This is a genomic window from Microbacterium sp. UNCCL10, from assembly GCF_000746195.1.
Taxonomy (GTDB): domain Bacteria; phylum Actinomycetota; class Actinomycetes; order Actinomycetales; family Microbacteriaceae; genus Microbacterium; species Microbacterium saccharophilum.
On record NZ_JQKT01000009.1, the window covers coordinates 1 to 56,005 of the forward strand.

The following is a 56,005-nucleotide window of genomic DNA, read 5'->3' on the forward strand; positions in this document are numbered from 1 at the left end:
CGAGTTCGAGAACGCGTTCTATGCTGTCCAAGCCGACCGCGAACCGCTGGTCGGAATCAAATAGCGCGAGTCTCCACCAGACCCAGGGCGCTTCAATCCGGTTGGAATGGACGTCCTTGATCGCGCAACAGTAGAGCTTTCCTTCGGTCGTCCAATGCTCCGTGATGTCCGTGAGCCAGACCCGGTTCGGGGCATCGGCTCGGAACTGCCGCTTGACGTGATCGTCGAACACGGGCGGGCCGGTCTTCTTCCCCTCCCCCGCCGTCGGCGTTGCTGGGTACCAGCGGGCAGGCGGTATCACGGAAGGGGATATAGCGGATTGCGGCCCAGTCGGCCCTCTTCGCCGTCGCGGATAGCGCCAACTATGTACCGAAATTGAGCTCGATTTCCATACCGTGCGCAGAGTATCGCCAGCAACGAGAGCATGACGGATCGATTGATCCAGTATCGAGCTGAAGACTGCCGCCAAGCGAACTTTTCGAAATGTGCGCGATTGCGAAGGTAGTAATAGGTCCGGAAGTCGGGTTGCCCCGCCGCAATCGTGGCCCACCGATTGGTTTTCCTGCCCGCTTCGCCCGCCCACGAACTGTTCATGTCAATAATCAAGGCGTCGGAACTATGAACCAAAGCGAAACCAGCGGAGACGAGACCGAAAGTCTGCTCCACATCGTCTTCATAGAGAAGATAGTCCGGCGCATCTCTGTTGATCACTTCCAATGCCGCCATGCGAGGAAGGAGTAGACCGGCGTAAGGAGCGAAGCAAAGCAGATCCCCTCGGACCTCTGACCGAAGTCGGAGCACACGCCTAATGCGTCTGACGACAGTCTGAGACAGATCGAAGTTGAGGAAGCTTGACCTCTTGATCGCAGGCGGCTCATCTGCTGTCTCCCTTCCCTCCCTTTGCTTTGCCATTGAGACGAGGGCCCCGCCACGCGCGTTCGCAAACTGCCTGGACATTGCGACTGCCTTTTGAACTGAGCCTGCACCGAGCAGATCATCATCATCGAGAAGCAGTACGTAATCGCTAACAGGATTCGCCTGGGTCAATGCCAAGCGAATAGCTGCTCGAAAGCCACCGGCGCTCCCCAGGTTCTCGCTCAGTCGGTAGATCTCCACCATGCGGTTGCCAGAGAAGTCTTCGCGGACCTGCTTCTCGAAACCCGACGCAGCGCCGTTCATGACGACGACTACTCGGTGTTTGCTGTCGAGCGCTGAGCGAATACCCCGTTCCAAGTGCCCAATCCGGTCTCCACTGCCGTATGTCACAAACGCGATTGTTATGTCAGCGCTCATCAGTTGACTACTCACTTCCGGTCTCACCCGCCGAGCTGCCTCCGCGTTCTCCTCGTTTGCGAGCGACCCGAACCACTTCAATTGAGAGTCGCTTCAGATCCGCGACGTCCCCCCGGCGGACACCATAAAAGTTCCGAGCTTGCACCCCGACGAAGGCGCGCAGAAGCAGGATGTTCATGTTGCCCGCTACGAGACCTGCCGCAACGGTGGCCCACGCTGCGCCGATAGCGCCGTATGGCGGAACGAGGATCAGAATCAGAACGACGTTGACAACACACGCTGTGAGCATGGACAGGCTCCGAAGAATTGGTTTGCCCCGCGCCATTAGCCCGACGCCTGCTACTGAACCCGCGTTGCCAAGGACTGTCGACAGCAACAGAATCTGTACCACGACAATCGCTCCTGAATACTCGGCACCAAAGAGGAACGGTAGCCCCCACGGCACAATCAGGGCAATAGCAGCACAGGCTGTCACCGTTAGCAGCGTTGAGATCCGAGCAACTCGAGCCAGCCTGCCTATGTCCGGACTCCTCGACTCAAGGGATAGAAAGACGCTTCGAATCGAGTTGTTAGCTACTAGGACGATCTGACTGATGCTCACCGCGACGGCGTAGATGCCGAGTTGGTAGGAGGTGGACAGTGTGGGCATGAGCACTTGGTCAAGCAAAGAGAGCACAACCCCGCCGACTGAACCAATCCATACACCAGCCCCATACCGTGCCAGGGACATAGCCGGGACATCTTCATCCGTGGAGTCCGGCGCCACTGATCGGCGTAGTGGACGCAAATAAACCAAGACGCCAACAAAACCCGTGAGCATGATCGCGATCACCCCAGCCAACGCGCTCAACATGCCGAACGAGACCAGAATCACCAGCACCAGAAGCCGGGCTACCGGACCAACCAGTCCGTCCACCATCGAAGCGCCCCACCTTTGCTCGCCCACGGCCCATCCGCGCACCGCCATCGCGAGCATTGCAGGTAGACAAGCGAAGGCCGCCGCGACAATTAGCGCCTCGACCCGTGGACTACCCCCCGATACCAGCGGCGCAGCAAGGATCGTAGATACTGTGGCCAGCGTCCCGAGGAGCGCTCCAAGCAGCAAAGACCTACGTATCAGGTGCTTCGATCTACCGTTCAACCGGGCCGAGAAAAAAGTGGTTGCGTCTTGCAAGCCGACCGAGAAGAGCGCTATCGCAAGTTGCGCCGTTGCGGTGGCGGCTGCCACGTCACCGCGCTCCTCCACCGTTAGGGCTCGCGCAAGAAGAGGTGCACTTAGGAAGGCCGCCAGCGGTACGGCTAGGTTGCCTATCGAGAGTAAGGCGACGCCACGCTTCGCGCTCATCGTTCCGATCCTGCTAGCGTCCGATGGATAGAAGGCTCCCAAGCTCCGATCGTGGCAACGATCGCTACGGCCTGTCAAATCCGCCTCAGGTTCAACGTGAGCCCATGTCGAGAGTGTCATACGTGCACCTCCACCGCAGACAGGCTCCTTCCCATGCGACTTTCGGTCATCGGTTGTGGGTACCTCGGAGCTGTGCACGCGGCGGCAATGGCCTCGATCGGCCACGACGTGGTCGGCATCGACGTCGATCCGCGCAAGATCGATGCGCTCTCCCGCGGCGAAGCACCCTTCTTCACAACTAGCTCTCGAACGGGGAGTCTGGCGCGCGGCGTTTCGCGGTAACGAGCGCGATGCCCGCAGGCGCCAACGCGAGGGCGGCCTTCACGTTGGGAGCCTCCGCCCCGCTCACCCGTACCGGCTCCTGGATGACCGCGAGCGTCGCCGCTACCGGCAACGCCGACATTGCGCGCTCGGCTGTCGCACGCCCATCGAATACGAGACAGTCAACATCAACGACATCCCCGCCGCGAGCTGGCGAGCCGAACTGGATCGAAGACTATGGAGCAGGTCACCTACTCAGGTAGAAGTCCCGTTCTCGAGACCTGCGCCCACGCCAACGGATCGTTGCCGGCCGCACAGTACGCCGAAGTGGGGAGCTACCTCCTGCACAGCACAGTCGCGACCGATCCGCACCGCCCTCGCCGCCCGGGCACGACCGGGCTGGCAGGATGGGCGCGTGCCGGCATCCTTCGACCACGTGATCCTGACCCGCTACAGCGTCGCGTTCGCCGCCGACCAAGAGCCGGCCGACGACGACTGGCTCGCCTATCGGTGGGGCTTCTTTCGCGACGCATGCGCCTCATCGCTCGCCACCCAGAGCGTGCGCAACGTGACCTGGTTGGTCTTCTTCGACGCTCGCTCACCCGAGTGGCTGCGCGAAGAAGTTGCCGAACTCTCGCCAGGGCCTTTCACACCTGTCTGGCTCGATGAGCCCTGGTCACTGCACGCCATCCAGGCTGCGGTCGAATCCGTCACCCGTTCGCCGTATCTGATCACCACACGGCTCGACAGCGATGACGCACTTGCGGTGCGCTTCGTCGAAGACGTGCAGGCTCGCTTTTCAGGCCAAGACGGTCTCTACGTGAACTTCCTCCGCGGGGTGCAAGTCGAGCGCGGCGGCCAGCTGTTCCGCTACGACGCACCATCGAATCCGTTCATCTCCTACATCGAGAAGCGCCGCACCGACACCCCGCCGCGCACGGTGTTCCAAGACTTCGGTCACGGGCGCAGCATCCACCACGGCCCGCTGCTCAACGTCATCGGGCCACCGCGCTGGATGCAGGTCATTCACGGCGGCAACGTGCTCCACGACGTGCGCGGACTGCGCGAACGGCCCGCCGCCGCCAACCGCGAGTTCGACATCACGCTGCCGTTCCGCACCCACGTCGGTCCTGTGCCCTTCACACGCGAGTGGATCGTGAGCCTCGGGCGACTCGCGGTGTTGTGCATGAGGCAGCCCGCACGACTACGCGAACGGGTGCGTGCCACGGGCCTGCGGTTCGCAGGCACCCGCGTGTGGGCACAACGCGGCTGACGCACGGCGGGGCGGTGGACTCAACGTCCTCCAAGCACCGTGCACCGTCGAGCGGTCCGCGATCCGCGATCGCTCCTGCCCCGGCGCCATGTGACCAGGCTGCAAGCACCGCAAGAGCGCAGGAATCTTTTGCCAGCCCTCGCTTTCACACGCTTCGTAAAGCGTCACCGCAGGCTTTCCCGTAGTGCCCCTCACGGCGGCGATCGTCGCGCAAAACTCTCCCCAGAAGTGCCGACGACCGACATTTCATCACGTCTTGCGCACGTGGGGTGCGCAGCGAGCTTGTGGGGAGCTCCATGTCATCGTCGAAGCCGATCGATCGCCGAACGATCTTGAAAGGCGTCGCCTGGGCGACACCCGTCATTCTGTTCGCGACGGCGGCGCCGGCTGCGGCTACGTCTGTGCCTGACAGCGGGGCAACCTCGAGCGCGCCGCTCGTGAAGTCGGCGAGCGCGAAGCAGTACACGGTGTCGATGGATGCTTCCAGCACCAAACCCGTCACGATTGTCGCGACCATGACCGTCACCCCGGCCACAGCGGGCACGTGGACGACACCGAATGCGAACAACAACCAGACCACCGGCTCGTACTCCATCGCGAAGGTCTTCCCGTCAGGATCAACCCAGACGTTTACCTTCCCCGCCTTCGCGCGGGTGGACAACGCGAACGACACCGTGTTTTACTCGATCACTTCCACGGTCGATGGCGTTGCGGACGCCTCGATGACGAGGTCCGGAGAGCTCCGCTCCAAGTGAGCGTGGACCGTCTGCCACCTCGGTGACGGCGGTGTGCTCGGCCGACGAAATCAAGGCCTGAACGCCCGATAGGCTCCTTCTCATGCGACTCTCGGTCATCGGCTGTGGATACCTCGGAGCTGTGCACGCGGCGGCTATGGCCTCGATCGGCCACGACGTCGTCGGCATCGACGTCGATCCGCGCAAGATCGATGCGCTCTCCCGCGGCGAAGCACCCTTCTTCGAGCCCGGGCTCCCCGAGATCCTCTCCGAAGGCGTCGCCTCGGGCCGCCTACGCTTCACGACCGACATCGCTCAAGCGAAGGGCGCCGCGGTGCACTTCATCGGCGTCGGCACTCCGCAGCAGAAAGACGGCTACGCGGCCGACCTCACCTACGTCAACGCGGCCGTCGACGCGCTCCTCCCCCACCTCACCCCCGGCGATATCGTCGCCGGCAAGTCGACCGTGCCGGTCGGCACCGCGGCGGGCCTTACCCCGCGCATCGAGGCGGCCGGCGCGACGCTCGTGTGGAACCCCGAGTTCCTCCGCGAAGGCTGGGCGGTGCAAGACACGATCGACCCCGACCGGCTCGTCGTGGGTGGTTCGGCCGAAGCCGCCGATGTGCTCCGCGAGGTCTACCACCCCGCCGTCGCCAAGGGCACGCCGTTCCTCGTGACCGACCTCGCCACGGCAGAGCTCGTCAAGGTCGCCGCGAACGCGTTCCTCGCGACCAAGATCAGCTTCATCAACGCGATGGCCGAGATCGCCGAAGTCACCGGCGCCGACGTCACCCAGCTCGCCGATGCGATCGGGTACGACGACCGCATCGGCCGCAAGTTCCTCGGCGCCGGCATCGGCTTCGGCGGCGGGTGCTTGCCGAAAGACATCCGCGCCTTCGCCGCGCGCGCCGAAGAGCTCGGCCGCGGCGAATCGGTCGCGTTCCTTCGCGAAATCGACGAGATCAACCTGCGTCGCCGCGAACGCGCCGTGGACCTTGTCGTCGCGGCGTTCGGCGGCTCGGTCTTCGAGAAGAAGGTCACCGTCCTCGGCGCCGCCTTCAAGCCGCACTCCGACGACATCCGCGACTCGCCCGCCCTCGACGTGGCCGTGCGCCTGCGCGGCCTCGGCGCCGATGTCACCGTGACCGACCCGGAAGCGATCGAGAACGCGCGCCGGATCCACCCGCAGCTGACCTACGTCGCAGACCGCGACGACGCGCTCCGCGGGGCGGATGCGGTGATCGTCGTCACCGAATGGGATGAGTACCGGCGACAGCTCGACCCGGCGCACGCCGCGTCGTTGACGAACGGGCAGATCATCGTCGACGGCCGGAACTGCCTCGACCCGGCCGCGTGGCGCGCCGCAGGGTGGCAGTACTACGGCATGGGTCGCCCGTAGCGCACAGCTAGAGTCGGGGCGCGCCCGAACCGGCATCCATCAGACTGGACGAAGCCGTCGATCTCGCGCACGCCTGGCTGCAGCAGGCGGCCGACGCGCACGGCATTCGGGTGCTGTTCATCAAGGGCCCGGCACTTCATCGTCAGGGTCTGCGCTCGGCTCGTGTTTCGGGTGACGTGGATGTTCTGGTGGAGCCCGCGGGCTTTCGTGACTTCTGCGGACATCTGGCCGACGTCGGGGAACCCTGACGCAAGAGCGTCACGCGGCCGACGGAGTTGCTCGCGGTCGAGCTGACGGAGGTGGAGCGGATGCAGCTCGCGGACCTTGGCGCCGCTACCGCCAGCACCCAAGCACTCCAGGCGGTGCTCCCCCGTCTCGGCGTGGATCTCCCTCCTCCTCCGGGCGCCCCGTGCTCGCAGGCACCGACCCGGGCGGAACCACGGCCGAAGAAGTGGCGCGCGCCGGCGCTGGTGTGGTCGTCCCCAGCGGGGACACGAGCGCCCTGTGCGAGACGGCCCGCGCCCCGACAGCCAACGGCGACGAAGGCCGGCGCAAAATGGGGGGAGAGCGGCCGAGGGTTCCGCGATAGCGTACTCACGGAGACGAGGGCGATCGACGCGTTTGAAGCCCTCTTCCCCCGCCTCATCGACGGTGATGGGTCGAACCTTTGAGACCGACGCCACCCCTGTGGCCCGCAGCCACGCTTGACAACCCGCGGAGACCCCATGACCAAGCGCGCATTCATCACCGGCATCACGGGGCAAGACGGCTCCTACCTCGCTGAGCTGCTCCTCGCGAAGGGATACGAGGTGCACGGCCTCATCCGTCGCGCCTCCACTTTCAACACCGCGCGCATCGACCACCTCTACGTCGACCCGCACGACCCGTCCGCGAAGCTCTTCCTGCACTACGGCGACCTCAGCGACGGCGCACGGCTCGTGACGCTGCTCGCTGAGATCAATCCCCACGAGGTGTACAACCTCGCCGCCCAGTCGCACGTGCGCGTCTCGTTCGACGAGCCCGAGCACACCGCGGATACGACCGGCACCGGCACGGTCCGCCTGCTCGAGGCCGTACGCATGTCGGGCATCAACACGCGTTTCTACCAGGCGTCCTCCTCGGAGCTGTACGGCGCGACGCCGCCGCCCCAGTCGGAGACGACGCCCTTCTACCCCCGCTCCCCCTACGCGGCCGCGAAGCTGTACTCGTTCTGGATCACCAAGAACTACCGCGAGGCGTACGACATGTTCGCGGTCAACGGCATCCTGTTCAACCACGAGTCACCGCGCCGCGGTGAGACGTTCGTGACCCGCAAGATCACCCGCGCCGTGGCCCGCATCAAGGCGGGTACGCAGAAGGACCTCTACCTCGGCAACCTTGAGTCGGTGCGCGACTGGGGCTATGCCGCGGAATACGTCGAGGGCATGTGGCGGATGCTGCAGGTCGACACCCCCGACGACTACGTGCTGGCGACCGGCGTCGGCTACACGATCAAGGACTTCCTCGAGGCCTCCTTCGGCCACGTCGGCCTCGACTGGCAGGAGTTCGTGAAGTTCGACGAGCGCTACCTGCGACCCACCGAGGTCGACGCCCTCATCGGCGACTCCTCGAAGGCGCAGGAAGCGCTCGGGTGGACCCCCACCGTCGACGGGGCGCAGCTCGCGACCCTCATGGTCGACGCCGACATCACGGCACTCGAGCAGGGCCCGACGTGGATCGACACCGTGAAGCTCGCGTCGTGGAACACGGCCGACTTCGCGTCGCAGGGCGCCGCGTGACCAGCGCGGACGGCGTCGACTTCACCCCCGGCGAGCTCGATCGGGATGCGACGTTCTACGTCGCCGGTCACCGCGGGCTCGTCGGCTCCGCCATCGTGCGCAAGCTCGAGGCATCGGGCTTCGAGCGGGTCGTCGGGAAGAGCTCGGCCGAGCTCGACTTGAAGGATCGCGACGCCGTGTTCGCCTACATGGCGGAGATCAAGCCGAAGTACGTCGTCCTGGCGGCGGCGAAGGTCGGCGGCATCCTCGCGAACAGCACCTACCCGGTCGACTTCCTCAGCGACAACATCCGCATCCAGACCAACGTGCTCGACGCGGCGCTCGCCAACGACGTCGAACGGGTCGCGTTCCTCGGGTCGTCGTGCATCTACCCGAAGTTCGCCGCGCAGCCGATCCGCGAGGATTCGCTGCTGACCGGGCACCTCGAGCCGACCAACGACGCGTACGCGATCGCGAAGATCGCCGGCGTCCTGCACACGCAGGCGGTACGCCGGCAGTACGGGCTCCCCTGGATCTCGGCGATGCCGACGAATCTCTACGGCCCGAACGACAACTTCTCGCCGAAGGGGTCGCACGTGCTTCCTGCGCTGATCCGGCGCTACGACGAGGCCGCTGCCTCGGGTGCCCCGACGGTCACGAACTGGGGCACCGGCACGCCGCGCCGCGAATTCCTGCACTCCGATGACATGGCCGACGCCGTGCTGCACCTCATGGAGCACTACGACGGGCCCGAGCAGGTCAACGTGGGCACCGGGTCGGATGTCACGATCCGCGAGATCGCGGAGACGATCGGCGAGGTCGTCGGGTTCACCGGCAAGACCGAGTGGGACACGACGAAACCCGACGGCACCCCGCAGAAGCTTCTCGACGTCTCGAAGCTCGCGGAAGCCGGCTGGAGGTCGAAGATCTCGCTTCAGGACGGCCTGGAGCGCACGGTCGCCTGGTACCGCGACAACGTCGGCCACCTCCGCGAGTGAGCCGCAGCACACGTCATCTTGAACCCATAGACGGCGCGTCCACCGCGACGGGACCGCGCCTGCGCGGCCTCGGCGCCGATGTCACCATGACCGACCCGGAAGCGATCGCGAACGCGCACCGGATCAACCCCCAGCTCACCAACGTCGAAGAGCGCGCGACGGCCGGAACTGCCTCGACCCGGCCGCGTGGCGCGCCGCGGGGTGGCAGTACTACGGCATGGGTCGCCCCTAGCGCACAGCTAGAGTCGGGGCGTGCCCGAACCCGCGTCCATCAGACTGGACGAAGCCGTCGATCTCGCGCACGCCTGGCTGCAGCAGGCGGCCGACGCGCACGGCATTCGGGTGCTGTTCATCAAGGGCCCGGCGCTTCATCGTCAGGGTCTGCGCTCGGCTCGTGTTTCGGGTGACGTCGACGTTCTGGTGGAGCCGGCGGGCTTTCGCGACTTCTGCACACATCTGGCCGACGTCGGCTGGAGGCAGCGCGACGCGATGCTCCTCAGTGAGTTCACGACGCTCCACTCCAAGACCTACCTCCGCGAGGGTTGGCCCTGCGACATCGACGTGCACAGCTACTACCCCGGCTTCCTCGGTGATCCTTCGGTCGTCTTCGAGTCGCTGTGGGCGCGGCGCATGCCCCTCGAGTTCGCTCACCAGCCCTGCCTGGTCCCGGACCGCGTCGCCGGAGTGCTGATCCTCGCCCTCCACTCACTCCGGGGAACCGTGACGCAAGAGCGTCACGCGGCCGAGTTGACGGAGTTGCTCACGGTCGAGCTGACGGAGGTGGAGCGGATGCAGCTCGCGGACCTTGCCGCCGCTACCGGCAGCACCCAAACACTTCAGGCCGTGCTCCCCCGTCTGGGCGTGGATCTCCCGGCATCCCCTGACGGGACGATTCCCGGCTTGCGCGAGTGGCGCGAACGCCTCGAGGCGGGATCGGTGGGCGCCTATCAGTGGTTCGTCGCCTTCCGGAGATCGCAGGGCCTCGCGAAGCTCCGCATCCTGTGGCGCGCGATCTGGCCCACCGATCACGATCTGCTGATCGCGCGACCGGAGATTCCCGACGCGTTCTGGCCGAAGCTCCGGGGCCGCGTGGCGCGCTGGGGACGCGGCCTGCGGTCGCTGCCGCGCGCAGTGCGCGCGATCTGGCACAATCGGGGCTAGCAGGGCACGCTTCAGCAACGGGCCCGGCAGACCGCGCCGAAGCGGCGCGGCACAACACCCGTAAGAGAGACCTATGAGCGACCTCGGTTCCGCAGCGCCCTTGGCCGTCGTCATCGACGATGACGACGATGTGCGACACCTGCTCGTCCAGATCCTGACGAGCGCCGGGTTCGCCCCCATCGCCGTGAACAACGGCATCGCCGGCGTCGAAGCCGTCGCCACCCACCGCCCGGTCATCACGACACTCGACGTGAACATGCCCGGCATCGACGGGTTCGAGACCGCTCGCCGCATCCGCGAGATCAGCGACACCTACATCCTGCTCATCACGGCCCTCGCCGACGAGGCCGACGCCGTGCTCGGCTTCAGCGTCGGCGTCGACGACGTGGTCGTCAAGCCCTTCCGCGCGCGGGAGCTGCGCGCCCGGGTGTCCGCGATCCTCCGCCGCGTCCGCGTTCCCAACGCCGGTGCGCCGACCGGTACGGCGGCGGCCGAGTCGGCGGGCGACGCGTCCCCGTCGCGCCACGTGCTGCGCCAGGACGGCCTCGTCCTCGACCTCGACGACCACACCGTCACCCTCGACGGCGAGGAGATCGCCCTGACGCGCAGCGAGTTCGACCTGCTCGCCACCCTGCTCGGCTCGGAGCGACGGGTGCGCAGCAAGGCCGACCTCGTCCTCACCCTCCGCGACGAGTCGCACCTCAGCACCGACATCGTCACCGAGTCGGAGGAGCGCGCGATCGAGGCGCACATCACGAACCTGCGCCGAAAGCTCGGCGAATCCGCCGCCCGCCCCCGCTTCATCGAGACGGTGCGCGGCGCCGGCTACCGCGCCGTCTCCCCTCGTCGGCACACCCAGCCGGTGCCGACGGTGGCCGGCTAGCCGGTGCGGCCGGAACACACCCCGGAGGTCGCGCAGCAGAGCCGCTCCGGGTCCGCTCGCGCCTGGGGAGACGCCCGCTCCCGCTCGATCTGGCAGTGGCAGCTGATGGTCGCCCTCAGCGCCGGCACGATCGCCATCGCGATCGCCCTCCTCGAGCCAGAGGTCTACGCGCTGGCGACGTTCGGCGGCGGCCTCATCCTGATCCTCCTGCTCACCTGCGCGACCCTGGCCGCGCCGTGGCCGCGGTTCGGCAAGCACGTCATCGCGCTGGTCCCCGCCCTCGACATCGTCGCCATCGGGATGCTGTACGCCGGCAACGACGCCCGGCTCGGCTTCCTGTGGGTCTTCCCGATCGCGTGGATCTCGACCTACTACGGCATCGGATGGCTCATCGCCGCGCTCGGCGAGATCGCCGCGCTCGTGCTGGCGCACGCCCCGACCGCACCCCTCACACCAGACCTGGCGCTGCGCCTGCTCGTCGTGCTGCTCTGCCTCGGCCTGCTCGGCATGACGATCCAGATCGGCGCGCGGCGCACCCGCGCGTTCTCCCGCCTGCTGCGGCGGCAGTCCGCCCAGCTCACCCGCACGCTGCACCGCGTCGAAGCGCAGGAGGCGGGCGCGGCGGCGCTGTTCGAATCCATGGAGACCGGCCTCGCCCGCATCGACCGGCACGGGGTGATCCTCGCCGCGAACCGGGCGTACCGGGCGCTGTACGGCATCGACGACGTCCCCGCGACGCGGCCGGCGAGCGCCGTCGAGTACGACGACTACCGCGGCTTCGCCCTCCCCCGCGACTGCACGACCGTCGCGCGGGCCGCCCGTGCGGAGGAGTTCGAGAACGAGCGCGTGTGGCTGTTCGACCCGCACGGGGCGTGGCGCGCGCTCGACGTGTCGAGTCGCGTGATGCCCGACGGCCCGGTCGAGACCCCCGGCATCCTGCTCACCGTGCACGATGCGACCGGCGCGTTCCGCGCCGCCCAGGAGCGGCAGACCGTGTCGAGCATCGTGTCGCACGAACTGCGCAACCCCCTCACCGCGATCGCCGGGCACACCGACCTGCTGCTCGACCGGGACGATCTGCCGCCCGGCGTCCACGACCAGCTCGCCGTGATCGAGAACGCGAGCGCCCGGATGCAGCGCCTCATCACCTCGGCGCTCTCCGCCCACGCGGCCCCCGCCGAAGACGCCCGCGCCGAACTCGACCTCCGCACCGTCATGATGGCATCCGTCGACGCATTCCAGCCGACCGCCCACGCGGCGGAGGTCGAGATCCGCAGCATCGTCGACGGCGACCTTCCCATCTGCGGCGATGCCTTCCGGCTGCGCCAGGTGATCGACAATGTGCTCGGCAACGCCGTGAAGTACACCGGACGCGGGGGCCTCGTGACGATCTCCTCCGCCCGATCGGGCGACGCCGTCGAGCTCGTCGTCGCCGACACGGGGATCGGCATCGCCCCCGACGACCTGACCCGCGTCTTCGACCGCGACTTCCGCGCCCAGACAGCCCGCGACAGCGGCATCCCCGGCACCGGACTCGGCATGGGCATCGCCCGGGAGATCGTCGACCAGCACGACGGCACCCTGACGATCGCGAGCACCATCGGCGTCGGCACGCGCGTCACCCTCCGCCTGCCCGCGGCCTCGACAGAAGGAATCACGGCGTGATCAACACCGGCACCAGCGTCAGCTACGCGGTCCTGGCCCTCCTCAGCACCGGTCTGGTGGTCGGCCTGGGCTTCCTCGCGCGGCCGTCGCGTGCAACGTCGCTGTGGGCGTTCGCGTTCACCATCGCGACCATCGGGTCGTTCGCGTGGGTCGCCGCCGACACGATGGGCTCGCTGCCGCTGCGGGCGGCGGCGTCGGGCCTGCTGCTCGGAGCCAGCGCGTTCGTGTGGGTCGGCCTGCGCGCGTGGCGCGACGCGGCCCGCCTCTACTGGCTGCCCGCCCTCGCGTACTGCGTGGCCTCGCCGCTCCTGCTCGCCGCGACGGCGACGAGCACCCACTACGCGCTCATCTTCCGCCTCGATTTCGCTGTCGCGGCGGTCGTCGCCGCGCTCATCCTCGTGGAGCTCATCCGCCTCGGGAGCGAGCGTCGCGGCGAGGCGCTGCCGCTGGCGCTCGCCTCGGGAGGCTACGTGGCATTCGCCATCCTCTCGCTCATCGACGGTGCGGTGCGGTTCGCACAGACCGGCACCATCGCGGCCGATGCGGACGCACTCGGACTCGTGCGCGAGCTCAACTCGCTGGGCTCGCTCGTCTACATCGTGTGCGCGCTCGTCACGGTGCTGCTGCTCGCCCGCACCGCGTCGGCTCCCGCCGGTCCGGCCGCGTCGACCTGCTTCGCCGACGTCGCGGCCGACCGTCTCGATCGGGCCCGCGCGGCCGGCGATCAGTGGTGGTCGGTGCTCGACATCCGTCTCGATGACCCCGACGACCTGCGCGACGCGTCGAGTGCGATCGCGTTCGCCGCGATCACGGACGGGTTCGCGCGCGATGTCCGTGCCGCGCTTCCGGCGGATGCCGACATCGACGCCCGCGGCGATACCGGGTTCGTCGTGCTCCTGCCCCGGCCTGAAGGCGCCGTGCGGCAGGTGCTGTCGCGCCTGCTCGCCCGCGTTGCGGCAGCGGATGCCGCGCAGCCGACGAGCGTGCGGCTGTCGGCCAGCATCGGCTGGGCGAGTGTGGATGCCGTCGGCTACGACCTCGACGACATGCTCGAGGCCGCCGCGGCACGCGTCACGGAGGCCCAGCGTCGCGGCGGCGATCGGTGGGAGCGCACCCAAATCGCAGGTTGAGCGCAATTTCAGCGCAAGATCCCCCCAACTCCCGCAGGACGGCGGGCGAGCGATCCTACGCTCGCGAGTGAGACACGACGACCCCGTCAGCAGTCACCCGAAGACCGCTGCCGGCCGATCGCCACCCGAAGGCGATCGGGTCGTCGTGATCTCGAACGTGATCTGGGGAGTTCACATTGCGAGACGACGACGCCTGCGCGCGTTCCAGCACCGTCCTCGAGGCCGAGAGGCCCGCAGGGCTCAACCGCCGCCAGCTGCTGCGCGCCGGGGCGTGGGCCGCGCCGGCGCTCGTGCTAGCCACGGCTGCGCCGGCGGCGGCGGCGTCAGCTCCCATGCCACCCACGCCCGTGTTCAGTGACCACTTCACGTGGGGTACGCCGACCCTCAACGTCTATCACAACGCGATCCAGCTGAACCACGCGGCCCTGCGATACAAGGGCCCCGGCACGATCACCGGCACGATCACGATCAGCGTGACCCCCACGCCCGCCGCCGGATGGATCATGGAGATGCACAACCCGCGGAACGGCTCGTTCGCGCTGACCGGAAACCAGGAGATCAGCATCGGCTTCGCGGCGCATCTCCCCAACTACCCGCGCATCCCGAACGGCACCTACACGCTCACCGCGACGCTCACCTTCAAGCGGACGGGCGCGCCTGCCGGCACTCCGAACACGAGCGTCTCCTACGCCTTCGGGTCCGTCACGCAGCAGTAGACCGCCCGGTCATTCCCGGTGACCGCTGCCTTGCAGGGCCACCGAGCGGTCATGACCATGCCTATCGCAGGGTGAGCGCACTTCCTGCTCAAGATCCTCCCAAGTCCCGCAGGACGGCGGAATCGCGACCCTACGCTCGCGAATGATCACGGCCCCGCAGTCGTGATCTCGACCGTGATCTGGGGAGTTCACCATGCGATCAACCGACGCTTTCGCGGGTGCTGGCGCGGCCCTCGAGGCCGAACGGCCTGCCGGCCTGAGCCGCCGCCAGCTGCTGCGCGCCGGCGTATGGGCCGCACCCGCGCTGGTGCTGGCCACGGCCGCGCCGGCGGCGGCCGCGTCGGCACCCACCAAGGTCCCTGCTCGCATGTACACCTTCAGCCAGAACGGCATCAGCGAGGTATGGGACGGGAAGGCGAACGTCGTGACGGCGTTCTTCGGCGCGGTCAACTTCCAGCCCGGCGGCCCTGCGACGGTCACTGGGGCGACGCTGACGCTGACGCTGGACAAGAAGGGCCTCGAGGAGACGAAGCCGATCGTCGTCTCCGGCGCCGGATGGGTTGCGGCGACGGCAGCTGCGCACGGCAATTCGATGGTGTACACGTTCGTGTGGGCCGGCGCGACATCGGCCTACACCGACTCCCCCACGCTGCAGTACAAGCTCATCGCCGACGGCAAGACGCGATCGGACAAGGCCAAGCCGAAGACGGCATCCGGCACCCTCACCGGCGCTCAGATCCAGACCGCCACCAACCAGGTCACCTGGACCTGATCACCGGGCTGTCGACCCGCGACGATGCTCGAGCGCGGCATCCGAATCGCTCCGCACCAATGTCGGAACCCCTCACCACAATGGGGGTATGACAACCTCGACGCCGGCCTCCGGGAGCGATGCCTACCTGGCATCCCTCGCCGAGATCGTCGCTGACGTCGAGGCCACCGAGCGTCACGTGAACGCTGCGCAGGTCGCGCAACTTCGGGTGCTGGCACGCGCGGGTCAGCTCGCCGAGACGCAAGCGGTCGGGGCTGCGGCCCGGGTCCGAGCGCACGACATGGCGTTGCGGTCGATCGCCGCGGAAGTCGGTGGAGTGCTGCGCGCGACCGACCGGACCGTGCAACGCCGGATCGATGAGGCGCGCACGATCGTGGAGGACTATCCCGCGGCACTGAGTGCGTGGGAGGCCGGACGCATCGCCCGAGGCCACGTCCTGGTGATCGTCGAGACGGGCGCCGTCGTTCCCCCCGACCTGCGTGGCGAGTTCGAAGCCGCCGCGATCGCACGCTGCGAGCGGGATACACCGAACCGTGTCCGCGCCGAACTGGAGATCCTCGCGCAGCGCATCCACCCCCGCTCGCTGACCGAACGGCACGTCGAGGCTGCGGCGACCCGCTGCGTCCGCCTGGTGCCCGGCCGTGACGGGATGTCCGATCTCATCGCGACCCTGCCCACCGTCATCGCCGCGGGCATTCACGACCGCCTTACCCAGCAAGCCCGCGCCGTCATAGACAGCCGCGACACCATCGCGGATGCCGGGAGGGCCGCCCCCGGAGCCGGATTCGGTATCGGGAGCGACGCGGTCGGCGAGGCCTTGGGCGGCGGCGAGGTCGACACGGGCGGTGAGCCCACGGCCGCCGAGCTCGCTGCGACGGATCACCGCAGCACCGACCAGGTGCGTGCCGACATCTTCGCCGACCTGCTCCTCGCCGGAACCCCCGCGATCGATCCGACCGGCACCGGTGACGGGGCGGGTCCACTCGGCGCCATCCGCGGTCATGTCCAGGTCGTGGTGTCGGCGACAACCCTCTGCGGCGCCGACGACGGCCCCGCAGATCTGATCGGCTCCGCCCCCGTCGACGCTGCCACCGCCCGCGAACTCGCCGGCGGCGCACACATCTGGGAGCGACTACTCACTCACCCCCTCACCGGCACGGTCCTCGCCGTCGACAGCTACCGGGTCCCCCTCGCGATGCGCCGATATCTGCAAGCCCGCGACCAGCACTGCCGGTTCCCGGGATGCCGGGTCCCCGCGATCCGCTGCGAGATCGACCACACACTCGACCATGCCCTCGGCGGCCCGACCCACCACTGCAACCTCGGGCACCTCTGCCAACGCCACCATTCGATGAAGCAGTTCACCGCCTGGCGAGTCCGACAACTCCCGGGTGGAGTCCTCGAGTGGACCTCACCCACCGGCAGAACCTACCGCGAAGACGCTCCCATCCCAGCCGTCGCGTTCGTTGCTGCCGTGCCATACGCCGACGACCCGGCCCCGTTCTGAGCTCGCTCGGCGCTCGGCCCTAGGTCGAGGTCGAGGTGGAGGTCCAGACCGAGGCTCACAGCACGTGCGCCGACAGACAGCCCTAGGCGAGTCGCGCCACGCCCACGTCGGCCAGCTCGCCGAGGAACGGAGGCAAGGTCGGCATGACATCGTCCGCGGATACCCCGGCGACCTCGGCGACGGCATCCGCGAGCGCGTCCACCGCGATCGGTCCTCGCTCGTAGAGCTCGCGCCAGATGATCGTGCCGGACGGGTCGAGCGCGCGCGCCAGGCCGTCACCACCCGGTGGGAGCAGCACCACCCGGTCGCCGCTGTCGACCCACGGCACGGCCGACTCGATGCGCCAGCGCGGCAGCCGGTGCTCGATGAGACCCGCCTCCACGAGCTGGGCGAGCGCCGCGCCGACGAGGACCGCCGCGTCCCGCGCGCTGCCCGGCGTCCCGTACGCATCGACGGCCGCCGCGACGAGCTGGTCGACGCTCGCCCCGCTCGCTGCGCGCCACAGCGCCGGCGCGACACCGGCGAGCACCCGCACCGTCCCGGCACCCTCCGCGTCGACCTGCAGGATGGCGATGCGGTCAGGATCGACGAGCGCCACCGCATCCTCGGTCGGCGTGCGGAAGTATCCCGGCACATCCGGGGCGAGGGACGGCGCATCCTCGTCCGGCGGCACCGCGCCCAGTGACGCTGTCCCAGCCGGCGCGCCAACATGCGTGCCAACCAGCGCGCCCGCGGGCATCCCAGCGGGCGTCCCAGCGAGCGCGCCAGCGGGCACACCAGCGAGCGCGCCGGCGGGCACACCGGCAGGCGCCACGGCGGGCCCGCGGGCGAGCGCCGGCAGCACATCGACGAGCGACGACGCCTCCCGGTAGATCACCCGCTGGACGCCGCCGACCCGCGCGAGATGCCCGGCCAGCAGCTGCAACGGCGTCTCCAGCGACGGCAGGTAGCTCGTCTGCTCCACGAGGTCCGCGAGCGCATCGCCCAGGTCGACCTCCTCGATCACCGGCTCCTCCGGCGCATCGGACCGCCGGTCGAGCAGCACCACCGCCGCCAGCTGCAGCGGAGCATCGGGCAGGGCCCGCATCCCGGCATCCGTCGGCGTGCGCTGATGCTTCGGCGCCGCCGGATCGTCGATGACCGACAGCGGCTTGCGGTACGGCCAGACGCGCCCCGCGAGATCGATCGCGACCGTCTCGTCGGACACGTACCCGAATGCGCGCCCCAGAGTCATTGCCGCCGTCGTCTTGCCCCGCCCCGACGGGCCGACGAGCGCGACGACGCGCCCGTCGTCGAGGGCGAGGCCGGCGGCATGCAGCATCCACACCTCACCGCGGCGCGCATCGATGGCCGCGAGCGTCACCCGCTGCGACAGATCCGCGAGCATCGCGGCGTCGTCGACACCGAGCAGCGGCGTCACCACGGCATCCACCCGGCCCATGTCGTCAGCAACGGCATCCCGCCAAGCCGCCGTAACCAGGTTGCGCTGCGCCGCCGTCAGCGCGCCGCCGTCGACCTGCACGATCGCGCCGATCGCGGCGATGCGCAGGGTCCAGGGCACACGCGATAGTGTACGTGCGGACTAGGGGACACCATGGAACTGCAGGACTACCTGCGCATTCTGCGCGCGCACTGGCTGGCGATCGTGCTGCTGACGGTCCTCGGCGGCAGCGTCGCGTTCGGGTGGAGCGCCCTGCAGCCGCGCGTGTACACGGCGTCGGCGAGCGGCTACGTCGCCGCCGCGAACACCGGCAGCGACACCGGCTCCAGCCTCGTCGGCGACCAGCTCGCCCGCGGCAAGGTGACCTCCTACGTCGACATCGGCGGCTGGCGCGCGGTCGCCGAGTACGCGATCTCCGACCTCGGCCTCGCCGAGTCGCCCGAGCAGCTCGTCACGCGCGTCGACGTGTCCAGCCCGCTCGACACCGTCATCATCCACGTCAGCGCGTCGGCCGGCTCCCCCGAGGAAGCACGCGACCTCGCCGAAGCGTGGATCCGCGGCATGGTCGAGCAGATCGACGAGATCGAAGGCGACGGCACGGCAGGCTCCGCCGCCGTGACGCTCATCCCCGGCGACTCCGCGCGCCTCCCGACGAGCCCGTCGCTGCCCAACACCCGCCTCAACGTCGCGCTCGGCGCGCTCATCGGGCTCGCGCTCGGCATCGGCTACGCCGTCATCCGGCACGTCCTCGACCGTCGGGTGCGCAACCCGCGCGACATCGAGCGCGAGACCGGCGTCTCGGTGGTCGGCACGCTGCCGCTGGAGAAGGACCTCACGCAGGACCGCCGCATCCTCATCTTCGACGGCCCGACCGACAACCAGAACTCGACCGCGATGACCGAGGCGATGCGCGAACTGCGCACGAACCTCCAGTTCATGGATGTCGACAATCCGCCGCGCGTCATCGTCGTCTCCAGCCCCCTGCCGGGCGACGGCAAGTCGACCACCGCCGCGAACCTCGCGATCAGCCTCGCCGCCGCAGGCCAGAAGGTGGTGCTGGTGGATGCCGACCTGCGGCGCCCCGTCCTGTCCACCCTGTTCGCGCTGCCGGACGGCGCGGGGCTCACCGACGTGCTCGCGGGCCGCGCGGAGTACGCCGATGTCGTGCACACCGGCGACGTCAGCGGCAACCTGACGCTGCTCATGGCGGGGCGCATCCCGCCGAACCCCAGCGAGGTGCTCGGCTCGCAGCGCATGCGCGACCTGCTCGCCGTGCTGCGCGAGGACGCGACCGTGATCGTGGATTCTCCCCCGACGATCCCCGTGACGGATGCCGCCGTGCTGTCCACGGCCGCCGACGGCGTCCTGCTGGTGGTCTCGGCCGGCCGCACAACCTACGAGATGATGCATAAGGCGCTCGAGAACGTGGCGAAGGCCAACGGCCGCGTGCTGGGCGTCGTGCTCAACAAGGTGCCCAAGCGCGGGTCGGCCGCGGCCTACTACGGCTACCAGTACCACGGCTCCTACACGTCGCAGGTCGAGACGCTCACCCGCAAGGAACGACGCAAGGCAACGGCCGCGGCGACGCCCGCACCCTGACCCCGGGCCGGTCTCCCAGGTGTGCCGACCCTAGAGTGGTCGGGTGAGCGATCCCGTCCTGCCGAAGCCTCTGCGCGTCGCCGGCATCGTCTTCGGGTGGCTGCTCGGGGCGCTGCTCGTCGCCGCGATCGGCGCCACGGCATGGGTCGGCGTCCGCGGGCTGGAGGCGTACGGACACCTGCGGGATGCCGAGGCCACGGCCCGCGAGACCGTGACCAAGATCAGCGACCCCGCCCAGGCGTCGGGCCTCATCGACCGCCTCGCCGCCGACACCTCCGCCGCCCGCGCGCTCACCTCCGACCCGGTCTGGGCCGTCGCGGAGCGCATGCCCTGGATCGGCCCGCAGCTGCACGCCGTGTCGACGGTCGCGGCGGCCGCCGACAACGTCGCCGGCTCCGCGCTGAAGCCGCTCGCCGGCGTCGCGGCGAGCTTCTCCATCGATTCGTTCCGGCCCACGGGCGGGAAGATCGACACCGCGATGTTCGCGGAGATCGCCGAGCCCGCGCGCCTCGGCGCGGACGGGGTGGCCGCCGCCTCGGCATCCGTCTCGGCCCTCGATGGCGACCTCCTGCTGGGGCCCGTGCGGGAGGCCGTCTCCGACGTCGCCGACATGCTCGAAACGAGCGCGAAGGCGACCGACGCCCTGGCTCGCGCGAGCGCCCTGCTTCCCTCGATGCTCGGCGCCGACGGGGCCCGCGACTACCTCGTCGTCTTCCAGAACAACGCGGAGTGGCGATCGCTCGGCGGCATCGTCGGCGCGATGGCCGTCATCCACACCGACGCCGGCACCATGTCGATGACGGCGCAGGGGTCCTCGAGCGACTTCCGGAAGTACGACGAGCCGGTCGTGACCCTCGACCCCGAGATCACGCGGATCTTCGAGAAGCGTCCCGCGCAGTGGATCCAGAACGTCACCCAGGTGCCCGACTTCTCCATCACGGGGGAACTGGCCCGGGAGATGTGGAAGCGCGAGACCGGCGTCGAGGTCGACGGCGTGCTCGCGCTCGACCCCGTCGCGCTGTCATACCTCCTGAAGGCGACGGGCCCCGTCACGCTGCCGACCGGTGACCTGCTGACCTCCGACAACGCGGTGCAGCTCCTGCTGAACGACGTCTACGAGCGCTACGAGAAGCCGGCCGACCAGGATGCGTTCTTCGCCGCCGCCGCCGCCGCCGTGTTCGACACCCTCGCGACGGGGTCGGCGAACCCGACCGCGCTCGTCACGGCGCTCGGCCGCGCCGGCGATGAACGTCGCCTGCTGATGTGGAGCGCGACGCCGGAGGACCAGGCGGTCATCGCGGAGACCACCCTCGCCGGCGGCCTGCCGGTCACCGACCACGAGACGGCCCGGTTCGGCGTGTTCCTGAACGACGGCACCGGCTCGAAGATGGACTACTACGTCACGGCCGACACGACCGTCGGTTGGGACGCCTGCACGGTCGACGCCCGCGATCGCACCGCCGACCCCGTGACGCTGACGCTCACGCTGACGAACACGGCCCCGGCGGATGCCGCCACGTCGCTGCCGGAGTACATCACGGGCGGCGGCTCCTTCGGCGTGCCCGCAGGCGTCGCGCGCACGGTCGCGTACCTCTACCTGCCCGAGGGGTACACGCTCATCCAGGCGTCGCGCACCGATGCGGGCGGCTTCGGCGGCGGCTTCCACCGCGGCCTGCAGGTGCTCACCTTCAGCACCGACCTGGAGCCCGGCGCATCGGCGACCGCCACCATCACGGTGCAGCCGCCTGAACCGGGGGCCGCGACGGTGACGGCGGACGTCACGCCCACTGTCGATGCCGACGTCCCCACGCGAATTGGCGCTGAGTGCGCGGCCGCGTACGATACACCGTAACCTCCCCCCGGAAAGTGACTCCCCCATGCGCCGACTGACTCGTTTCGCCCTCGCGGCGGCGGTGGTCGTGGGCTCTGCCCTCGCGCTGCCCCAAGCTGCGGTCGCCGCGGGCGTCATCTACCCGCCGTCGGACGCGTGCTCGGTGAGCCCGAGCGCCGCCGGCGCGAACGAGACCCTCGACTTCTCCTGCGGCGGCGCGACCTTCGGCGCGAACGAGACCGTCACGATCACCGTGACAGGGGAGAACGGCGCCGGGGCGAGCTTCGCATTCGTCAAGTTCGCGGTCTCCACCGGCAGCACGGTGCGCACCTCCACCGCCACCGGTGCGCTCGCGCCCGTGTCGATCACGCTGCCGAGCAACGCGAGCGGCGTCTACAACATCGAGGCCATCTCCGCGACATCGGCCGGCGGGGTCGCCAGTGCGACCGTCGCGGCGGACGGCCAGCTGCCCGTGACGGGCGGAGACAGCACTCAGCTGCTGGGCCTCTGGATCGGCGGCGGGGCGCTCGTCGTCGCCGGCGCCGCGATCGCGATCGCCACCGCGGTGCGGCGCTCGCGTCGACGCGATTCCTGACCGGTCGTCGCCCGCACCGATTGTTCCCGCGACCGGGTCGGAAGTTTACGTAAGCGTAACCCAGGGGATTTGCGGATCCGGGGGCATTCCTGAATACTTGCCGGGACGAACCTATTCCTTGGCTGACCGCTCCACAATGCATTGATGGTCAGGGACTCCCCCCTCCCCGAACTGAAAGCAGGATGCTCATGAAGCTCCGTCTCCCCCAGGCCGTCGCCGCCGTCGCACTCGCGGCCGGCCTCGTGTTCGCCCCCGTGGCCGCCAACGCGTACACGCCGACTCCCGTCGGCGGCGGCAGCATCACGATCACCCCCGGCGCCCCCGTCACCCTCACGTTCACGGGCTTCGCGCCGAACGAACCGGTGAACTTCTTCCTCACCGGCGAGAACGCCTCCGGTGCGACCCTCGCTGCGGCGAAGTTCGTGCTCCAGACCAACGTCCCGATCGGCTCGAAGACCGCGAGCGCCGCCGGCTCCGTCTCGCCGACCATCACGCTCCCGAGCAACGCGACCGGCACCTACACGCTCACCGCGACCGGCGCGACCTCCGCCGCGTCCACCACGGCCACGATCACCGTCGCGGCCGCGTCGGGTGGCTCGACGCTTCCCAACACGGGTGGCGACAGCGGCCAGCTCCTCGGCCTGTGGATCGGTGGCGGCGCCCTGCTGCTCGCCGGTGGCGGCATCGCCGTCGCGACCACGGTCCGTCGTCAGCGCGGCCAGGCCACGGCCTGATCTACGTACGCGAAACGCCCCCGAGCTTCGGCTCGGGGGCGTTTCTGTTTGTGATCGGCTATGCGACGGCGCTGGCCGCCACCGGCTCCGCCACCACGAGGATCGGCAGGTGGTCGCTCTGCCCCTGCGGCAGGGTGCGCACCGTCTCGATGTCGAACGACACCGACGTGGCGAAGTCGTAGTGCCCGCGGAAGAACTTGTACCGCGTGTATGTGCGCACATCGCTGAGCGTGAGCTCGTAGCCCTGCGCGCGCACCTTCTGCCCGAGGTTCTCCTTGAACACGGGGTAGTTGTAGTCGCCGACCATGAGGATCGGCAGATCGTCGCCCAGGGTCGACAGCTCCGCGAGCGCCGCGCCGATCTGGTGGCGCCGCAGCGAGTTCAGTGCCGTGAGGGGCGCCGCGTGGAAGGACGCCACGATGAGCTCGCGGTTGTGGTCGATGTCGTGCAGGCGCACGCCCAGCATCCGCTCTTCCGCGGGCTTCAGCACGCGGTCGTGCAGCGACTTCTTCAGCGACATCGACCTCGCCTCGATGAGCCGGAACGTGTTCTCGCGGTAGTAGACCGCGAGGCCCAGCCGGTTGCGGGATGTCGCGTCGGCCAGCCGCAGCCCGCCGATCTCGTCGGGGATGTCGCTGGTGTCGGCCTCCTGGAGGCAGACGACATCCGGGTGGTGCTGCCCGATCAGGCCGGCGAGCTCGCCCGCGGCGCGGTGCTTGCGGAGGTTGTACGAGATGACCTTCATGACCCTCCCACCCTATGCGCACGCCCTATGGACGGGCTTCACGCGTGCCGTCAGTCGTCGTCGTCGGTGTCGTCGTTGCCGTCGCCGAGCACGCGGCGGGCGCGCGTCTGCTCGGCACGCAGGGCGAGCAGGTCGTCCGCGGGGTAGCCGACCTCGGTGAGGCTGAGGCCGCGGGCGGCGAGCACCTTGAACTCGCTCGTGCGCACGCCGTCGTCGCGGAGCGACGCGACATCCTCCACGTCCAGGCGCCCCTCCCCGACCGCGACGCACGCGCCCACGAGCGCCCGCACCATGCTGTGGCAGAACGCGTCGGCCTTGACGTTGGCGATGAGGATGCCGGCGGCGTCGCGGTGCCAGTCGAACTCGAGCAGCGTGCGGATCGTCGTCGCGCCCTCGCGCGGCTTGCAGTAGGCCGCGAAGTCGTGGAGCCCGATGAGGGAGCGGGCCGCGGCATCCATCGCCTGCTCGTCGAGGTGCGCGCGGACGGTCGTGGTGCGATGCCGTTCCATGGGGTCGTAGCCGGTGCGGCGGTCGGCGATGCGGTACGCGTAGCGCCGCCACACGGCGCTGAAGCGGGCGTCGAAGCCCTCGGGCGCGAGGGACGTGCGGCGCACCGTCACGTCGGGATACTGGCCCAGCACGCCCACGATCCGCGGGGCGAGGGCGTCGACCGGGTCGGTCGCGTCGTGCCGCGGGCGCCGCTGCAGGAGCCGCCCCTGCTGCGCCTCGTCGAGGTCGACGTGCGCGACCTGGCCGCTCGCGTGCACGCCGGCGTCGGTGCGGCCCGCGACGACGAGGCGAGGGCTGCCGCCGAGGATGCGGCCGAGCGCGCCCTCGATCGTGCCCTGCACGGTGCGGAGCCCGGGCTGGTGCGCCCACCCGCGGAAATGCGTCCCGTCGTAGGCGATGTCGAGGCGGATTCGCACACACCCAGCCTACGGCGGGCGCGGGTTGGGCCCCGCCTCGGCTCGGGGTTGGCGGGGCGGGGCGGGGCCGTGTGGCGGGCGGGGGCGCTGCCGCGGGTTGGACCCCGCCTCGCGGTTCGCCCCGCGCCGACCCGCCTCGCCTCGCGCCTCGCGGTTCGCTCGCGCCGACCGGCCTCGCCTCCCGCCTCGCGGTTCGTTCGTGCCGACCGGCCCCGCCTCGCGCCTCGCGGTTCGCTCGCGCCGACCCGCCCCGCCTCGCGGTTCGCGGGCGCCGAAGTGCGGGTCAGGCGCGGGCACACCCGCACATCGGCGCCGATGAATCCACAGCCGACTCTTCACACGCGCCGAAGTGCGGGTCAGGCGGCCACGCATCCGCAGTTCGGCGCGGATGAAGGCGCGGCCACGCATCCGCAGGTCGGCGCAGAGCAAGGCTCAGACACCCAACCGCAGGAAGCGCAAGATCAGCGCAAGAGCCTCGCAAGATGTTCCCCCGGTGGTAGGCCATGTCCGGGCCCGGGGTTACATTTCTCTCACGCCCCGCTGGGGAGGGGTCGCTCATACGGTTGGTGTCCGGGGGGAACTGCCAGCCGCAACGTGGGCGATGATGCGTACATCGTCGCCCACGTTGGAGCACGGTTCTGCCGGGGCTTCTGGTTGTGACCGGCGCGGGGGCCATTGGGGGGTGCCCGCACGCGCCGGCCACAACCAGCGAGAGCGTCTCCAGCCCGCAGAGCGGGATGGCGCTGTCGCGACGCCGCCGTCGACCTCACTGGGGGGAGGGGTCGTCTCACGTCGAGCGCTGCTCCCAGCATGTCCGATGTTCGGCGCTGAGGACGAATCCATGCGCGGTATGTCGCATCGGGCTCTTGGGATCGCGGCGCCGGTCCCTCGTCCGAGCGGCGGATTCCGTGCCCGGGCACACCGATCGGATGCGGTTGCCCGCCGACGCACGCAGGATCTCCGCCGTTGGGTCGGCTGCGCGACGGCGGGATGCTGCGCCGGACGCGTCGTGGCAACGCGGCGATGCCCGGCGGCGAAGCGCAGCCCGCGGTTCTCGGGTCAGCGCAGCGCGGCGGCGACCTCGGCGCGCGTCGGCGGATTCGCGCCCACCCGGGACACGGTGATGCCCGCGGCGACCGCTGCGCGGCGCATCGCGCGCTCCACCGCGGCCTCGGAGGTGAACAGCATCGGATCGTCCAGGGCGCTCGAGACGAGGCTCGCCATGTACGCGTCGCCCGCGCCGATCGTATCCGCGACGTCGACCGGCCAGGCGGGCACCTCCAGGATGCCGTCCGGCCCGAGCGCCATCGCCCCGGCGGATCCGCGCGTCATGACCACGAGCCGCGCGCCGTGCGCGGCGATGTCCGCGAGGACCTCCTCGGGCTGGCTGCCGGGATACAACCACGCCGCGTCCTCGTCGCTGAGCTTGACGAGATCCGCGGCACGGACCGCGTCGCCGAACCGGCCCAGCGCGGCGTCGCGGTCGCCGACGAGCGCCGGCCGGATGTTGGGGTCGATCGACACGAGCGCGGCGCCCCGCGCCGCATGCCGGAGCGCCTCGAGCACCACTGCCCCGCCGGGCTCGAGGAACAGCGCGATCGACCCGGAGTGCACGAGGCCGATCCCATCGAGGTTCGGTACGGGGATCCGCCAGTCGATGTCGAACACGTAGGAGACCGACCCGTCGGCACCCAGCCGCGCGCGGGCGGTCGAGGTGGCGGCATCCCCCCACGACTGCGGCGTCAGGGCCGCGCCCGACGAGGCGAGGTGCTCGGCGATCCGTGCCCCGCGCGGATCGTGCCCGATGCGCGTCTGCAGCGCCGTGAGGTGGCCCAGACGCGCGAGACCGACCGCGACGTTCGCCGGACTCCCGCCGACGAGCTCGCGCGAGCCGTCCGCGCTCTCGACGATGTCGATCAGCGCCTCGCCGATGACGAGCACCCGTTGTTCCACCGCGCCTCCTTGCGTCGCTCCGAGTCTCCCAGGTGCACGCGCCCCGCGCACGCCCCCGCCGCCCCGCATCCCCCGCCGCGTGAGAAACCACATCCAGCATCGCAAACCACGGTACGCGTGATGTCTCACGCTCGATGTGGTTTCTCGGCCCGGGACGGGGCGCACACCGCGGCACGTGCCCCGCGCACGCCCCGCAGCACCCCGGCGCGCCCCGCGCACTCCCCGCCGCCCGGCATCCCCCGCCCCGTGAGAAACCACACCCAGCATCGCAAACCACGGCAGGCGTGATGTCTCACGCTCGATGTGGTTTCTCGGCCCGGTGGGGGCGCCGGGCCGGTGAGCGCTCGGCCCGGTGGGGGCCCGGCCCAGGGGGCTCGGCGGGGGCTCGGCCCGGTGGCGGCGCCGGGCGCCCGGGCCGCGCCCCGCGCACGCCCCGGCCGCCCGGCATCCCCCGCCCCGTGAGAAACCACATCCAGCATCGCAAACCACGGCACGCGTGATGTCTCACGCTCGATGTGGTTTCTCGGCGCCGCGCACCCCGCGGCGGCACCACGCGCACCCCCGCGACGCGCGCCGCCGGGCACCGACCAGGGCAGGGTCGAAACGTAGACTGGATGGGACGTCTCCGAGCCTCCGTCGCACCTCCTCCCCCCTATGACTTCTTCCGCTTCCGCGCGCTTCGCGGGCCTCGACGGCCTGCGCGCCGTCGCCGTCCTCCTGGTGGTGATCTACCACCTGTTCCCCGCCTGGCTGCTGCAGAGCGGCTTCATCGGCGTCGACGTCTTCTTCGTGATCTCCGGGTTCCTCATCACCTCGCTGCTCCTGCGCGAGCGCGAGCGGAACGGCCGCATCGCGCTCGGCCCGTTCTGGATCCGCCGCGCCCGCCGCCTCGTCCCCGCGCTCGTCGCGGTGGTCACGGTGTGCGCCTCCGCCGCCTGGCTGATCGGCGGCGACGTGCTCGTCGGGCTCGGCCTGCAGGTCGCCGGGGCGGCGACGTTCTCCTACAACTGGCTGTCGCTCGCGACCGGCGCCTCGTACTTCACGGCCTCGCAGCCCGAAGTGTTCCGCAACCTCTGGTCGCTCGCCGTCGAGGAGCAGTTCTACCTGCTCTGGCCGCTCCTCCTCCCCCTCTTCCTCCTGCTGCCCGGACGCTGGCTGCGCACCGCCGCGGCCCTCGCGCTCGGCGCCGGGTCGGCCGCGTGGGCCGTGACGCTCCTCGCGACGGCGGAGCCCACCCGCACCTACTACGGCACCGACAGCCACGCGTTCGGACTGCTCCTGGGCGTCGCCCTCGCCTTCGCCCTGCAGGGCGCCACCACCCGCACGGCGCCGCCGCTCGCGGTCCGCCTCATGGGACCGGTCCTCGGCACGGCCGCGCTCGCAGCTCTCGTCGCGCTCGCCACCATGACGCCCACGACGGATGCCGTGACCTTCCCCGGCGCCCTCGTCGCGGCATCCGTGCTCGCCGGCGTCGTCATCGTGGTGTCGGTGCGGCCGGGGTCACTCTTCGGTCGCACGCTCGACATCGCGCCGCTGCGCTGGATCGGCGAACGCTCCTACGGCATCTACCTGTGGCACTGGCCGCTCGTCGTGCTCGTGACGGCGGCAGGCAGCGGCACGACGGCGGATGCCGGTGTGCCCGTCGCCGCGGGCGCGACCGCCGCCGTCCTGACCCTGGTGCTGTCCGAGCTGTCGTACCGGTTCGTCGAGCAGCCGGTGCGCGTGCACGGGTTCCGCGGGGTCGGGCGGCGGGTGCGCGCGCGGCTGGCGTCGTCCCCCGCGCGCCGGTTCGGCGCCGTCGCATCGATCGTGGCCGGCGCCGTGCTGCTCGGTGGGACGACGGCCGCCGTGGCGGCGGCGCCGGAGACCACCTCAAGCGAGGCCGTCGTGCAAGCGGGTCAGGACGCACTCGACCGCGCCCTCGCCGACGCGGCAGCGGGGCCCGAAGCCCCGCCCGCCCCCGCCGCACCCCCGGCCCCGACCGTCCCCGCCGCCCCCGACGCCGCCCCACCCGCGGCCGCGGCCCCGAGCCCGACCCCCTGCGCCACGCCCGGCCCGCAGCTGCCCGCCGGGGATACCGCGGCCCCGTGCCGCCTCGCCGACGACCGCCCGGCTCCGCCGGCATCCGCACACGTCGCCGGCGACCGCGTCACGGCGATCGGCGACTCCGTCATGCTGGCATCGGCTCCCGGACTGCTCGAGACCTTCCCCGGCATCCATGTCGATGCGGAGGTGTCCCGGTCGATGTGGACGGCGCCCGAGATCCTCACCCGCCTCGCCGACCAGGGTCAGCTGCGCGAGTACGTCGTCGTCGCGCTCGGGACCAACGGCCCCGTCGACGGCGCCACCCTCGAGGACGTCGCCCGCATCGTCGGACCGGCCCGCCACCTCGTCCTCGTCAATGCCTTCGCACCCCGCGACTGGATCCCCGGGGTCAATCAGGAGATCGCCGCGTTCGCGGCATCCCATCGCGGCGTCTCGATCGCCGACTGGTCGGCGGCCATCGACGACCGGACCGACCTGCTGGCGAGCGACCGGATCCATCCCGGCGCGGCGGGCGGGAAGGTGTTCGCGGATGCCGTCGCGACGGCCGTGCAGCGCGTCGAGGACGAGCAGCTGCAGGCGCGCTACGAGGCCGCCGACCTGCTGTGGTCGATCCGCCACGCGATCCCGGTGCGGGAGGGCGGCCGGCCTCAGTAGTGCTTCACGAGAGCGCGTGAGCGGTCGGTGGCCGTGAAGCCCAGCCGCTCGTAGAGCGTGTTCGCGCCCGTCGGGCTCTCCGTGTCGACATCGAGGACCGCCTTCTCCAGGCCCGCCTCCGCGATCGCGGCCAGCGTGCGCGAGACGACGAGCGGCGCGAGGCCCCTCCGGCGGTGATCCCGCACGACGCCGATCAGGTCGATGTACGCGTTCGAGGCGCCGAGCGTCCCCCAGTCGTCCTCGTTCACCGACGCCAGGCAGAACGCCACGATGCGGTCGCCCACCACGGCGACGCGCGAGAGATCGTGGCGGAAGAACGGGCCGCCGACGAACTGCTGCCAGCGCTCCGGGTCGGTCGGCAGGCTCCCCCAGTGGTCGCGGAAGGCGTCGTTGCGCGCCGCGCGCCCCGCGTCGCGCATCTCGGGGGTGAAGGGCACGACCCGGATGCCGTCGGGCTCGGGGAGATCCGGGAGCGGGGCCGCGCTGTCGCGCACCATGCTCGTGAACCAGCGCTCGGTCTGCAGCCCCAGCCGCTCCGCGATGACGACCGCGCCGGCGTCGCGCTCATCGGCGTACATGACTGCCTCCGCCGGCAGCGGGGAGCCCGACTCGGCGAACTGCCGACGTGCCCGGGCGAGTTCCCACTCGGCCACCGCGGTGCCGATCCCGCGCCGCCGCCACTGCGGGTGCACGACGCCGTCGAGGTAGGCGCGGACCACCGACGAGCGGTCGGCGTGCGGCATCGCGATGCCGACGGCGACGGCGGTGCCGTCCGCGGCGAAGCCGACGAGGGTGTCGCGGACGGGGTTGACGTGGCTGAGCTCGAGCGTCTCCTCGAGCTCCTCCCGGGGCGTCGTGTAGGTGGGGTGATCGACGGGCGCCGCGGCCGCGTAGACGCTGTGCATCGCGTCGATCTCGCCCAGGCTCGCGGGGCGCCACTCCGCGACGTCCGGGTGCGCCGGCGGGGCGGGATCCGGCGTCGGTCCGAGACGCTCGGCGAGAGGCAGGTCGTCAGTGCTCACCGTTCCAGCGTACCGAGCCGCCCGGACGCGGAAAGGCCCGCTCCCCGAAGGGAGCGGGCCTTTCACACGGTGCGGAGCCTTACGCGGACTTCTCCTCGACGGCGTCCTCGGCGGCGGCCTCAGCGGCAGCGCCCTCCTCCTGCGACTCGGCGCCGGCGGCAGCGGTCTCGTCGGCCTCGACCGGAGCCTCGGCGGCCTCCTCGACGGGAGCCTCCTCGACCGGGGTCTCCTCGGCCGGAGCCTCGGCGGCGGGAGCGGCCTTGGCGGCCTTCTTGGCGGACTTCGCCTTCGGCTTCACCGGCTCGAGGACGAGCTCGATGACGGCCATGGGGGCGTTGTCGCCCTTGCGGTTGCCGATCTTCGTGATGCGGGTGTAGCCACCCTCACGCTCGGCGACGAGCGGCGCGATCTCGGTGAAGAGGACGTGCACGACCTCCTTGGAGCCGATGACGCCGAGCACGCGACGACGCGCGTGCAGGTCGCCGCGCTTGGCGAACGTGATGAGACGCTCGGCGAGCGGGCGAACGCGCTTGGCCTTGGTCTCGGTCGTGGTGATGGACTTGTGCGTGAAGAGGGCCGCGGCGAGGTTCGCAAGCAGCAGGCGCTCGTGGGCGGGGCCGCCTCCGAGGCGGGGACCCTTGGTGGGCTTGGGCATGTCAGTTACTCCAGTTGAAAAGTGTCAGCGAGAGACCCGGGCGAGCCGGAGTCGACTCAAACGGTCTCGTCGTCGTATCCGCCGTAGAAGTGCGCGCCGTCGAACCCGGGGACCGAGTCCTTCAGCGACAGGCCGAGCGAGATGAGCTTGTCGCGCACCTCGTCGACCGACTTCTGGCCGAAGTTGCGGATGTTCATGAGCTGCGTCTCCGAGAGGGCGACGAGCTCGGACACCGTGTTGATGCCCTCGCGCTTGAGGCAGTTGTACGAACGCACCGACAGGTCGAGGTCTTCGATCGGCATCGACAGCTCGTTGGTGAGGACCTGCTCGACCGGCGCCGGGCCGATCTCGATGCCCTCGGCCTCGACGTTCAGCTCGCGGGCGAGACCGAACAGCTCCGTCAGCGTGCGGCCGGCCGAAGCGACGGCATCCCGAGCCGAGATCGAGGACTTCGTCTCGACATCCAGCACCAGCTTGTCGAAGTCGGTGCGCTCCCCGGCACGGGTCGCGTCGACGCGGTAGCTGACCTTGAGGACGGGCGAGTAGATCGAGTCGATCGGGATCTGACCGGCCTCGGCGTACTCGTTGCGGTTCTGCGTCGCCGAGACGTAGCCGCGGCCACGCTCGATCGTCAGCTCGAGCTCGAACTTCGCGTTGTCGTTGAGGGTCGCGATGACCAGGTCGGGGTTGTGCACCTCGACGCCCGCGGGAGCGGAGATGTCCGCCGCGGTGACCTCGCCGGCGCCCGTCTTGCGGAGGTACGCCGTGATGGGCTCGTCGCGCTCGGAGGAGACCACGAGCTGCTTGATGTTGAGGATGATCTCGGTGACATCCTCCTTCACGCCCGGGATGGTGCTGAACTCGTGCAGCACACCGTCGATGCGGATGCTGGTGACCGCGGCGCCGGGGATCGAGGACAGCAGGCTGCGACGCAGCGCGTTGCCGATGGTGTAACCGAAACCGGGCTCCAGGGGCTCGATGACGAACCGGCTGCGGAACTCGCCGATCTTCTCCTCGGTCAGAGTGGGACGCTGTGCGATGAGCACTATGTGTTCCTTTCAGTCACGTGACCGCTATTTGACACGTGCAGTTGGTGAGGTTTTGAGTTTTTGTCGTCGGATGCCGCATGAGTCGCGGCCTCCGGGAAACGGCGGCAGCCGGGGCACCGTGAGGTGCCCCGGCTCCGAATGATCAGACGCGGCGGCGCTTCGGGGGACGGCAGCCGTTGTGCGCCTGCGGGGTGACGTCCTGGATGGACCCCACCTCGAGGCCGGCGGCGGTCAGCGACCGGATCGCGGTCTCGCGGCCCGAGCCCGGACCCTTCACGAAGACGTCGACCTTCTTGACACCGTGCTCGGCGGCCTGGCGGGCAGCCGACTCGGCGGCCATGCCGGCCGCGTACGGGGTCGACTTGCGCGAGCCCTTGAAGCCCACGCCACCGGAGGACGCCCAGCTGATGACGGCGCCCGACGGGTCGGTGATCGAGACGATCGTGTTGTTGAACGTCGACTTGATGTGGGCGTGGCCCAGCGCGATGTTCTTCTTCTCCTTGCGGCGCGGCTTGCGCGCGGCGTTCTTGGCCTGTGCCATTTTGCGTTCTCCCTAAATCCTTGGGGCGCCGGCGGAGGCCTAGCGCGCCTTCTTCTTGCCGGCGACGGTGCGCTTGGGACCCTTGCGGGTACGCGCGTTCGTCTTCGTGCGCTGACCGCGCACCGGGAGGCCGCGGCGGTGACGGACGCCCTCGTAGGAGCCGATCTCGACCTTGCGGCGGATGTCGGCGGCGACCTCACGGCGGAGATCACCCTCGACCTTGTAGTTGCCTTCGATGTGGTCGCGGAGCGTGACGAGCTGCTCGTCAGTGAGGTCCTTGACCCGGATGCTCTCGTCGATCTCCGTTGCCTTGAGGATCTCGACCGAGCGGGTACGGCCGACGCCGTAGATGTAGGTAAGCGCGATCACAACGCGCTTGTCGCGCGGGATGTCAACGCCGGCAAGACGTGCCATGCGGTTCTCCTAGGGAGTGATGGAGGTGTGGAGCAGGATCGGTGCCCGGGCCTCCGCCCGAGGTGTCCCCGACCGAGGTCGGTTCTTGTTCCTGCCTGTGTGTGTATTGAGTTGTGGGTTCGCGGGGCGGATGCCGACGGCATCCGCTTCACGTCAGCCCTGGCGCTGCTTGTGGCGCGGGTTGGACTTGCAGATCACCATGACGCGCCCGTGGCGGCGGATGACCTTGCAGTGGTCGCAGATGGGCTTGACGGAGGGGTTGACCTTCATGATGTTTCCTGTTTCGCTGTCTTCGTACCCGGGCACAGACGTGCTCGGGCCGTTACTTCTCAGCCGGTCTAGCGGTAGCGGTAGACGATGCGTCCGCGCGTGAGATCGTAGGGCGAGAGCTCCACGACGACGCGGTCCTCCGGGATGATGCGGATGTAGTTCTGCCGCATCTTGCCCGAGATCGTGGCCAGGACCTTGTGTCCGTTGGTGAGCTCGACGCGGAACATCGCGTTGGGCAGCGCTTCGGAGATCACGCCCTCGATCTCGATGACACCGTCTTTCTTAGCCATAGCCTCGTTGTCGCTTGTGCAGACCGGCCGGTCTGCGGGTGGATGGGGTTCGGTGCCTCGACACGCCAATAAAGGCGCAAGGCACCAAAGATCAAGTGTACGTGGTATCGGGGCCTCCGGCAACTCGGGCCCGGCTCGCCCTCGCCCCGCGGTGCGTGTGCGGGGCGGGTTTCCCCCGCCGCGCCGTCGCCCCGCGCAGCCGCGCCGCGTTGCCGGGCCCCGCCGCGCCCGCCGCCGCGCCGAGAAACCACATCTGGCATGAGAAACCACATCCGGCATGAGAAACCACGGCTGTCGCTGTTTCTCGTGCAGGAAATGGTTTCTCAGGGCGCCGACGAGGCCGGACGCGGGCCGAGCAAGGGTGTCCGGCGTCTCCTGCACAGGGCGAGGCGGAGACGGATCCCGTCCACCGGCGTGGCGGATGCGGTGCGTGCGCGCCGCGGAGCGACGACGATGAGCGGATGCCGATGGCTCCGACCCTCCTGTCGCCCGCCCCGCTCATCACCATCGAAGAAGCCCGCGCGCTCGGGACGCGGGTGCATTCTCCGGCCTACCGCCGAGTGCGTCCCGGCATCTACATCGAGGGCCGGGTGTGGGAGTCTCTGGCCGGGTGGCAGCGGTATCAGGTCCGGGTGCAGGCGTTCACCCGTGCACACCCGGATGCGATCCTCTGCCTCGAGTCTGCCGCCGTCGTGCACGACCTCCCGTTGTTCGGGCACCCGCGCGACATCCACGTCTACGACCCCGACCGCGCGGCATCCCGTCGATTCGGCGACGTCGCCGTGCACACCAGCGCCGACGGCCGGGCGGTGCAGCTCGTCGCCGGCATCGCGGTGACCGATGTGGCCGACACGGTGGTCGACCTGGCCCGCATCCTCCCGCCGGCGCATGCGCTGGCGGTCGCCGACGCGGCGGTGTCCCCCGCGCAGGGCGGGTCGCTCGACGTCGACGAGCTGCGCGGCCGCGCTTCGACGCAGTGCACGCGCCGCGGCCGCGCGCGCCTCGAGCTCCTCTGGCCGATGATCGACTCGCGGTCGGAGTCCCCCGGTGAGAGCATCAGCCGCGCCGTCATCCTCTGGAGCGGCCTCGAGGCGCCCGAACTGCAGCGGGAGTTCCGCTACGAGGGAGCACTGGACCGCGTCGACTTCTTCTTCGCCTCGGTCGGCGTCATCGGCGAGTCCGACGGGTGGGGGAAGTACGGCCTCGACGATCCGGCGGGAGCTCAGCAGCGCCTCCGGGAGGAGAAGCGCCGGGAGGATCGCCTCCGCCGCCACGGCCACGCGTTCGCGCGCTGGGACTACGCCGACGCCGTCCGCGTCGAGCCGCTGCGCCTCGCCCTGCTGCGCGCCGGGGTTCCTGCGGTGCGCCGGCCGCGACCCGCGCTCCTCGCGACGCTGCGCCGCAACCCGCGCTCACTTCCTCCCGGACAGTGAGAAACCACATCCGGCGTGAGAAACCACGCCTCGCGTGATGTCTCGTGCTGGATGTGGTTTCTCGGCGCCATGCAAGGTCCGCCGCGACCCCGACCCCGACCCCGCGGAACCTACTCGAACAGCGAGGCGAACTCGCCCACGGCGGGGATCGTCGAGTTGGCGATGACCTCGCCGTTGACCACGAGCGTCGGGGTTCCGATGCCGGAGGCGCCGGGCTGCACCGGGGTCTCCTCGGTCTTCGCGGCCACGAACTTCTCGTACTGGACCTCGGTGACGCACTCGTCGATCCCGTCGACGCCGACGCCCGCGGCGATCTCGAGGATCTGGTCGTCGGTCAGGCCGGTCGACCCCTCCTCGGGCTGGTTCTGGAACAGAGCCTGCATGAACGGCACGGCGGCGTCGGGGTCCGCCTCGGCGACGCAGTACATCGCGTTGGCCGAGCGGGTCGAATACGCGGTGCCCTGCGAGTACCGGTCGAGGATCGCGATGGGGTGGATGTTCAGCGTGATCGTGCCGTCCTCGACGAGGCTCAGCATCTCCTCGCCGTACGCCTCCTCGAACTGGCCGCAGATCGGGCACATGAAGTCGATGTAGGTGTCGAGGGTCTGCTCCCCGTCGCCAACGACGACGGCGCCGGTCTCCTGGTTGACCCCCGACCCGCTCGGCGGCGTCCCGGGGTCGGTCGCGGCGTTGTTCATCCACACGACCAGGCCGATCACGAGCGCGAGCACGACGAGCACCGCTGCGCTCACCCAGATCGCGAACCAGTTGGTCTTGCCTGCCGTTGCCATGAGAACCCCTTAACCGATCCGCGCCGGCACGACGCCGAAGGGCGCGAGTCCGGCAGCTCCGCCATCGGGCGCGGTGAGCACCCAGATGCCTCCATCATGCACGGCGACGCTGTGCTCCCAGTGGGAGCCGTCGCTGCCGTCGACCGTCGTGACGGTCCAGTCATCGTCCTCGACGAACGTCTCGTCAGAGCCGCCGGTGACCATCGGCTCGATCGCGAGGCAGAGCCCCGGGCGCACCTCGGGCCCGAGGTCGGCGACGCGGTAGTTGAACACCGTCGGGCCCTCGTGCATGCGCCGGCCGATGCCGTGCCCGACATAGTCGCGCAGGATGCCGTAGCTCTCGCCGGAGGATTCGATCGAGGTCTGCACGGCGTCGCCGATCTCGCCGACGCGCTTCGCCGACGCGAGCGCCGCGATCCCGGCCCACAGCGACGTCTCGGTCACGTCCGACAGACGCTGCCGCGCGGCGACGAGCTCAGGCCGCGCCGGGTCGGGCACGACGACGGTGATCGCCGAGTCGCCGTTCCAGCCCTGGTACTGCGCACCGCAGTCGATCGACACGATGTCGCCCGGCTCGAGCACGCGCTCCCCCGGGATGCCGTGGACGACCTCGGCGTTGACGGAGATGCAGGTCGTGTGGCGGTAGCCGCGGACCAGCTGGAAGTTCGACTCGGCACCCCGTGAACGGATGACGTCGGCGGCGGCGGCATCCAGTTCACCCGTCGTGACACCCGGCGCGATGAGCGCGCGGACGGCGTCGAGGGCAGCGGCGGTGATGAGGCCGGGTTCGACCATCGCCCGCAGCTGGGCGGGGGTCTTGTACAGGGAGCGGCGAAGACCCACGATCAGGCCGAGATGGCGCGCGCGGCGAGGGCCGCCGTGATGCGCTCGGTGATCTCGTCGAGCGAGCCGACGCCGTCGATCTCGTCGACGATGCCGCGGGCGCGGTACACGTCGAGGATGGGTGCCGTCTCGGACTCGTAGATCGCGAGGCGCTTGGCGATGGATTCCTCGTTGTCGTCGGCGCGGCCCTGCTCGGCGGCACGCAGCGACAGGCGCTGGATCGACTCCTCGCGCGGCACGGACAGCTCGATGACCGCGGTCAGCGCCTCGCCGCGCTCCTGGAGGAAGGCGTCGAGGTCGGCGACCTGGCCGAGGTTGCGCGGGTACCCGTCGAGGAGGAACCCTCCCGCGGCATCCGCTTCGGCCAGCCGGTCGCGCACGATCGCGCTCGTCAGGTCGTCCGGGACGAGGTCGCCGGCGTCGATGATGGCCTTGACCTTCAGCCCCAGCTCGGTGCCCTCCTTGACGTTCGCGCGGAACACGTCACCGGTGGAGACGGCGGGGATCCCGAGCACCTCTGCGATGCGGACACCCTGGGTGCCCTTGCCGGAACCCTGGGGTCCGATGATCAGGAGGCGAGCGGGGGCTGAGGTCATCGCAGAAGTCCTTCGTAGTGTCGCTGCTGCAGCTGGGCGTCGATCTGCTTCACCGTCTCCAGGCCCACGCCGACGATGATGAGGATCGACGCGCCGCCGAACGGGAAGTTCTGGTTGGCGCCGACCGTCGCGAGGGCGATGAGCGGGAGGAGGGCGATGAGGCCCAGGTAGATCGAGCCCGGCAGCGTGATCCGGGTGAGCACGTAGTCGAGGTACTCGGCCGTGGGGCGACCGGCGCGGATGCCGGGGATGAAGCCGCCGTACTTCTTCATGTTGTCCGCGACCTCGACCGGGTTGAACGTGATCGCGACGTAGAAGTACGTGAAGCCGATGATGAGCAGGAAGTACACGAGCATGTAGAACGGCGAGTCGCCGGTCGTGAAGTACTGCTGGATCCAGGCCACCCATCCCGGGACCGAGCCGTCGGCGGCGGGCGTCTGGTTGAACTGGGCGATGAGCGCCGGGATGTACAGCAGCGACGAGGCGAAGATGACGGGCACGACGCCGGCCATGTTGACCTTGATCGGGATGTAGGTGTTCGTCCCGCCGAGGGTGCGCCGGCCGACCATGCGCTTGGCGTACTGCACCGGGATGCGGCGCTGGGACTGCTCGACGAAGACGACGAGGGCGACCACGGCGATGCCGACGGCGAGGACGAGCAGGAAGACCTCGAAGCCGCGCGCGAGGGCGATCGACCACATCGCGGCCGGGAAGGTCGCGGCGATCGAGGTGAAGATGAGGATCGACATGCCGTTGCCGACGCCGCGCTCGGTGACGAGCTCGGCGAACCACATGATGAGGCCGGTGCCGGCGGTCATCGTGATGATCATGAGCAGCTGCGCCCACCATGCGTCGTTGGTGAGGAGCGTCTGGCACTCGGCGATGCCGGTGTTGCCGAAGAGCTGGCCGGAGCGGGCCACGGTCACGAGCGTCGTCGACTGGAGGAGCGCGAGCGCGATCGTGAGGTACCGCGTGTACTGCGTCAGCTTCGCCTGGCCCGCCTGACCCTCCTTGTAGAGGGTCTCGAAGTGCGGGATGACGACGCGCAGGAGCTGCACGATGATCGTCGCCGTGATGTACGGCATGACGCCGAGGGCGAAGATCGACAGCTGCAGGAGGGCGCCACCGGAGAACAGGTTCACGAGGGACAGCAGCCCCTCGGTCCCGCTGGACTGGTCCAGGCACGACTGCACGTTCGGGAAATCCACGAACGGCGTCGGAATGTGCGCACCGAAGCGGTAGACGGCGATGATCGCCAGGGTGAAGCCGATCTTCCGCCGGAGATCCGGAGTGCGGAAGACCCGCGCGATGGCGCTGAACAAGGGCATTTCCTCCAGTGGGGTGGCCGGTGCCTCGGGAGACACCGTCTACCAGAGTACGGCAACAGGGGCCGGAGGCATGCCTCCGACCCCTGCCGCTGGACTACTTGATCGAACCGCCCGCGGCGACGATCTTCTGCTCGGCAGAACCCGAGACCTTGTCGACGGCCACGGTGAGCTTGACCGAGATGTCGCCGGTGCCGAGCACCTTGACCTTCTCGTTCTTGCGGACCGCACCCTTGGCGACGAGGTCGGTCACGGTGACGTCGCCACCGGACGGGTACAGCTCGGCGAGCTTGTCGAGGTTGACCACCTGGTACTCGACGCGGAACGGGTTCTTGAACCCGCGCAGCTTCGGCGTGCGCATGTGGAGGGGCATCTGCCCACCCTCGAAGCCGGCCTTGACCTGGTACCGGGCCTTCTGGCCCTTGGTGCCGCGGCCGGCCGTCTTGCCCTTGGAGCCCTCACCGCGACCGACACGGGTCTTCGCGGTGTTGGATCCGGGGACCGGACGCAGGTGGTGCACCTTGAGCACACCGGGGCGCGAGGCGGGCGCGTCCTTGGACGCGGCCTTCTTCGCGGGGGCCTTCTCCGCCTTGGCGGCAGCCGGCTTGGCGGCAGCCTTCTTCGGCGCGGCGGCCTTCTTCGGGGCGGCCTTCTCGGCCGCGACGGCCTCGACCGTCTCGTCCTTCTTCTCAGCCATTAGTCGATCTCCTCAACCTTCACGAGGTGCGCGACGGTCTTGACGTAGCCGCGCGTCTGCGCGTCGTCGGGACGGACGACGGAGTCGCCGATCCGCTTCAGACCGAGGGAACGCAGCGTGTCACGCTGGTTCTGCTTCTCGCTCACCTTGGACTTGACCTGGGTCACCTTCAGGCGGCTAGCCATCAGACACCTGCCTTCTGCGCAGCCGCGGCCTTGGCCTCGTTGCGGATGATGATGCCCGGCACGACCTGGTCGTAGTCGAGACCACGACGGGCGGCCACGGCGCGGGGCTCCTCGAGGCTCTTCAGAGCCGCGACGGTCGCGTGCACGATGTTGATCGTGTTCGACGAGCCGAGCGACTTGGAGAGGACATCGTGGATGCCGGCGCACTCGAGCACGGCGCGCACCGGACCACCGGCGATGACACCGGTACCGGCCGCGGCCGGACGCAGGAGCACGACGCCGGCAGCGGCCTCGCCCTGCACCGGGTGCGGGATGGTGGAGCCGACGCGCGGCACACGGAAGAAGTTGCGCTTGGCCTCTTCGACGCCCTTCGAGATCGCCAGGGGGACCTCGCGGGCCTTGCCGTAGCCGACGCCGACCAGACCGTTGCCGTCGCCCACGACGACGAGCGCCGTGAAGCTGAACCGGCGACCGCCCTTGACGACCTTCGACACGCGGTTGATCGTGACGACGCGCTCGAGGAACTGGCTCTTGTCGGCGTCACGCGACCCGCGGTCACGCTGGTTGGCGTTGCGCTCACGACCGCCGCGACGGGGCTCGCGAGCCTCGCGCTCGACGGGAGCCTCGGCCGCAGCCGGTGCCGTCGTCTCGGTCACTTCGTTCTCCTTGTTCTCACTCACAGGTCCAGACCTCCCTCGCGGGCGCCGTCGGCGATCGCCGCGACTCGTCCCGCGTAGCGGTTGCCACCACGGTCGAACACGACGGCCTCGACACCGGCAGCCTTCGCGCGCTCGGCGACGAGCTCGCCGACCTTGCGGGACTTGGCGGTCTTGTCACCGTCGAACGCACGCAGATCGGCCTCGAGGGTCGAGGCGGATGCCAGCGTGTGGCCCTTGCTGTCGTCGACCACCTGCACGAAGACGTGGCGGGCGGAGCGGGTGACGACCAGACGCGGACGCGCCTCGGTGCCCACGACCTTCTTGCGAAGGCGGGTGTGACGACGCGCGCGGGCGTCGGTCTTCGACTTCACAGCCATGATTACTTACCAGCCTTTCCGGCCTTGCGGCGGACGACCTCGCCCGCGTACCGCACACCCTTGCCCTTGTAGGGCTCGGGCTTGCGGATCTTGCGGATGTTGGCGGCGGCCTCGCCGACCGCCTGCTTGTCGATCCCGCTCACGGTGAGCTTGTTGTTGCCCTCGACGGTCAGCGTGATGCCGGCCGGGGGCTCGATGAGCACCGGGTGCGAGAAGCCGAGGGCGAACTCGACGGCCGCACCCTTCTGGGCCACGCGGTAACCGGTTCCGACGACCTCGAGGCCCTTGGTGTAGCCCTCGGTGACGCCGATGATGTTGTTGTGGATCAGGGTGCGGGTGAGCCCGTGCAGCGAGCGCGACTCACGCTCGTCGTCGGGACGGGAGACCAGGACCTGGCTCTCCTCGACCTTGACCTCGATGGGCTTCGACACGGTGAGCGCGAGCTCGCCCTTGGGGCCCTTGACTGCGACATCCTGGCCGTTCACCGAAACGGTGACGCCGGCGGGGATGTCGATGGGAAGACGTCCGATACGCGACATGTCAGATCACCACACGTAGGCGAGGACTTCCCCGCCGACGCCCTTCTGCTCGGCCTGACGGTCGGTGAGGAGACCGGAGGAGGTGGACAGGATCGCGACGCCCAGGCCACCGAGGACCGTGGGCAGCTCGGTGGAGCGTGCGTACACGCGCAGACCGGGCTTGGAGACGCGCTTGATGCCGGCGATCGACCGCTCGCGGTTCGGGCCGTACTTCAGGGTCAGCGTGAGGGTCTGGCCGACACGGGCGTCGGAGACCTCCCAGCCGGAGATGTAGCCCTCGCGCTGGAGGATCTCGGCGATGTGCGTCTTGAGCTTCGAGCTCGGCAGCGACACGGTGTCGTGGTGCGCCGAGTTCGCGTTGCGCAGACGGGTCAGCATGTCTGCGACCGGGTCTGTCATTGTCATGAGTGTTTTTCCTTTGTTCACCAGGTTTCGGATGCCGTTACACGGCATCCGACCTGTGGTGGGTGGTGTTACGCCTTGACCTCGGGAGCGGTGAAGGGGAAGCCGAGCTGACGCAGCAGCGAGCGGCCCTCCTCATCCGTCTTCGCCGTGGTCACGATCGTGATGTCGAAGCCGCGGACGCGATCGATCTTGTCCTGGTTGATCTCGTGGAAGACCGACTGCTCCTGCAGACCGAACGTGTAGTTGCCGTGCCCGTCGAACTGCTTGGGCGACAGGCCGCGGAAGTCGCGGATGCGGGGCAGCGCGAGGTTCACGAGACGGTCGATGAACTCCCAGGCGCGGTCGCCGCGGAGCGTGACGTGCGCACCGATGGCCTGGCCCTCACGCAGCTTGAACTGCGCGATGGACTTGCGGGCCTTCGTGACGACCGGCTTCTGGCCGGTGATCTTGACGAGGTCGTCGACCGCGCCATCGATCACCTTGCTGTCGCGAGCTGCCTCGCCGACACCGGTGTTCACGACGACCTTCACGAGACCGGGGATCTGCATGACGTTCGGGTAGCCGAACTCCTCCTGCAGGGCCTTCTTGATCTCGGCCTGGTACTTCTGCTTCAGGCGGGGCTGGATCTTGCCAGCCGCCGCGGCAGTGGTGCTGCTCATGTTCAGAGGTCCTTGCCTGACTTCTTGGCGTACCGCACGCGGACGGTGCGCTTCACGCCGTCCTTCGTCTGGTCCTCGACCCGGTGGCCGACACGGGTCGGCTTCTTGGTCGAGGGGTCGACGACGGCGACGTTGGAGATGTGGATCGGGGCTTCCATCGTCTCGATGCCGCCCGTCTTGGTCCCGCGCTGGGACTGGCCGACGCGGTTGTGCTTCGTGACGTAGTTCACGCCCTCGACGATGACGCGGTTCTGCTCGACAAGGATCTCGAGGACCTTGCCCTGCTTCCCACGGTCGCCGCCGCGCTCGGGCTTGGCGCCCGTGATGACCTGAACCAGGTCACCCTTCTTGATCTTGGCCATGAGGTCAGATCACCTCCGGTGCGAGCGAGACGATCTTCATGAACTTCTTGTCGCGAAGCTCACGACCGACCGGACCGAAGATGCGGGTGCCGCGGGGCTCCCCGTCGTTCTTCAGGATGACGGCGGCGTTCTCGTCGAACTTGATGTAGGACCCGTCGGGACGACGGGTGGACTTGACGGTGCGGACGATGACGGCCTTGACCACATCGCCCTTCTTGACGTTGCCGCCGGGGATCGCGTCCTTGACGGTCGCCACGATGGTGTCGCCGAGACCGGCGTAGCGGCGGCTCGAGCCACCCAGCACGCGGATCGTGAGCAGCTCCTTGGCGCCGGTGTTGTCGGCGACCTTGAGGCGGGACTCTGTCTGAATCACTTTTTACTCCTTGGGTTCCAAGAAGGCCGAGGCCTTACTTGGCCTTCTCGAGGATCTCGACCAGACGCCAGCGCTTGGTGGCGCTCAGCGGGCGGGTCTCGTTGATGACGACCAGGTCGCCGATGCCGGCGCTGTTCGACTCGTCGTGGGCCTTGACCTTCGACGTGCGGCGGATGACCTTGCCGTAAAGCGGGTGCTTCACGCGGTCTTCGACCTCGACGACGATCGTCTTGTCCATCTTGTCGCTGACCACGTAGCCACGGCGGGCCTTGCGGTAGCCGCGGGCGTCGGCGTCACGGACGTCGGACGACGCCGACTCGTGACCCTTGGCCCGCACGGGAGCCTCGGCCACCGGGGCCTCGACCTTGGCAGCGGCCTTCTTGGCGGGCGCCTTCTTCGCTGCCGGGGCAGCCTTGGGCGCGGGGGCCTTCTTCTCAGTGTCAGCCATCACTCGGCCTCTTCCTTCGCGGCGTCGTCGGCGGCATCCGCCTTCTTGGCCTTCGTCTTCTTCGCCTTCGTCGCGACCTCCGCGGGGGCGGGCGTGGCACGGATGCCGAGCTCGCGCTCACGGATCACGGTGTAGAGCCGCGCGATGTCGCGCTTGACCGCACGGATGCGGCCGTGGCTCTCGAGCTGACCGGTGGCCGACTGGAAGCGCAGGTTGAACAGCTCTTCCTTGGCCTTGCGGAGCTCCTCGACGAGGCGCTGGTCCTCGAACGTGTCCAGCTCGCTCGGAGCGAGCGTCTTGGTACCGACAGACATTACGCGTCGCCCTCCTCGCGCTTGATGATGCGTGCCTTCAGGGGCAGCTTGTGAATGGCACGGGTCAGGGCCTCGCGAGCGAGTTCCTCGTTGACACCGGCGACCTCGAAGAGGACGCGACCCGGCTTGACGTTCGCGACCCACCACTCCGGCGAACCCTTACCGGAACCCATGCGGGTTTCGGCCGGCTTCTTCGTGAGCGGACGGTCGGGGTAGATGTTGATCCACACCTTGCCGCCACGCTTGATGTGACGCGTCATCGCGATACGAGCGGACTCGATCTGACGGTTCGTCACGTACGCGGGCGTGAGGGCCTGGATGCCGAACTCGCCGAAGGAGACCTTCGTGCCGCCGGTCGCCTGGCCGGAACGGCCGGGGTGGTGCTGCTTGCGGTACTTGACCTTGCGGGGGATAAGCATTATGCCGATGCTCCTTCTGCGGCAGGGGCCTCGCTGCGCGGGCCACGACGACGGTCGCCGCCACGGTCGTCACGACCGCGCGGTGCCTTCGGTGCGTTGGCCTGCTCGCGCGCGAGCTCCTTGTTGGTGAGGTCGCCCTTGTAGATCCAGACCTTCACGCCGATGCGGCCGAAGGTGGTCTTGGCCTCGTAGAACCCGTAGTCGATGTTCGCGCGGAGGGTGTGCAGGGGCACACGGCCTTCGCGGTAGAACTCCGACCGGCTCATCTCGGCGCCGCCGAGGCGGCCCGACACCTGGATGCGGACACCCTTGGCGCCGGCGCGCTGCGCGCCCTGCAGACCCTTGCGCATCGCGCGGCGGAAGGCCACGCGGGCGGAGAGCTGCTCGGCGACGCCCTGCGCGACGAGCTGTGCGTCGGCCTCGGGGTTCTTGACCTCGAGGATGTTCAGCTGGATCTGCTTGCCGGTGAGCTTCTCGAGGTCGGCGCGGATGCGCTCGGCCTCGGCGCCGCGGCGGCCGATCACGATGCCCGGGCGGGCGGTGTGGATGTCGACGCGGACGCGGTCACGCGTGCGCTCGATCTCGATCCCGCTCACGCCGGCGCGGTCCAGCTGCGTCTGCAGGAGCTTGCGGATCTTGATGTCCTCGGCCACGTAGTCGGCGTAACGCTGGCCCGGCTTCGTGGAGTCGGAGAACCAGCGCGACACGTGGTCCGTGGTGATGCCGAGGCGGAAGCCGTAGGGGTTGACCTTCTGTCCCATTACTTGCTCGCCTTCTTGTCGGTCGTGGTCGCGGTCTCGGCGACCGCGGGGGTTGCCAGTTCGACCGTGATGTGGCTCGTGCGCTTCTTGATCTGGAACGCGCGGCCCTGGGCACGGGGCTGGAAACGCTTGAGCGTCGTGCCCTCGTCGACGTACGCGTTGGCCACGTACAGGTCCTGGTCGTCCAGGAACTCGCCGTCCTTGTCCGCCTTCACGCGGGCGTTGGCCATGGCCGAAGCGACGAGCTTGTAGATCGGCTCGCTGGCGCTCTGCGGGGCGAACTTCAGGATGGCCAGGGCCTCCTGAGCAGGCTTGCCCTTGATGAGCGCGACGACACGACGAGCCTTCTGAGGGGTCACGCGGATGTGCTTGACGCGTGCGATGGATTCCACCATTTGTCTCCTCCTCTGTCCTCTCTGGGAACGCCCCGCGTTAGCGGCGGCGCCCCTTCTTGTCGTCCTTCTCGTGGCCGCGGAAGGTGCGGGTGGGCGCGAACTCGCCCAGTTTGTGACCGACCATGGTCTCGGACACGAACACGGGGATGTGCTTGCGTCCGTCGTGCACGGCGATCGTGTGACCCAGCATCGCCGGGATGATCATCGAGCGGCGCGACCAGGTCTTGATGACGTTCTTGGTACCGGCTTCGTTCTGCACGACCACCTTGCGAAGCAGGTGCTCGTCGACGAAGGGGCCCTTCTTAAGGCTGCGAGGCATCTTCCTCTACTCCTACTTGCGCTTCTTGCCGGCGTTGCGACGACGGACGATGTACTTGTCGCTTTCCTTGTTGGCGTGGCGGGTGCGACCCTCAGCCTGGCCCCAAGGAGTGACGGGGTGACGACCACCGGACGTCTTGCCCTCACCACCACCGTGCGGGTGGTCGACCGGGTTCATGGCGACACCACGCACGGTCGGGCGGACGCCCTTCCAGCGCATGCGGCCGGCCTTGCCCCAGTTGATGTTCGACTGCTCGGCGTTGCCGACCTCGCCGATCGTCGCACGGCAGCGCGCGTCGACGTTGCGGATCTCGCCCGAGGGGAGACGCAGCTGGGCGTACGGGCCGTCCTTCGCGACCAGGCGCACGGAGACGCCGGCCGAGCGGGCGATCTTCGCGCCGCCGCCGGGACGGAGCTCGATCGCGTGGATGACGGTACCGGTCGGGATGTTCTTCAGCGGGAGGTTGTTTCCCGGCTTGATGTCCGCGGACGGACCCGACTCGACGACATCGCCCTGCGACAGCTTGTTCGGCGCGAGGATGTAGCGCTTCTCGCCGTCGAAGTAGTGCAGGAGCGCGATGCGCGCGGTGCGGTTGGGGTCGTACTCGATGTGCGCGACCTTGGCGTTGACGCCGTCCTTGTCGTTGCGACGGAAGTCGATCACGCGGTACTGGCGCTTGTGGCCACCACCGATGTGACGGGTCGTGATGCGACCCTGGTTGTTGCGACCGCCGGTCTTCGACAGCGGACGCAGCAGCGACTTCTCGGGCGTCGACCGCGTGATCTCGGTGAAGTCGGCGACCGACGAACCGCGACGACCCGGGGTCGTGGGCTTGTACTTGCGAATAGCCATTTTCTGTCCTCTATCCCGACCGTCAGCCGACTGCCGTGAAGATGTCGATGGTGCCCGACTTCAGCGTGACGATGGCGCGCTTGGTGTCCTTGCGCTTGCCCATGCCGAAGCGGGTGCGGCGGGCCTTGCCGACGCGGTTGAGCGTGTTCACCGAAGCCACCTTGACGCCGAAGATCTTCTCGATGGCGAGCTTGATCTCGGTCTTGGTCGCGCGGTTGTCCACGAGGAACGTGTACTTGCCCTCGTCGATGAGCGAGTAGCTCTTCTCCGAGACGACCGGCTTCAGGATGATGTCGCGCGGGTCCTTGTTCACTGCGATGTTCGCGGTGCTCATGCCGAGACCTCCTCGGTGACGCCGGCCTTCGCAGCGACGAACGCGTCGAAAGCGGCCTTGGTGAAGACGATGTCGTCGGAGACGAGCACGTCGTAGGCGTTGAGCTGGTCGAACGTCAGCACGTGCACGTACGCGAGGTTGCGCACGCTCTTCGTGGCGAGCTCGTCGTCGCGGTTGATGACGACCAGCACGTTCTTCGTCGGGGCGAGCGCCGAGAGGACCGTCACAGCGGCCTTCGTCGACGGGGCACCCTCGATGCCGAACGAGTCGATGATGTGCAGACGGCCACCGCGAGCACGGTCGCTGAGCGCGCCCAGCAGGGCGGCGGCGATCATCTTCTTGGGGGTGCGCTGCGAGTAGTTGCGCGGCTTGGGGCCGTGCACGATGCCACCACCGGTCATGTGCGGCGCGCGGATCGAGCCCTGACGGGCGTTACCGGTGCCCTTCTGCTTGAAGGGCTTGCGGCCGGCGCCGGAGACCTCACCGCGACGCTTGGTCGAGTGGGTGCCCTGGCGAGCCGCCGCGAGCTGCGCGACGACGACCTGGTGGATGAGGGGGATGTTCGTCTTGACGTCGAACAGCGCGGCGGGAAGCTCGACCGAACCGGCCTTCTTGCCGTCGGCGCTGTGGACGTCGAGCGCGAGAGTCGAGTCAGCCATGATCAGGCACCCTTCACTGCGTTGCGGACGTAGACGATGCGGCCACGCGCACCGGGGACGGCGCCCTTGACGAGCAGCAGACCCTTCTCGGCGTCGATGGCGTGCACTGTGAGGTTGAGGACGGTCACGCGCTCGCCACCCATACGGCCGGCCATGCGCATGCCCTTGAAGACGCGGCTCGGGGTCGACGATGCGCCGATCGAGCCGGGCTTGCGGTGGTTGCGGTGCGCACCGTGCGAAGCGGAGACGCCCTTGAAGTTGTGACGCTTCATGACACCCGCGGTGCCCTTGCCCTTGCTGGTGCCGACGACGTCGACACGCTGGCCGGCCTCGAAGACGCCGTCAGCGGTGAGCTCCTGACCGAGTGAGTAGTCAGCAGCGTCCGCCGTGCGGATCTCAGTGAGGTGGCGACGCGGGGTCACGCCGGCGGCCTCGAAGTGGGCCGTGAGCGGCTTGTTCACCTTGCGGGGGTCGATCTGCCCGTAGGCGATCTGAACCGCGTTGTAGCCGTCCTTCTCGGGCGTGCGAACCTGGGTGACCACGTTCGGGGCGACCTCGATGACGGTGACGGGAACGAGCTTGCCGTTCTCGTCCCAGACCTGGGTCATGCCGAGCTTCGTGCCCAGCAGGCCCTTGGAAACCTTGGAGTTGATATCAGCCATGTCGACCTCAGAGCTTGATCTCGATGTTGACGTCTGCCGGGAGGTCGAGTCGCATCAGCGAGTCGACGGCCTTGGGCGTCGGGTCGATGATGTCGATGAGGCGCTTGTGGGTGCGCATCTCGAAGTGCTCGCGGCTGTCCTTGTACTTGTGGGGCGACCGGATGACGCACACGACGTTCTTCTCGGTCGGAAGGGGCACGGGGCCCACAACCGTCGCGCCCGCACGGGTCACGGTGTCGACGATTTTGCGCGCCGACGTGTCGATGACCTCGTGGTCATACGACTTCAGGCGAATGCGGATCTTCTGTCCCGCCATTGTCTGCTCACTCTCTTTCTCGCGTCATACCTCTGGGGCATCGGACGCACGGGGCGCTTGCGCGCCGGGCACTTCCCATCGCGGTGGCGATGGATGCTGCACCGCTGTTCTGATGTCAATCCGCAGGTCACCCTGCGGTATCCGCTCCCCCGGACGCACACAGGCGATCCCGTCTCCGGGTGGGGTGTTGGATTGGTGTTCTGACTGCCCGCGGCCTAGGACCCTGCGCTCATGCGCCGCCTATGCACTGCCCTGGCAGTGATCCGACGCACACCGAAGCGGCATCAGAATGTGGAACTTCCCTAGTCTACGTGTCGCCCGGGCGTGTCGCAAACTCGGGCGTGTCGCGTTCGGCGTGTCTCCCGCCGATCCGGGCCGAAGGGTGTGAGCGGGACGGGCCTTGGGGGACGCCCGCCCCGCTCACGAGGTGCGAGGCAGAGCCCCGCGGCCTCCGAAGACACATCCGCGGGGGTCGGCGAGGTGCGTCGACGACGAGTCGACGCGGCGGGCGCGCAACAGCGTTACCCCAGCGACGCGTGCAGCGCCCATCCCCCACCTGCCCCCAACTGTCGCCGGCCCCAAGTCCCGACGACGACGGATGAGCTCCCAAGCCCATCGGCGGCCCGCCCTCACCCCCCGGATCGGACGAGAACCGCCACAGGCGACGCTAGAAGGACGAGGGGCGCGCCGTCAAGGGTTTTCCCGCGGGGGATGGAAAAAGGGGGATGCCGGCCGGCATCCCCCTTGCTCACTCCGGGCTACTCGTTGCCGATCTTCGCGTCGATCCCGTCGCGCACCTCGTCGACCTTCGCGTCGACCGAATCCGGCGCGACGCTCTTGACGAACTCGGCGGCCGCGTCGAGGACCTTGTCGCTGACGTCCTCGGCCTGGTCCGAGTTCAGCGTCTCCTCGATCTTGTCCTTGTTCTGCTCCAGGAAGTCCTTGCCCTGGTTGACCAGATCGTCGATGCCCATATCTGTCCCTTTCGGTGGGGTGGTGCTGGACGGTACCGGACGGTGCCGGCCGCTGCCGACAGTCTGGCCCGAACGCCCGGCGCCCGGCAAGACCAGAAGGCGCGCTCCCGGCCGACGGCATCCCCCCGGACAGCACGAAGCCCCCCGGGCGGACCCGGGGGGCTTCGTGAGGTGTCGGAAGACTTACTTCAGGATCTTCGTGACCGTGCCGGCGCCGACGGTGCGGCCACCCTCACGGATCGCGAAGCCGAGGCCATCCTCCATGGCGATCGGCTGGATCAGCTCGACCGTCATGTCGGTGGTGTCACCGGGCATGACCATCTCGGTGCCCTCGGGCAGCGTGATGACGCCGGTGACGTCGGTGGTCCGGAAGTAGAACTGCGGACGGTAGTTCGTGTAGAAGGGGTTGTGACGGCCACCCTCCTCCTTGGACAGGATGTACGCCGTGCCCTCGAAGTTGGTGTGGGGCGTGACGGAGCCCGGCTTCACGACGACCTGGCCGCGCTCGACATCGTCGCGCTTCAGACCACGGAGGAGAAGACCGCAGTTCTCGCCGGCCCAGGCCTCGTCGAGCTGCTTGTGGAACATCTCGATACCCGTGACCGTGGTCTTCTGCGTCGGGCGGATGCCGACGATCTCGACCTCGGAGTTGATCGCGAGCGTGCCGCGCTCGGCGCGACCCGTGACGACCGTGCCACGGCCGGTGATGGTGAAGACGTCCTCGATGGGCATGAGGAACGGCTTGTCCTTGTCACGCACCGGGTCGGGGATGGACTCGTCAGCGGCGTCCATCAGGTCGAGGATGGACTGGGTCCACTGCTCGTCGCCCTCGAGAGCCTTCAGGCCCGAGACGCGGACGACCGGAGCGTCGTCGCCGGGGAAGCCCTGGCTGGACAGCAGCTCGCGGACCTCGAGCTCGACGAGCTCCAGGATCTCCTCGTCGTCGACCATGTCGGCCTTGTTCAGCGCGACCATGAGGTACGGCACGCCGACCTGCTTGGCGAGCAGCACGTGCTCACGCGTCTGCGCCATGGGGCCGTCGGTGGCGGCGACCACGAGGATCGCGCCGTCCATCTGGGCCGCACCGGTGATCATGTTCTTGATGTAGTCAGCGTGACCGGGCGCATCGACGTGCGCGTAGTGACGCTTCGGGGTCTCGTACTCGACGTGCGAGATGTTGATCGTGATGCCGCGCTGACGCTCCTCGGGAGCCGAGTCGATCGACGCGAAGTCACGCTGCACGTTGGTCGCGGACGGGAACTTGTCAGCGAGCACCTTCGAGATCGCCGCGGTGAGCGTCGTCTTGCCGTGGTCGACGTGACCGATCGTTCCGATGTTCACGTGCGGCTTGGTCCGCTCGAACTTGGCCTTAGCCACTAGGTCCTCCTCAGGACGGTCGTGTAGAGGATCCGGTCGCTGGATTGCGACCGGTGCTCTACGGGGATGTAGTCAGTGTAGTTGACAGTTCAGTATTCAGTTTGGGCGGATGCCGAGAGCCGGAGCCCCCGGCATCCGAAGGGGAGGGTTACTCGCCCTTGGTCTTCTGGACGATCTCGTCCATGACGTTGCGCGGGACCTCGGCGTAGCTGTCGAACTCCATGGAGTACACGGCACGGCCGGAGGTCTTGGAACGCAGGTCGCCGATGTAGCCGAACATCTCGGACAGCGGCACCAGTGCCCGGACGACCTTGACGCCCTGGGCGTCCTCCATCGACTGGATCTGGCCGCGACGGGAGTTCAGGTCGCCGATGACGTCGCCCATGTACTCCTCGGGCGTGCGCACCTCGACGGACATGAGCGGCTCGAGGATGACCGGGTTCGCCTTGCGGACGGCCTCCTTGAAGCCCATCGAGCCGGCGATCTTGAACGCCATCTCGGAGGAGTCGACGTCGTGCGACGCACCGTCCATGAGGATGGCCTTCACGCCCACCATGGGGTAGCCGGCGAGCACGCCGACGTTCATGGCGTCCTGGAAGCCCTGGTCCACCGGCGCGATGTACTCGCGCGGGATGCGGCCACCGGTGACCTTGTTCTCGAACTCGTAGATCTTGTCGGCCGTGACCTCGAGGGGCTCGAGGGCGAACTGGATCTTCGCGAACTGACCCGAACCACCGGTCTGCTTCTTGTGCGTGTAGTCGTGACGCTCGACGGTCTTCTTGATCGTCTCGCGGTACGCCACCTGCGGCTTGCCGACGTTGGCCTCGACCTTGAACTCGCGCTTCATGCGGTCCACGAGGATGTCGAGGTGCAGCTCGCCCATGCCCTTGATGACGGTCTGACCGGTGTCGGAGTTCTGCTCGACGCGGAACGTCGGGTCCTCCTCCGCGAGCTTCTGGATCGCGAGACCCAGCTTCTCCTGGTCGGCCTTGGTCTTGGGCTCGATGGCGACTTCGATGACCGGCTCCGGGAACGTCATCGACTCGAGGACGACCTGGTTGGCCGCGTCGGAGAGGGTGTCACCGGTGGTCGTGTCCTTCAGGCCGATGACGGCGTAGATGTGGCCGGCGGTGACCGAGTCGACGGGCATCTCCTTGTTGGCGTGCATCTGGAAGATCTTCCCGATGCGCTCCTTCTTGCCCTTCGTCGCGTTGACGATCTGCGCACCGGAGTCGAGGTGACCCGAGTAGACGCGGATGTAGGTGAGGCGGCCGAAGAAGGGGTGCGTCACGATCTTGAACGCGAGCGCCGCGAACGGCTCGTCGCGGTCGGCGTGCCGCTCGATGATGATCTCTTCGTTCTTGGGGTCCTTCGCCTCGATGGCGGGGACGTCCAGCGGCGACGGCAGGTAGTCCACGACCGCGTCGAGCATCGGCTGCACGCCGCGGTTCTTGAACGCCGAGCCGCACAGCACGGGGTACAGCTCGCCGGCGACGGTGAGCTTGCGGATCGCGCCCTTGACCTCGGCGACCGTCAGGCCCTCGCCGCTGAAGTGCTTCTCGAGGAGCACCTCGTCGGACTCGGCGACGGTCTCGAGCAGCATCTCGCGGTACTCGGCGGCCTTGTCGACGAGGTCGGCGGGGATCTCCTGGACCTCGTACTTGGCGCCCATGGTGACATCACCCTTGGAGTCGCCGGGCCAGACCAGGGCGCGCATCTCGACGAGGTCGACGACGCCGACGAAGTCGCTCTCCGAGCCAATGGGCAGCTGGAGCACGAGGGGCTTGGCCTTCAGGCGGTTGATGATGGTGTCGACGGTGAAGTAGAAGTCCGCGCCGAGCTTGTCCATCTTGTTGACGAAGCAGATGCGGGGGACGTCGTACTTGTCGGCCTGACGCCACACGGTCTCGGACTGGGGCTCGACGCCCTCCTTGCCGTCGAAGACGGCGACGGCGCCGTCGAGGACGCGCAGCGAGCGCTCGACCTCGACGGTGAAGTCGACGTGACCGGGGGTGTCGATGATGTTGATCTGGTTCTTGTCCCAGAAGCACGTCACAGCGGCGGACGTGATGGTGATGCCGCGCTCCTGCTCCTGCTCCATCCAGTCGGTGGTCGCGGCGCCGTCGTGCGTCTCACCGATCTTGTGGTTGACGCCCGTGTAGAACAGGATGCGCTCGGTCGTCGTCGTCTTGCCGGCATCGATGTGAGCCATGATGCCGATGTTGCGGACCTTCTTGAGGTCGGTGAGCACTTCTTGTGCCACGGGGTGTCCTTACGTGTAGTGACGGATGTCGCGGGGCGACCGGCCGGCGGGGTGCGCCGGCCGGTCGCCGATTCGCCGGTTTACCAGCGGTAGTGCGCGAAGGCGCGGTTCGACTCGGCCATCTTGTGGGTGTCCTCGCGGCGCTTGACCGCGGCACCCAGGCCGTTCGAGGCGTCGAGGATCTCGTTCTGCAGACGCTCGGTCATCGTCTTCTCGCGACGGCCCTTCGCGTAGGAGACGAGCCAGCGCAGCGCGAGCGTGTTCGCGCGGTGCGGCTTGACCTCGACCGGAACCTGGTAGGTCGAGCCGCCGACGCGGCGGCTCTTGACCTCGAGGGTGGGGCGGACGTTGTCGAGCGCCTTCTTGAGCGTCGCGACGGCGTCCTGGCCGTTCTTGGCCTCGACGCCGGTGAGGGCGCCGTAGACGATGGCCTCGGCGATCGACTTCTTGCCGTCGACGAGGATCTTGTTCACCAGCTGGGTGACGATCGGAGCGCCGTAGACCGGGTCGTTGACGACGACGCGGCGAGGTGCGGGTCCCTTACGAGGCATGTTCCTTAACCCTTCTTCGCGCCGTAGCGGCTGCGAGCCTGCTTACGGTTCTTGACGGCCTGGGTGTCCAGGGCGCCGCGGACGATCTTGTATCGCACACCCGGGAGGTCCTTGACACGGCCGCCGCGGACGAGCACGAGCGAGTGCTCCTGCAGGTTGTGGCCCTCGCCGGGGATGTAGGCGGTGACCTCGGTGCCGTTGCGGAGCTTGACACGGGCGACCTTGCGCATGGCCGAGTTCGGCTTCTTGGGCGTGGTCGTGTAGACGCGGGTGCAGACCCCGGCCTGCTGCGGGTTCGACTTCAGTGCCGGCGCCTTGGTCTTCGAGACCTTCGGCGAACGGCCCTTGCGAACCAACTGCTGAATGGTTGGCACGTTCTCTCCTTGTGAATGCTGCACGGTGACAGCGTCGTGGTTTCACCACAGATCCACCGGCGCAGCGCGAACGCGCCGTGCTTTCGTGGTGGATATGCCGTGGGGGTGATCTGTTCGCAGATCATTCCCTGAGATGCGGCGCCTCGGTCTCCCTGCCTGGCGACTCGGCTCGGGGCCGAGGCGCGACGCAGGGCGCGCGTGAGCGCACACCCGGTCAATCATACGCTCCCCGCGGGAGGCGGTCAAACGAGGGCGGGGTCAGCGGTCCGCGCGCGCGAGCGTGACCTGCGCGTCGCCGAGGCGGAACCGATCGCCGGCGGGGACCGGCGAGCCCGGGCCGATCTCCTCCTCGGTGCCCATGAGCGTCGGGATCAGGACCCCGTTGGTCGAATGCAGGTCGGTCACGTGCCACCCGTCGCCCTTCAGCTCGAGTCGCGCGTGGGTCTTCGAGACGGTGCGGGTGCGGTCGTCCACGACGACGAGCTGCGCCCGCGGAAACGCCGGGTCGGGCGCCGGCTGGCGACCGAGGATCACGACATCCGCGACGAGCGCGACGGTGCGCCCGGCGGCGGTCAGCTTCCAGGTCGGCCGGCGGCGGCGCGCGATGACGGTCTGCTCGGCGTCGTCGTCGTCATCCTCGCCTTCCGGCTCGGGCGGGCGCTGCTGCGCGGACACCGACCGCCGGGCGGACAGCGGGGTCCCCGCGGCCGGGGAGCCCACGACGGCGGAGACCTCGCCGGACATCTCCGGGAAGGCGTCCGGGTCGTACTCCGCCGAGCGCGCGGGCGCCCATGCGGGCGGCGGCGCCGCGGGATCGGTCGCGGGCACGCGGGTCACGGGCGCGTCGCCGTGGATGCTCGGGACGGCGGATTTCCGGCCCGGCACGAAGGTGATGGGGCCCGCGGCGGGGGACACTGGCGGCGGGGTGTACGGGCGGGCGGAGGCCGCGCTCGGCGGGAACGGGGACGGGTGCACCGCGGAGACCTCGTCGACCTCGGACGGCCACGACGTGTCGTCGCGCGCCGCGGCCACGGGTGCGGGGGGCGTGCGGCGCTCCGCGGCGGCGGCGTCGTCGGCGCCGGGCGCGATGGGGGCGGGCGCGTTGGGGCCGGGCACGATGGGGGTGGGCGCGATGGGGCCGGGCACGATGGCGATGGGCGCGGTCGGCGGGCGCCACGCCTGGGCGGGCTCCTCCGCGTCGCCCGCGGGCGCGAAGGCGGCAGCGGGCGCTCCGGGTGCGGTCGCCGGGTCGGCGACGGACGGGACGGGCGGGACGGCCCGCGACCCCGCCGGCGGGGCCGCGGAGGCGGCGGCGCGCGCGCCGAGCCAGCGGGACGGCCCGAACCCGAGGATGCTGGCCCAGACGACGAACAGCACGGCGGCGAGCACCGTCATCTCCGTGCCGTAGCCGAAGCCCGGGTTGAGGCGGTGCGCCGCGACGGTCTGCAGCACCCACAGGGCGAGCGGACCGACGAGCGGCAGGAACACGAGCAGGACGAGCCAGGGGTTCAGACCGCCCCAGCGCAGGACGGTCGCCTGGTTCAGGAGGGGCACCCAGCCCTTCCACGGCTCCTCGCCCATCTTCCGGAACATCGCGGCCAGCGCCAGCGCGGTCCACACGTACAGGGCGACGCCGATCGCGAGCGAGAGGAGGCCCAGGAGGGGCGTCAGCGAGTCATCCAGGAGCGGGCTGATCATGGTTCGGTCCGGCGGCCTGCGGGCCGACGGCTCCCCCTCTCGGTTGTCTGGGCGCGGGTCCCGCCGAGGCGGGCGAACGATCTCAACGATACGGCGGCGAGCCAGCGGCGCCAGAGACCGGTCGCCATCCCGCGGCGCTCGGTCTCGACGATGCGCCAGAACTCGTCGGCTTCGGCGGGGGTGATCCCCACCGGCGAGAAGACGGCCTGGTCGGCGGCTTCGGCGAGGACGGTCCCGGAGGGCGTCGCGAGAACCCCTGCGGCCTCCGTCCGGGTGAGGTGCCCGGGGGTCGCGCGGCCGGCGTCGGCGGCGGCATCCACGTACTC

62 protein-coding genes and 2 pseudogenes (1 of these 64 cut by a window edge) are annotated in these 56,005 nt (G+C 69.1%); 18 read left to right on the forward strand and 46 right to left on the reverse strand.

Annotated features, from left to right (window positions below; all coding sequences use genetic code 11):
• Positions 1–94: 94 nt before the first annotated feature.
• The 3 genes and pseudogenes from BR85_RS15435 to BR85_RS15215 all read right to left on the reverse strand — a co-directional run.
• Positions 95–241: pseudogene (locus BR85_RS15435) on the reverse strand (IS3 family transposase); the annotation flags it as partial.
• A 56-nt stretch (positions 242–297) separates the two neighbouring features.
• Complete coding sequence (locus BR85_RS15210; RefSeq protein WP_081782622.1) at positions 298–1,293, reverse strand: glycosyltransferase; 996 nt, start codon at positions 1,291–1,293, stop codon at positions 298–300.
• Between the two features lie 7 nt (positions 1,294–1,300).
• The gene (locus BR85_RS15215) at positions 1,301–2,638 is read right to left on the reverse strand and encodes a lipopolysaccharide biosynthesis protein (RefSeq protein ID WP_166657806.1); all 1,338 of its coding nucleotides are present in this window, start codon (positions 2,636–2,638) and stop codon (positions 1,301–1,303) included.
• Positions 2,639–2,791: 153 nt separating this feature from the next.
• Between BR85_RS15215 and BR85_RS15220 the strand changes: the two are divergent.
• Together BR85_RS15220 and BR85_RS15540 are read left to right on the forward strand one after the other, a co-directional pair.
• A pseudogene (locus BR85_RS15220) lies at positions 2,792–2,932 on the forward strand (UDP-glucose 6-dehydrogenase); the annotation flags it as partial.
• 442 nt (positions 2,933–3,374) lie between these two features.
• Positions 3,375–4,232: a glycosyltransferase gene (locus BR85_RS15540; protein ID WP_028494804.1), complete on the forward strand. Its 858-nt coding sequence runs from the start codon at positions 3,375–3,377 to the stop codon at positions 4,230–4,232.
• Between the two features lie 145 nt (positions 4,233–4,377).
• Here BR85_RS15540 and BR85_RS10470 read toward each other — a convergent pair whose 3' ends face one another.
• Positions 4,378–4,905, reverse strand: coding sequence for a hypothetical protein (locus BR85_RS10470; protein ID WP_028494805.1), 528 nt, complete (start codon positions 4,903–4,905; stop codon positions 4,378–4,380).
• Positions 4,906–5,069: 164 nt separating this feature from the next.
• On the opposite strand from BR85_RS10470, the gene BR85_RS10475 reads away from it, so the two are divergent.
• The 10 genes from BR85_RS10475 to BR85_RS10520 all read left to right on the forward strand — a co-directional run bounded on the left by BR85_RS10475 (position 5,070) and on the right by BR85_RS10520 (position 16,954).
• Entirely contained in the window at positions 5,070–6,365 is a 1,296-nt protein-coding gene (locus BR85_RS10475) for a UDP-glucose dehydrogenase family protein (RefSeq protein ID WP_028494806.1), read from the forward strand.
• Between the two features lie 725 nt (positions 6,366–7,090).
• The gene (gene gmd / locus BR85_RS10480; RefSeq protein ID WP_028494812.1) at positions 7,091–8,143 is read left to right on the forward strand and encodes a GDP-mannose 4,6-dehydratase; all 1,053 of its coding nucleotides are present in this window, start codon (positions 7,091–7,093) and stop codon (positions 8,141–8,143) included.
• A complete protein-coding gene (locus tag BR85_RS10485; protein WP_028494813.1) occupies positions 8,140–9,120 on the forward strand; it encodes a GDP-L-fucose synthase family protein in 981 nt (326 codons plus the stop codon). Before gmd ends, BR85_RS10485 begins: the two co-directional genes overlap by 4 nt.
• A 252-nt stretch (positions 9,121–9,372) precedes the next feature.
• Complete coding sequence (locus BR85_RS14930) at positions 9,373–10,281, forward strand: nucleotidyltransferase family protein (protein WP_051956222.1); 909 nt, start codon at positions 9,373–9,375, stop codon at positions 10,279–10,281.
• Positions 10,282–10,354: 73 nt separating this feature from the next.
• A complete protein-coding gene (locus BR85_RS10495; RefSeq protein WP_028494754.1) occupies positions 10,355–11,164 on the forward strand; it encodes a response regulator transcription factor in 810 nt (269 codons plus the stop codon).
• Between the two features lie 3 nt (positions 11,165–11,167).
• Positions 11,168–12,829 carry a sensor histidine kinase gene (locus BR85_RS10500; protein ID WP_028494755.1) on the forward strand — a complete coding sequence of 554 codons (1,662 nt, stop codon included), beginning with the start codon at positions 11,168–11,170 and terminating at the stop codon, positions 12,827–12,829.
• Positions 12,826–13,959, forward strand: coding sequence for a nucleotidyl cyclase domain-containing protein (locus BR85_RS10505; protein WP_051526080.1), 1,134 nt, complete (start codon positions 12,826–12,828; stop codon positions 13,957–13,959). Before BR85_RS10500 ends, BR85_RS10505 begins: the two co-directional genes overlap by 4 nt.
• A 176-nt stretch (positions 13,960–14,135) precedes the next feature.
• A complete protein-coding gene (locus tag BR85_RS10510) occupies positions 14,136–14,675 on the forward strand; it encodes a hypothetical protein (protein ID WP_155947940.1) in 540 nt (179 codons plus the stop codon).
• Between the two features lie 193 nt (positions 14,676–14,868).
• Positions 14,869–15,447, forward strand: a complete 579-nt coding sequence (locus BR85_RS10515; protein WP_036272022.1) for a hypothetical protein — start codon at positions 14,869–14,871, stop codon at positions 15,445–15,447.
• Positions 15,448–15,535: 88 nt separating this feature from the next.
• The gene (locus tag BR85_RS10520) at positions 15,536–16,954 is read left to right on the forward strand and encodes an HNH endonuclease signature motif containing protein (protein ID WP_028494759.1); all 1,419 of its coding nucleotides are present in this window, start codon (positions 15,536–15,538) and stop codon (positions 16,952–16,954) included.
• A gap of 82 nt (positions 16,955–17,036) precedes the next feature.
• Here the strand turns inward: BR85_RS10520 and BR85_RS14935 are convergent, their stop codons facing one another.
• Complete coding sequence (locus BR85_RS14935; RefSeq protein ID WP_051526081.1) at positions 17,037–18,515, reverse strand: P-loop NTPase family protein; 1,479 nt, start codon at positions 18,513–18,515, stop codon at positions 17,037–17,039.
• Between the two features lie 33 nt (positions 18,516–18,548).
• On the opposite strand from BR85_RS14935, the gene BR85_RS10530 reads away from it, so the two are divergent.
• From BR85_RS10530 to BR85_RS10545, 4 genes are all read left to right on the forward strand, one after another.
• Positions 18,549–19,994, forward strand: coding sequence for a tyrosine-protein kinase domain-containing protein (locus BR85_RS10530; RefSeq protein ID WP_051526082.1), 1,446 nt, complete (start codon positions 18,549–18,551; stop codon positions 19,992–19,994).
• A gap of 43 nt (positions 19,995–20,037) precedes the next feature.
• Positions 20,038–21,846, forward strand: a complete 1,809-nt coding sequence (locus tag BR85_RS10535; protein WP_028494760.1) for a DUF4012 domain-containing protein — start codon at positions 20,038–20,040, stop codon at positions 21,844–21,846.
• A 25-nt stretch (positions 21,847–21,871) separates the two neighbouring features.
• A complete protein-coding gene (locus BR85_RS10540) occupies positions 21,872–22,420 on the forward strand; it encodes a hypothetical protein (protein ID WP_028494761.1) in 549 nt (182 codons plus the stop codon).
• A gap of 188 nt (positions 22,421–22,608) precedes the next feature.
• The gene (locus tag BR85_RS10545) at positions 22,609–23,154 is read left to right on the forward strand and encodes an LPXTG cell wall anchor domain-containing protein (protein WP_028494762.1); all 546 of its coding nucleotides are present in this window, start codon (positions 22,609–22,611) and stop codon (positions 23,152–23,154) included.
• A gap of 58 nt (positions 23,155–23,212) precedes the next feature.
• Here the strand turns inward: BR85_RS10545 and BR85_RS10550 are convergent, their stop codons facing one another.
• The 3 genes from BR85_RS10550 to BR85_RS10560 all read right to left on the reverse strand — a co-directional run bounded on the left by BR85_RS10550 (position 23,213) and on the right by BR85_RS10560 (position 26,778).
• Positions 23,213–23,899 carry an endonuclease/exonuclease/phosphatase family protein gene (locus BR85_RS10550; protein ID WP_028494763.1) on the reverse strand — a complete coding sequence of 229 codons (687 nt, stop codon included), beginning with the start codon at positions 23,897–23,899 and terminating at the stop codon, positions 23,213–23,215.
• Positions 23,900–23,949: 50 nt separating this feature from the next.
• A complete protein-coding gene (gene truA / locus BR85_RS10555) occupies positions 23,950–24,825 on the reverse strand; it encodes a tRNA pseudouridine(38-40) synthase TruA (RefSeq protein ID WP_028494764.1) in 876 nt (291 codons plus the stop codon).
• 1,059 nt (positions 24,826–25,884) lie between these two features.
• Complete coding sequence (locus BR85_RS10560; protein ID WP_028494765.1) at positions 25,885–26,778, reverse strand: carbohydrate kinase family protein; 894 nt, start codon at positions 26,776–26,778, stop codon at positions 25,885–25,887.
• 654 nt (positions 26,779–27,432) lie between these two features.
• Between BR85_RS10560 and BR85_RS10565 the strand changes: the two genes are divergently transcribed.
• Positions 27,433–29,478, forward strand: coding sequence for an acyltransferase family protein (locus BR85_RS10565; protein ID WP_051956223.1), 2,046 nt, complete (start codon positions 27,433–27,435; stop codon positions 29,476–29,478).
• Here BR85_RS10565 and BR85_RS10570 read toward each other — a convergent pair.
• The 7 genes from BR85_RS10570 to infA form a co-directional block, all read right to left on the reverse strand.
• Positions 29,472–30,500, reverse strand: coding sequence for a GNAT family N-acetyltransferase (locus tag BR85_RS10570; protein WP_051526299.1), 1,029 nt, complete (start codon positions 30,498–30,500; stop codon positions 29,472–29,474). The genes BR85_RS10565 and BR85_RS10570 overlap by 7 nt on opposite strands.
• Positions 30,501–30,579: 79 nt before the next feature.
• Positions 30,580–31,155, reverse strand: coding sequence for a 50S ribosomal protein L17 (gene rplQ / locus BR85_RS10575; protein WP_028496506.1), 576 nt, complete (start codon positions 31,153–31,155; stop codon positions 30,580–30,582).
• A gap of 56 nt (positions 31,156–31,211) precedes the next feature.
• Positions 31,212–32,201, reverse strand: a complete 990-nt coding sequence (locus BR85_RS10580) for a DNA-directed RNA polymerase subunit alpha (protein WP_028496507.1) — start codon at positions 32,199–32,201, stop codon at positions 31,212–31,214.
• A 145-nt stretch (positions 32,202–32,346) separates the two neighbouring features.
• Positions 32,347–32,745, reverse strand: coding sequence for a 30S ribosomal protein S11 (gene rpsK, locus BR85_RS10585; RefSeq protein WP_028496508.1), 399 nt, complete (start codon positions 32,743–32,745; stop codon positions 32,347–32,349).
• 39 nt (positions 32,746–32,784) lie between these two features.
• Positions 32,785–33,159, reverse strand: a complete 375-nt coding sequence (rpsM, locus tag BR85_RS10590; RefSeq protein WP_028496509.1) for a 30S ribosomal protein S13 — start codon at positions 33,157–33,159, stop codon at positions 32,785–32,787.
• A 153-nt stretch (positions 33,160–33,312) separates the two neighbouring features.
• On the reverse strand, positions 33,313–33,429 hold the full coding sequence (rpmJ, locus tag BR85_RS10595; RefSeq protein WP_005050492.1) for a 50S ribosomal protein L36: 117 nt from the start codon (positions 33,427–33,429) through the stop codon (positions 33,313–33,315).
• A 68-nt stretch (positions 33,430–33,497) separates the two neighbouring features.
• On the reverse strand, positions 33,498–33,719 hold the full coding sequence (gene infA / locus BR85_RS10600; RefSeq protein ID WP_028496510.1) for a translation initiation factor IF-1: 222 nt from the start codon (positions 33,717–33,719) through the stop codon (positions 33,498–33,500).
• Between the two features lie 467 nt (positions 33,720–34,186).
• On the opposite strand from infA, the gene BR85_RS10605 reads away from it, so the two are divergent.
• Positions 34,187–35,152 (forward strand): hypothetical protein, encoded by a 966-nt coding sequence (locus tag BR85_RS10605; protein ID WP_231478669.1) that lies wholly within the window; start codon positions 34,187–34,189, stop codon positions 35,150–35,152.
• A gap of 110 nt (positions 35,153–35,262) precedes the next feature.
• On the opposite strand, the gene BR85_RS10610 is transcribed toward BR85_RS10605, so the two are convergent.
• From BR85_RS10610 to BR85_RS10760, 31 genes are all read right to left on the reverse strand, one after another.
• Positions 35,263–35,943, reverse strand: a complete 681-nt coding sequence (locus BR85_RS10610; protein ID WP_028496512.1) for a DsbA family protein — start codon at positions 35,941–35,943, stop codon at positions 35,263–35,265.
• A gap of 9 nt (positions 35,944–35,952) precedes the next feature.
• Positions 35,953–36,786, reverse strand: coding sequence for a type I methionyl aminopeptidase (gene map, locus BR85_RS10615; RefSeq protein WP_028496513.1), 834 nt, complete (start codon positions 36,784–36,786; stop codon positions 35,953–35,955).
• A gap of 2 nt (positions 36,787–36,788) precedes the next feature.
• Positions 36,789–37,382 carry an adenylate kinase gene (locus BR85_RS10620; protein ID WP_028496514.1) on the reverse strand — a complete coding sequence of 198 codons (594 nt, stop codon included), beginning with the start codon at positions 37,380–37,382 and terminating at the stop codon, positions 36,789–36,791.
• The gene (gene secY / locus BR85_RS10625; RefSeq protein WP_028496515.1) at positions 37,379–38,704 is read right to left on the reverse strand and encodes a preprotein translocase subunit SecY; all 1,326 of its coding nucleotides are present in this window, start codon (positions 38,702–38,704) and stop codon (positions 37,379–37,381) included. The genes BR85_RS10620 and secY overlap by 4 nt, the downstream gene beginning before the upstream one ends.
• Before the next feature lie 100 nt (positions 38,705–38,804).
• Complete coding sequence (gene rplO / locus BR85_RS10630) at positions 38,805–39,404, reverse strand: 50S ribosomal protein L15 (protein WP_081782759.1); 600 nt, start codon at positions 39,402–39,404, stop codon at positions 38,805–38,807.
• Entirely contained in the window at positions 39,404–39,589 is a 186-nt protein-coding gene (gene rpmD / locus BR85_RS10635; protein ID WP_028496517.1) for a 50S ribosomal protein L30, read from the reverse strand. The genes rplO and rpmD overlap by 1 nt, the downstream gene beginning before the upstream one ends.
• Complete coding sequence (gene rpsE / locus BR85_RS10640; protein WP_028496518.1) at positions 39,589–40,269, reverse strand: 30S ribosomal protein S5; 681 nt, start codon at positions 40,267–40,269, stop codon at positions 39,589–39,591. Before rpsE ends, rpmD begins: the two co-directional genes overlap by 1 nt.
• Positions 40,266–40,625 carry a 50S ribosomal protein L18 gene (rplR, locus tag BR85_RS10645; RefSeq protein WP_028496519.1) on the reverse strand — a complete coding sequence of 120 codons (360 nt, stop codon included), beginning with the start codon at positions 40,623–40,625 and terminating at the stop codon, positions 40,266–40,268. The genes rpsE and rplR overlap by 4 nt, the downstream gene beginning before the upstream one ends.
• A gap of 2 nt (positions 40,626–40,627) precedes the next feature.
• Complete coding sequence (gene rplF, locus BR85_RS10650; RefSeq protein WP_028496520.1) at positions 40,628–41,164, reverse strand: 50S ribosomal protein L6; 537 nt, start codon at positions 41,162–41,164, stop codon at positions 40,628–40,630.
• A gap of 6 nt (positions 41,165–41,170) precedes the next feature.
• The gene (gene rpsH / locus BR85_RS10655) at positions 41,171–41,569 is read right to left on the reverse strand and encodes a 30S ribosomal protein S8 (RefSeq protein WP_028496521.1); all 399 of its coding nucleotides are present in this window, start codon (positions 41,567–41,569) and stop codon (positions 41,171–41,173) included.
• Between the two features lie 68 nt (positions 41,570–41,637).
• Positions 41,638–42,228: a 50S ribosomal protein L5 gene (gene rplE, locus BR85_RS10660; protein ID WP_028496522.1), complete on the reverse strand. Its 591-nt coding sequence runs from the start codon at positions 42,226–42,228 to the stop codon at positions 41,638–41,640.
• A 2-nt stretch (positions 42,229–42,230) separates the two neighbouring features.
• Complete coding sequence (rplX, locus tag BR85_RS10665) at positions 42,231–42,590, reverse strand: 50S ribosomal protein L24 (protein WP_028496523.1); 360 nt, start codon at positions 42,588–42,590, stop codon at positions 42,231–42,233.
• A 4-nt stretch (positions 42,591–42,594) separates the two neighbouring features.
• The gene (gene rplN / locus BR85_RS10670) at positions 42,595–42,963 is read right to left on the reverse strand and encodes a 50S ribosomal protein L14 (protein WP_028496524.1); all 369 of its coding nucleotides are present in this window, start codon (positions 42,961–42,963) and stop codon (positions 42,595–42,597) included.
• Positions 42,964–42,997: 34 nt separating this feature from the next.
• Positions 42,998–43,300 (reverse strand): 30S ribosomal protein S17, encoded by a 303-nt coding sequence (gene rpsQ / locus BR85_RS10675; protein ID WP_028496525.1) that lies wholly within the window; start codon positions 43,298–43,300, stop codon positions 42,998–43,000.
• 110 nt (positions 43,301–43,410) lie between these two features.
• Complete coding sequence (gene rpmC, locus BR85_RS10680) at positions 43,411–43,725, reverse strand: 50S ribosomal protein L29 (protein ID WP_028496526.1); 315 nt, start codon at positions 43,723–43,725, stop codon at positions 43,411–43,413.
• Complete coding sequence (gene rplP / locus BR85_RS10685; protein ID WP_018171451.1) at positions 43,725–44,144, reverse strand: 50S ribosomal protein L16; 420 nt, start codon at positions 44,142–44,144, stop codon at positions 43,725–43,727. Before rplP ends, rpmC begins: the two co-directional genes overlap by 1 nt.
• A complete protein-coding gene (gene rpsC / locus BR85_RS10690; RefSeq protein ID WP_028496527.1) occupies positions 44,144–44,905 on the reverse strand; it encodes a 30S ribosomal protein S3 in 762 nt (253 codons plus the stop codon). Before rpsC ends, rplP begins: the two co-directional genes overlap by 1 nt.
• On the reverse strand, positions 44,905–45,300 hold the full coding sequence (gene rplV / locus BR85_RS10695) for a 50S ribosomal protein L22 (protein ID WP_036272812.1): 396 nt from the start codon (positions 45,298–45,300) through the stop codon (positions 44,905–44,907). Before rplV ends, rpsC begins: the two co-directional genes overlap by 1 nt.
• Positions 45,301–45,337: 37 nt before the next feature.
• Positions 45,338–45,619: a 30S ribosomal protein S19 gene (rpsS, locus tag BR85_RS10700; protein WP_017201589.1), complete on the reverse strand. Its 282-nt coding sequence runs from the start codon at positions 45,617–45,619 to the stop codon at positions 45,338–45,340.
• A gap of 12 nt (positions 45,620–45,631) precedes the next feature.
• A complete protein-coding gene (gene rplB / locus BR85_RS10705; RefSeq protein ID WP_028496529.1) occupies positions 45,632–46,471 on the reverse strand; it encodes a 50S ribosomal protein L2 in 840 nt (279 codons plus the stop codon).
• A gap of 22 nt (positions 46,472–46,493) precedes the next feature.
• Positions 46,494–46,805, reverse strand: a complete 312-nt coding sequence (gene rplW, locus BR85_RS10710) for a 50S ribosomal protein L23 (protein ID WP_036272814.1) — start codon at positions 46,803–46,805, stop codon at positions 46,494–46,496.
• Positions 46,802–47,464 (reverse strand): 50S ribosomal protein L4, encoded by a 663-nt coding sequence (rplD, locus tag BR85_RS10715; RefSeq protein ID WP_028496531.1) that lies wholly within the window; start codon positions 47,462–47,464, stop codon positions 46,802–46,804. Before rplD ends, rplW begins: the two co-directional genes overlap by 4 nt.
• 2 nt (positions 47,465–47,466) lie before the next feature.
• Positions 47,467–48,126 carry a 50S ribosomal protein L3 gene (rplC, locus tag BR85_RS10720; protein ID WP_028496532.1) on the reverse strand — a complete coding sequence of 220 codons (660 nt, stop codon included), beginning with the start codon at positions 48,124–48,126 and terminating at the stop codon, positions 47,467–47,469.
• Between the two features lie 7 nt (positions 48,127–48,133).
• Positions 48,134–48,442: a 30S ribosomal protein S10 gene (gene rpsJ / locus BR85_RS10725; RefSeq protein WP_005050520.1), complete on the reverse strand. Its 309-nt coding sequence runs from the start codon at positions 48,440–48,442 to the stop codon at positions 48,134–48,136.
• A gap of 758 nt (positions 48,443–49,200) precedes the next feature.
• Complete coding sequence (locus tag BR85_RS10730; protein WP_028496533.1) at positions 49,201–49,416, reverse strand: Rv0909 family putative TA system antitoxin; 216 nt, start codon at positions 49,414–49,416, stop codon at positions 49,201–49,203.
• Between the two features lie 183 nt (positions 49,417–49,599).
• Positions 49,600–50,793, reverse strand: coding sequence for an elongation factor Tu (tuf, locus tag BR85_RS10735; protein WP_028496534.1), 1,194 nt, complete (start codon positions 50,791–50,793; stop codon positions 49,600–49,602).
• Between the two features lie 148 nt (positions 50,794–50,941).
• Positions 50,942–53,056 carry an elongation factor G gene (gene fusA / locus BR85_RS10740; RefSeq protein WP_028496535.1) on the reverse strand — a complete coding sequence of 705 codons (2,115 nt, stop codon included), beginning with the start codon at positions 53,054–53,056 and terminating at the stop codon, positions 50,942–50,944.
• Between the two features lie 80 nt (positions 53,057–53,136).
• A complete protein-coding gene (rpsG, locus tag BR85_RS10745; RefSeq protein WP_028496536.1) occupies positions 53,137–53,607 on the reverse strand; it encodes a 30S ribosomal protein S7 in 471 nt (156 codons plus the stop codon).
• A gap of 5 nt (positions 53,608–53,612) precedes the next feature.
• Positions 53,613–53,981: a 30S ribosomal protein S12 gene (rpsL, locus tag BR85_RS10750; protein WP_013584051.1), complete on the reverse strand. Its 369-nt coding sequence runs from the start codon at positions 53,979–53,981 to the stop codon at positions 53,613–53,615.
• Between the two features lie 258 nt (positions 53,982–54,239).
• Entirely contained in the window at positions 54,240–55,679 is a 1,440-nt protein-coding gene (locus BR85_RS10755) for a DUF5684 domain-containing protein (protein ID WP_028496537.1), read from the reverse strand.
• A protein-coding gene (locus BR85_RS10760) for a transglutaminase domain-containing protein (RefSeq protein ID WP_092896989.1) crosses the window boundary here: on the reverse strand, positions 55,676–56,005 show its 3' portion. 2,109 nt of this gene lie beyond the right edge of the window; 330 of the gene's 2,439 nt are visible here — the last part of the coding sequence; its start codon lies off the right edge, out of view — the gene reads right to left on this strand; the stop codon is at positions 55,676–55,678. The genes BR85_RS10755 and BR85_RS10760 overlap by 4 nt, the downstream gene beginning before the upstream one ends.

Coding starts and splice junctions, on each gene's coding strand:
- BR85_RS15210 (WP_081782622.1), bottom strand. CDS start 1,293: ATGAGCGCTGACATAACAATCGCGTTTGTGACATACGGCAGTGGAGAC.
- BR85_RS15215 (WP_166657806.1), bottom strand. CDS start 2,638: ATGAGCGCGAAGCGTGGCGTCGCCTTACTCTCGATAGGCAACCTAGCC.
- BR85_RS10475 (WP_028494806.1), top strand. CDS start 5,070: ATGCGACTCTCGGTCATCGGCTGTGGATACCTCGGAGCTGTGCACGCG.
- gmd (WP_028494812.1), top strand. CDS start 7,091: ATGACCAAGCGCGCATTCATCACCGGCATCACGGGGCAAGACGGCTCC.
- BR85_RS10495 (WP_028494754.1), top strand. CDS start 10,355: ATGAGCGACCTCGGTTCCGCAGCGCCCTTGGCCGTCGTCATCGACGAT.
- BR85_RS10515 (WP_036272022.1), top strand. CDS start 14,869: ATGCGATCAACCGACGCTTTCGCGGGTGCTGGCGCGGCCCTCGAGGCC.
- BR85_RS10520 (WP_028494759.1), top strand. CDS start 15,536: ATGACAACCTCGACGCCGGCCTCCGGGAGCGATGCCTACCTGGCATCC.
- BR85_RS10530 (WP_051526082.1), top strand. CDS start 18,549: ATGGAACTGCAGGACTACCTGCGCATTCTGCGCGCGCACTGGCTGGCG.
- BR85_RS10540 (WP_028494761.1), top strand. CDS start 21,872: ATGCGCCGACTGACTCGTTTCGCCCTCGCGGCGGCGGTGGTCGTGGGC.
- BR85_RS10545 (WP_028494762.1), top strand. CDS start 22,609: ATGAAGCTCCGTCTCCCCCAGGCCGTCGCCGCCGTCGCACTCGCGGCC.
- BR85_RS10550 (WP_028494763.1), bottom strand. CDS start 23,899: ATGAAGGTCATCTCGTACAACCTCCGCAAGCACCGCGCCGCGGGCGAG.
- BR85_RS10565 (WP_051956223.1), top strand. CDS start 27,433: ATGACTTCTTCCGCTTCCGCGCGCTTCGCGGGCCTCGACGGCCTGCGC.
- rplQ (WP_028496506.1), bottom strand. CDS start 31,155: ATGCCCAAGCCCACCAAGGGTCCCCGCCTCGGAGGCGGCCCCGCCCAC.
- rpsK (WP_028496508.1), bottom strand. CDS start 32,745: ATGGCACAGGCCAAGAACGCCGCGCGCAAGCCGCGCCGCAAGGAGAAG.
- rpsM (WP_028496509.1), bottom strand. CDS start 33,159: ATGGCACGTCTTGCCGGCGTTGACATCCCGCGCGACAAGCGCGTTGTG.
- rpmJ (WP_005050492.1), bottom strand. CDS start 33,429: ATGAAGGTCAACCCCTCCGTCAAGCCCATCTGCGACCACTGCAAGGTC.
- infA (WP_028496510.1), bottom strand. CDS start 33,719: ATGGCTAAGAAAGACGGTGTCATCGAGATCGAGGGCGTGATCTCCGAA.
- BR85_RS10605 (WP_231478669.1), top strand. CDS start 34,187: ATGGCTCCGACCCTCCTGTCGCCCGCCCCGCTCATCACCATCGAAGAA.
- BR85_RS10610 (WP_028496512.1), bottom strand. CDS start 35,943: ATGGCAACGGCAGGCAAGACCAACTGGTTCGCGATCTGGGTGAGCGCA.
- BR85_RS10620 (WP_028496514.1), bottom strand. CDS start 37,382: ATGACCTCAGCCCCCGCTCGCCTCCTGATCATCGGACCCCAGGGTTCC.
- rplO (WP_081782759.1), bottom strand. CDS start 39,404: ATGGCTGAGAAGAAGGACGAGACGGTCGAGGCCGTCGCGGCCGAGAAG.
- rpmD (WP_028496517.1), bottom strand. CDS start 39,589: ATGGCTAGCCGCCTGAAGGTGACCCAGGTCAAGTCCAAGGTGAGCGAG.
- rplR (WP_028496519.1), bottom strand. CDS start 40,625: ATGGCTGTGAAGTCGAAGACCGACGCCCGCGCGCGTCGTCACACCCGC.
- rplF (WP_028496520.1), bottom strand. CDS start 41,164: ATGTCGCGTATCGGACGTCTTCCCATCGACATCCCCGCCGGCGTCACC.
- rpsH (WP_028496521.1), bottom strand. CDS start 41,569: ATGACAATGACAGACCCGGTCGCAGACATGCTGACCCGTCTGCGCAAC.
- rplE (WP_028496522.1), bottom strand. CDS start 42,228: ATGAGCAGCACCACTGCCGCGGCGGCTGGCAAGATCCAGCCCCGCCTG.
- rplX (WP_028496523.1), bottom strand. CDS start 42,590: ATGGCCAAGATCAAGAAGGGTGACCTGGTTCAGGTCATCACGGGCGCC.
- rpmC (WP_028496526.1), bottom strand. CDS start 43,725: ATGTCTGTCGGTACCAAGACGCTCGCTCCGAGCGAGCTGGACACGTTC.
- rplP (WP_018171451.1), bottom strand. CDS start 44,144: ATGCTTATCCCCCGCAAGGTCAAGTACCGCAAGCAGCACCACCCCGGC.
- rpsC (WP_028496527.1), bottom strand. CDS start 44,905: ATGGGACAGAAGGTCAACCCCTACGGCTTCCGCCTCGGCATCACCACG.
- rplV (WP_036272812.1), bottom strand. CDS start 45,300: ATGGTGGAATCCATCGCACGCGTCAAGCACATCCGCGTGACCCCTCAG.
- rpsS (WP_017201589.1), bottom strand. CDS start 45,619: ATGCCTCGCAGCCTTAAGAAGGGCCCCTTCGTCGACGAGCACCTGCTT.
- rplB (WP_028496529.1), bottom strand. CDS start 46,471: ATGGCTATTCGCAAGTACAAGCCCACGACCCCGGGTCGTCGCGGTTCG.
- rplW (WP_036272814.1), bottom strand. CDS start 46,805: ATGAGCACCGCGAACATCGCAGTGAACAAGGACCCGCGCGACATCATC.
- rplD (WP_028496531.1), bottom strand. CDS start 47,464: ATGGCTGACTCGACTCTCGCGCTCGACGTCCACAGCGCCGACGGCAAG.
- rplC (WP_028496532.1), bottom strand. CDS start 48,126: ATGGCTGATATCAACTCCAAGGTTTCCAAGGGCCTGCTGGGCACGAAG.
- rpsJ (WP_005050520.1), bottom strand. CDS start 48,442: ATGGCGGGACAGAAGATCCGCATTCGCCTGAAGTCGTATGACCACGAG.
- BR85_RS10730 (WP_028496533.1), bottom strand. CDS start 49,416: ATGGGCATCGACGATCTGGTCAACCAGGGCAAGGACTTCCTGGAGCAG.
- rpsG (WP_028496536.1), bottom strand. CDS start 53,607: ATGCCTCGTAAGGGACCCGCACCTCGCCGCGTCGTCGTCAACGACCCG.
- BR85_RS10755 (WP_028496537.1), bottom strand. CDS start 55,679: ATGATCAGCCCGCTCCTGGATGACTCGCTGACGCCCCTCCTGGGCCTC.